We start from the raw sequence: 54219 nt of genomic DNA on the forward strand, positions 1-54219 counted from the left end.
AACCGTTGGCGCGACCTCAGTGTCGCGTACGGTTGAGCCGGCCCGGGCGGCAAAGGTTTCGTTTTTCTCGACAGCGGGCGACCACCGCGAGGCACCTGGGCGCTGAACTATAGTCATAGGTGGCATACGCTTAAGGGCAAGGACTTCCATGGGTGCGGCCAGAAAGCAGGACGAGGAAGGGCTGTTCTCAGTGAGCAGCGACGGACGTGCCGTGGCGCTGTTTCGCCTGGTGTTGTCGTTCATGGCTGTGGCAATGCTGGTCTTCGTGCTGGTCGAAGGCTGGCGTACCTGGCGTGACTACCGGCTCGCTTTCAGCGCAGCGGAAAACACGGTCACCAACCTGGCCAGGGCCACCAGCCAGCATGCCGAAGATGCGATACGTCAGGTGGATGCGATCACCGCCGCACTGGCCGAGCGCCTGGAGGGTGATGGCCTCGACCACCTTGACCGCCCACGCTTGCATGCGTTGCTGGCCCAGCAGATGGCGATCATGCCGCAGCTGCATGGTTTGTTCGTGTACGCGCCGGACGGCAGCTGGATCGTGACCGATCGCGACGCTATACCACCCAATGCGAACAATTCGGATCGCGACTATTTCATCTATCACCGTAACCATGCCGATCGCAGCGTGCACATCGGCTCGGTTGTGCGCAGCCGTACCACCGGTGACCTGATCATTCCCATCTCGCGCCGGCTCGATAACCGCGATGGCAGCTTCGCCGGGGTGTTGCTCGGTACCATCAAGGTAGACTGGTTCGTGCGCTATTACGGCGATTTCAAGATCGATGAACGCGGTGCATTGGTACTGGCCAAGCGCGATGGCACCATCCTGGTCCGACGGCCGTTCGTGGAGCAGGTGGTGGGGCGCAGCCTTGCCAACAGTGAGGTGTTCCGCAATCACCTGCCCTATGCCAACGAGGGGCTGGTCGAAGCGGTGGCGGTGGTTGACGGCACCCCGCGCCTGTACGCCTACCGGGCATTGTCGAGCTACCCCCTGGTGGTAGAGGCGGGCTTGTCACGGGAGTCGATCATCGCGCCATGGCGGCACGATGTGATCAAGTCGGTCGCGGTACTGCTGCTGCTGCTGGTCGGCCTGGCGGCATTCGGGTGGGTGGTGCTGCGCCAGTTACGCGAGCGTATCGCCATCGAGCGGGCGCTGCACCAGGCACACCAGACCCTCAAGGCGCTGGCGCTGACCGACAGCTTGACCGGGCTCGGCAATCGCCGGCGCCTGGATGCGGTGTTCGAGGCCGAGTTCAAGCGGGCCCGGCGCCAGGCCTACCCGGTAGCGCTGGTGATGCTCGACCTGGATTACTTCAAGCTGTACAACGATCGCTACGGGCATCCCGCAGGGGATCAGTGCCTGCAGCACTTTGCCGAGTTGTTGAAAACGGCGCTGAAGCGGCCAGCAGACCTGGCCGTGCGTTATGGCGGCGAGGAGTTCACCTTGCTGCTGCCCGACACCGATGAGCCTGGCGCCGCGCTGGTTGTCGAGGAAATCATGCAAGTGCTGCGTCGGCAGGCAATCCTGCATGCCGGCAGCCCGTTAGGGCGTGTGTCGGCCAGTGCAGGAATCGCCGTTGGCCATCCGGCGCGTGATGCCAGCACGCCGGAAAGCCTGATGGCGGCGGCCGACGCTGCGTTGTACCAGGCCAAGCGGCAAGGGCGTGATGGTTACTCTGTGGCAGCCGCCAGAGTGGAACGTACCGAGTGACCGCTCAGGCCAGTGGCAAGCGCATTGCGCAGCGCCCAGACAAGCCATGGGCACGCTCAGTCGCCAGAATGCCCTGCAACCTGGCCCCGAGTTGCTGTTCATCGAGCACCTCGAAACCGTGCCTGGCATAGAAGGGGCCATTCCAGGCCACTTGCGCAAAGGTGGTCAAGGTGACCTCCTGGGCACCCCGATGCCGCGCCACGGCACACGCCTGGTCCAGCAGCTGCCTGCCGATTCCTTGCCCCTGTGACGGCAAGCGTACCGAAAGCTCGTGAATGTGCAGCGCTTGGCCTTCCAGGCGCAGGCACACAAAGCCCAGAGCCTGCCCCTGATCATCCTCGGCCAACCAGCTGCCAGCGTCGGCAATGAAGGCCTTGTGCGCCTTTTCATCCAGCCCCTCGGCACGTGCCAGCCAGGCCAGCTCAGGCAGCCGCAAGAACGCTTGGGCGGCCGATTGCTCGATGGCAATCAGCTGGGCGATGTCATCGAGTAGGGCGGGGCGTATGTGCATTGAACGTTCTCCATGGACTGGCAATAGTCTGCGGCGAGATGACCGGGGCTTGCAATGATTGAGTTATAACGTAACATTTATGGATTCCCAGCTACGCGAGACTGCCTTGATGACTGAAGAGGAACTGCTGCGCCAGGCGCCTGCAGCCTATATGAACGAGGTGCAACAGCAATTTTTCCGCACGTTGCTGCTTGGTCAGCGCTTCGACCTGCAAGCCCGCATCGACCTGGAGTTCCAGGCCCTGCGCGAGCAGGAAGTACTCAGCGACCCGGCCGACATCGGCAGCGCCGAAGAGGAACGGCAGTGGCGGCTGCGCTCGCTGGAGCGGGAAAAGAAGCTGCTGGACAAGATCGACCAGGCGCTGGAGCGCCTGGCGCGCGGTGAATATGGCTGGTGCGAGGAAACCGGTGAGCCGATTGGCCTGCGCCGTCTGCTGCTGCGCCCCACGGCAACGCTGTGCATCGAAGCCAAGGAGCGCCAGGAGCAGAAGGAGCGGCACCTGCGCGACGAGCGTTAGTCCGCCGCCAATGCCTGTGGCTGCAACTGCCAGCGCACCGAGCTGACGCCTTTTTCCAGGCTCACGCGACCGACCAGCCGCTCCAGCTGCGCCGGTGCCTGGGGGTTGCCGAGCAGTTCTGCGCGCACTTCCAGGCGGGCCGGGTTGGCCAGGTCTTCACTGTGCAGCGATTGCAGGCGCAGCTGCGGGTCGCCCAGGCTGTGCAGCATCAGGCTGCGCACCTGGATTTCATCCTCGGCGCGGCAGACGATGCGCACCTCGAACCGTTGCTCGACCTCGTTGGCGGGCAGCACCTCCTGGCGGTCGAGGCGCTGGGCGATATCGCGCAGCAGGATGTTGGCACACAGCACCATCAGGCTGCCAAGCGAGGCCTCGAGCAGCAGCCCGAGGCTGCACAGCACACCGACCGCTGCGGTGCACCAGAGCGTGGCGGCGGTGTTCAGGCCACGCACGTTGAAGCCATCGCGCATGATTACCCCGCCACCGAGAAACCCGATACCCGAGACCACGTAAGCGGCCACCCGCGAGGCGTCGTTGGGGGCCATGCCGGGCACCGCCTGGGTCATCAGCACAAACAGGCAGGCACCGGTGCTGACCAGGGCGTTGGTGCGCAGCCCGGTCAGGCGCTGACGCAGTTGGCGCTCGGCACCGATCAGGGCGCCAAGCAGCAGGGCAATGCCGACGCGCAGCAAAAAGACTTTCCAATCCATAGCAAACCTCTTCCGCGGGCACACGCCCGCACGGTTGAATAACCAGAAAATGCGCAGGACCACGAAAGGGAAAGAGGAGGACAGCCTTCAAAGGCTGGGGAATTCCACCGTCTGGCTAATGGCGAGACAGTGGCAGGTAGCTGCCGGACTAGCTCGCCGTGTGGGCCTGTCGCAAGCGACTGGGGCTACTGTCCAAAGCAGGACTCCTGTTCAGGGATGCGAAATTGCGTCGCGGACCTTACGCCGCCGCCCACGCAGGGTCAAGGGTAAAAACATGACAAGGGATTCATCCGGAAATGCCCTACAGCCGGTCACGCCTGCATGGAAATTAACCTGGGTAATCGGTACCCTTGCGCCATTCTCCGCCATACCCCGGACCGTTACATGCTGTTCAATCTCGCCGTGCTGCTCGGCACCCTGGTGGCCATGGAAGGTGTCGGCACGCTAGCTCACAAGTACATCATGCATGGCTGGGGCTGGTGGCTGCACCGTTCGCACCATGAGCCGCAGCTGGGCATGCTGGAAACCAACGACCTGTACCTGGTGGCGCTGGGCCTGATCGCCACGGCGCTGATCGCCCTGGGTAAGGCCGGCCATGCGCCATTGCAGTGGGTTGGCGCTGGCGTGGCCGGGTATGGGGTGCTGTACGTATTGGCCCACGACGGCTTCTTCCACCGGCACTGGCCGCGCAAGCCACGGCCGGTCAACCGCTACCTCAAGCGCCTGCACCGTGCCCACCAGCTGCACCACGCCGTGAAAGGCCGCACCGGCAGCGTGTCGTTCGGCTTTTTCTATGCGCCACCGCTGAAGGTGCTCAAGCGCCAGTTGCAGGCGCGGGTGCCACGCGACCGCGGCTGACCCACCAACCGAACGCGGCTGCGGTAAAGAACATGATCAGGCTGTACAGCGCGGCCGGCACGGCCATGGTGGCGTTGTTCAGCAGCGCTGGGCTCAACGCCAGGGCGATGGCCAGGGTGCCATTGTGGATACCGATTTCCATGCCGATGGCGATGGCCTGGGGCTTGGGAATGTTCAGCAGGCGCGGCACCCAGTAGCCGAGTGCCAGGCTGATCAGGTTGAACAGCAAGGCGGCCAGGCCCACCACCGGGGCATAGTCGACGACGGTCTGCCAGTCCTTGGCCAGCGCCAGGACGATGGTGAATGCCAGGAACAGCGCTGCCACCAGTTTCATCGGTTTTTCCATGCGCGCGGCAAAGCGCGGCGCCCAGTGGCGGATCAGCATGCCCACGGCCACCGGCAGCAGGACGATGGCGAACACCTGCATGACCTTGGCGAATTGCAAGGGAATGGCCTGGTCCGATTCCATGAACCAGGCCAGGGACAGGTTCACCAGCAGCGGCATGGTGAGGATCGCGATCAACGAATTGACTGCGGTCAGGGTGATATTCAACGCCACATCACCGTGGGCCAGGTGGCTGAACAGGTTGGCAGTGGTGCCGCCGGGGGACGCCGCCAGCAGCATCAGGCCGACTGCCAGAGCCGCTTCCAGGCCAAAGCCGTTGGCGATCAGGAAGCACACCAGTGGTAACAGCAAAATCTGGCAGCACAGGCCGATCACCACCGGTTTCGGGTATTTCACCACGCGGGCGAAGTCAGCCAGGGTCAGGGACAGGCCAAGCCCGAGCATGATGATGCCCAGCGCCAGGGGGAGGAACGCAGTCAGCAAGGGAGAGGCGGTCATGGGCAGGCACTCGAGCAAAGGATGCAAGCAGTCTAGGTGGGCCTTGTGGGCTGGCTAATTGCAATGCGCCAGTACTTGGTAACTGTTTGTTACCGGGCGCGCCTCACACCTTGCCACGTTGCGCCTGCATGCCGCGTTGCGGTAGGCGCCCCGGCGCAGTAGCATTCCCGCTTTTGCCGAGGATTAGCCCGTCATGCCGTTCCAGCAAGGTCTGCTTGCCACCCCCGTGCCGGCCCACGCCCGTCACCTGTTCTTCGCCCTGCAGTCGCCCGAGGCGTTGTCTGCCGTACTGGATGCACTGCTGCCGCAGGTGGATGGCCAGAACCTCATCCTCGGCATCGGCGCCCCCTTGGTGAAAGCCCTGGGCCGTGACATTCCTGGCCTGCGCGCATTCCCGCAACTCGATGCGGCAGTGGAAAACCCGAGCACCCAGCACGCACTGTGGCTCTGGCTGCGCGGCAATGAGCGCGGCGAGCTGTTGCTCCAGGCCCAGGCCCTGGAGCAAGCGCTGGCCCCGGCGCTGCGCCTGGCTGACAGTGTCGATGGTTTCCTGCACCGCGGTGGCCATGACCTGACCGGTTACGAAGACGGCACCGAGAACCCGGTGGACCAGGATGCGGTAGATGCCGCCATTGTCGCCGGCGAGCAGCCGGGGCTGGCCGGTTCCAGCTTCGCCGCCTTCCAGCTGTGGAAGCACGACCTGGAATACTTCAAGTCACTGCCCCAGGCCGACCAGGACAACATCATCGGCCGCCGCCTGAGCGACAACGAAGAGCTCGAAGACGCGCCAGCATCGGCCCACGTCAAGCGTACCGCCCAGGAAAGTTTCGAACCGGAAGCCTTCATGGTGCGCCGCTCGGTAGCCTGGGCCGATGGCCGTGGCGCAGGCCTGGCGTTCGTCGCCCTGGGCCACAGCTTCGATGCCTTCGAAGTGCAACTGCGGCGCATGAGCGGCCTGGAAGACGGCATCATCGACGGCCTGTACCGCTTCAGCCGGCCGCTGACCGGTGGCTACTACTGGTGCCCACCGATGGCCGAGGCAGGTCTGGATCTGAGCGCGCTGCTGCAGGCCTGATCTCTAACATCCAGATACAGAATCACCTGCCAGCGCAGGGTAGAGCGGCTAGCCTTGAAAGTTTCCGACTTATGACGGGAGCTTTGCCATGTACAAGCGTCGCGATGTCCTACGCGCTGGTGCGGCTTTGGGCCTTGTGGCCGCCAGCCCCTGGCTACATGCCGCCGGCTCTGCTGGGTTGCTGACGCGCAAGGTCCCCTCGACGGGTGAGGCCTTGCCGGTGATCGGCGCCGGCACCTCCGGCAGCTTCGAAGTCGAAGCCGGCTCCGCCGCATACCAGCAGCTCAAGGTGGTGCTCAAGGCATTCTTCGACGGTGGCGGCAAGGTCATCGACACCTCGCCCAACTATGGCGGCGCCGACCGCATTCTCGGGCAGTTGCTGGAGGAGGGCGGCTGGCACCGGCAATGTTTCATCGCCACCAAGATCGCCGCTGACAGCCGGGCCGAAGCCCAGGCGCAATGGGCCGGCACGCTCAAGAGCCTGCGCACCGACAAGGTCGACCTGCTGCAGATCCACAACCTGCGAGACTGGCAGACCCAACTGCCTTATGCCCGCGAGCTCAAGCAGCAGGGCAAGGCCCGCTACGTCGGTATCACCCATTACCTGAACAGCGGCCACGAAGACGTGGCGCGCATCGTGCGCAGCGAGCCGCTGGACTTCATCCAGATCAACTACTCGGTGAATGCCCCGCAAGCGGCACGCGAACTGCTGCCGTTGTGCCAGGACAAGGGCGTCGCCGTGCTGATCAACCGTGCCTTCGACGACGGCCGGCTGTTTACCAGGGTCAAGGACCAGGCCTTGCCGGCATGGGCCGCCGAGGCCGGTATCGGCAGCTGGGCGCAGCTGTTTCTCAAGTTCGCCATCAGTCATCCGGCCGTGACCACGGTCATTCCCGCGACCGGGCGCCCGGAGCGCCAGCTAGACCAGCTCAAGGCCGGGCATGAGCCCCTGCTCAGCCAGGTGCAACAGCAAGCGCTGATCAAGCAGTTCGCCTGACGCGATGAGCAACTGGCGCAGGCGCCTCGACCAGGCACTGAACATCCAGCCGGGTGAGGGGCCTGCGGTGATCGCCGGGCTGTTGCTGTTCTACCTGCTCTTTACTGGCTATTTCATGCTGCGCCCGGTGCGCGAAACCATGGGTGTGGCGGGTGGCGTCGACAACCTGCAATGGCTGTTCACTGGCACCTTCATCGCCACCCTGGCCTGCCTGCCTGTGTTCGGCTGGCTGGCCTCGAAGGTTCGTCGCCGGCATATCCTGCCCTGGACCTATGGTTTCTTCGCCAGCAACCTCTTGCTGTTCGCTGCGCTGTTTGCGGTTGATCCAGCGGATTTGTGGAATGCCCGGGCCTTCTACATCTGGCTGTCAGTGTTCAACCTGCTGACAATCTCGCTGGCCTGGAGCGTGCTGACCGACCTGTTTTCCACCGCGCAGGGCAAGCGCCTGTTCGGCCTGTTGGCCGCCGGTGCCAGCCTCGGCGGCCTGAGCGGGCCAATCCTGGGCACGTTGCTGGTTGCACCGCTGGGGCACGCCGGGCTGGTACTGCTTGCCGGGGTGTTTCTAGTGGGCAGTGTGCTCGCATGCACATACCTGCAAAGGTGGCGCGATCGCAACCCGTTGCCTGCTTCAAGTGAGCAGCCAGCCTCGCGGCCGTTGGGCGGCAACCCCTTGGCCGGCGCGACGGCCGTGCTGCGCTCACCCTATCTGCTGGCGGTCGCCTTGTTTGTCGTGCTGCTGGCCAGTGTCAGTACCTTCCTGTACTTCGAACAGGCGCGCATCGTCAGCGAAACCTTCACCGACCGCACGCGCCAGACCCAGGTATTCGGCCTGATCGATACGGTGGTGCAGGCGCTGGCGATCCTCACCCAGGTGTTTCTCACCGGTCGGCTGGCCAGGCGCATGGGTGTCGCCGTGCTGCTGGTCGCGGTGCCGCTGGTGATGGCTGCCGGGTTCGTGTGGCTGGCCCTGGCGCCGGTGTTTGCCGTGTTCGTGGTGGTGATGGTGGTGCGCCGGGCCGGTGAATATGCGCTGGTGCGCCCAGGGCGAGAGATGTTGTTCACGGTCTTGCCTGCCGAGGACAAGTACAAAGCGAAGAACTTCATCGACACTGTGGTGTACCGCGGTGGCGATGCCCTGAGCGGCTGGCTCAAGCGCGGGCTGGACCTGCTGGCCGAACATCCCCAACTGGCGATGCTCATCGGTGCCGCGCTGGCCCTGGGCTGGTCATTGACCGGCCTGTGGCTGGGCAGGCGCCAGCGCGAGGCCGAATCGGCTGTCGCACCAAATAAACCACCGCCGCTTATTTAACGCCACCGGTCCGAACCCGTCGCAATAAAACGAATCCCCCGATATCGCCGAACTCCGACCTTATGTACGGCGCAGCGCCGTGCACACTTCGAAAGCCACAAGAGGTTAGAGACCATGGCCAGTAAAGAAAACAGCCGTACCGGCAGCCAGGGTGGCAACAAGAACCCTGGCAACTTCGCCAATGATCGCGAGAAGGCCTCCGAGGCCGGTCGCAAAGGCGGCCAGCAATCCGGCAGCGGCCGCAGCAGCACTGAGTCGGGCCGCAAGGGCGGCCGTTCGTAAGTGAGGCACATGCAGTGCCGGGGCGACCTGGCACTGCAGTCAACCAGAACAGGAGGTTTTCCATGCGCCTGACGCCCCTGATCGCTTTGCTGGGCAGCTTGACCCTGCTTGGCGGCTGCTTCGACAGAGACAACAACCACCCGGGCAAGGACAGCGACCCGAGCAAGCCTTCGGTGCAGATGCAGCAGCACGATGAAAAACCCGCGCCACAACCTGCGCCAGACCCGGAACCCATGCCGCAGGACAATCAGCGCCAGTAAGTGGACAAGGAGCAAGGCATGACGGCAATGACCTCTGACACCCTGGCACCGATGCCAGCCCTGGCTGTCGATGACAGCCTCGCCAGGCGCTATCAGGCGCTTTTGGCAGGGGATGAGCACAATGGTCGGCAATGGCTGGCGGCCCGGTTGGCCGAGGCGAGCGTCATGGCCGATGACTTGCCCGATACGATCGGGCAACTCGATGATTGGAGTGCCCGGCATGCGGCGCAGGTTGCCCATGACCATGCGCACTACCTGGAGCAGCGCCGCCACGGGGCACCACGGCGCTACTTTGCCAACCGCTCGCAGGCCCTCTGGTTCCTGCAGCAAGTCGCACCGACCAAGGCCGTGGATGGTGCCTGGCTGCACGCTACCCTGCGCCACTGGCACGACCCGCGTTACCACGGCCTGATTCGCACCTACCTCGAAGAACTGGGCGACGGCGACCCACGCTGCAATCACGTGCTGATCTACCAGCGCCTGCTGAGCCGACTGGGTTGCCTGGACACGCTTGCGCTGGATGACGAACGCTATCTGCAGGGCGCCTTGCAGCTTGCCCTGGGCCAGTACGGCGATAGCTTCCTGCCCGAGGTGATCGGTTACAACCTGGGCTATGAACAGCCGCCACTGCACTTGCTGATCACCACCCATGAACTGGCAGAGCTTGGCATCGACGGCCATTACTTTCAGTTGCACGTGACCATCGACAATGCCGCCAGCGGCCATGCGCAAAAATCCATCCGCGCCGCACAACAGCTATGCCCGCAGCAGGCGCCAGAGGTGTTCTATCGCCGGGTGCGCCACGGCTATCGGCTCAATGATCTGGGCATCCCAGCGCCTGACCTGATCAGCCGCTTCGACCTTGAGGCCCAATTGCTGTCAGCCCTTGAGCGCAAACGCGCTTTCGGCCAGTTCATGCACGCCGACCGTTGCCGTCTTCAGCAGCGCACGGTCAATCAGTGGCTCGCCGAACCGGCGGCATTGCCGGCGTTCTTGCAGGCACTGCAGGCCCAAGGCTGGATCAAGCGCGGGCAGAACCCTGCCGAAAGCCGCTGGTGGTCGCTCATCGAAGGGCCGAGTGCACCCATGTTCGGTGTGTTCAATGCCTATGAAAAGCAGCTCTGGCACGACTGGATTGCCGCTGACTGGCAGGCACCTGTAAAACGCGTCCTGCCCGGCAGCTGGTTGCCAGCCTTGCAAGGCCCACCAGAGAGCGAGGGGCTGGATGAAAGCATCGATAGCCTGATCGCCCAGATGGCCGGCAATCGTCATGCCCAGCCTCAAGGGCTGCGCGCCACCCGTGCCTACCTGCGCGCCACCGGCCTGGCTCAGGAGGGCCCGCACTGATGATGCTCAACCCACAACAGGAACAGGCCGACTTGGCCTTGCTGCAGCTTGGCCGCCGCCTGCGCGCCGATGGCTACCGCTTCACTTGCGTGACACCGGCTACCCAGGCACGCAACAACGCCCGGCCTGGCGCCGAGCAGGCCAGCAACCTGCGCGATGTGTTCGGCTGGAGCCGGCCATTTTCGCCTTCGCTGATCTCGCTGGATGAACTGGAGCAGCTGCGCCACGCACAGGTGCTGAGCGAGGAGGGCGACCGGCTGCGCAGCCGCGTGCGCTGGTCGAGCCTGAACGACCTGTTGCTGGTGCATTCGGCCTATCCCACCGAGGCCAGCGATGCGGTGTTCTTCGGCCCCGACAGTTACCGCTTCGCCCAGGTCATTCACGATCACCTGCAGCGCAGCCCGACCCGCGTTCAGCACGCGGTCGATATCGGCTGTGGCAGCGGCGTCGGCGCCTTGGTGATCGCCCGCGCGGCGCCACATGCGCAAGTCAGCGCCGTCGACATCAACCCACTGGCCCTGCGCTACACGGCCATCAATGCGGCGCTGGCCGGAGTCAGCAATGTGTCGGTCGAACCGAGCGACCTGCTTGAAGGCATCAGCGGCACATTCGACCTGATCGTCGCCAACCCGCCCTATATGCTCGATGCCGGTGAGCGCACCTATCGCCACGGCGGTGGTGCGCTGGGCGCCGAACTGTCGCTGCGCATCGTCGAACAGGCCCGCGAGCGCTTGAGCCCAGGAGGCTCATTGCTGCTGTACACCGGGGTGGCCATCGTCGAAGGCCAGGATGCCTTGCTCGAAGCCATTCGCCTGCGCCTGGCCGGCCCGGAGTGGGCTTGGGTCTACCGCGAGATCGACCCGGATGTGTTCGGCGAGCAGTTGCAGGAGCCAGGCTATGAACGGGTCGAGCGCATCGCCGCGGTATCGCTGATCGTCAACCGTAGCGCCTGACGCCGTATGTACAGGCCTTGTACGTTCGGCACCGAAGAGGAGTATCTGCTGACGGATCTGGCCAGTGGCCGGGTGCTGATCACCCCGTCGCCAACCGTGGTCCGCCGTTGCCGCGACGTGGTTGGCGAGTACTTTGCCGAAGAGATGTTCTGCAGCCAGATCGAAATCGCCTCGCCGGTTTTCACCAACCTGTACCAGGCCCGCCAGTTCTTTCTCGACTACCGTCAGCGCCTCAGCGCAAGCCTGGCCGAGGAGGGCGTCGGCCTGTACTGCGCCGCCAGCCACCCCAATGCGCCCTGGTTGCGCCAGAAGGCCAGGCCGTCGCCGCACTATCGCCAGGTTTTCGACGATTACCAGCACGTAGCCCGGCGCAGCCTGCTCAATGGTCTGCACATTCATGCAGGTGTGCCGCCGGGCTGCGACCGCATGCAGTTGATCAACCGTCTGCTCTACTGGTTGCCGTTGCTGCTGGTGCTGAGTACCTCATCGCCCATGTGGGCCGGGCAGGCGACCGGCTACATGAGCTACCGGCGGGTAATCTGCGGCGAGTGGCCACACATGGGGTTGCCGGAGGCATTGCCCGACTGGGCTGCCTATGAACGCTACCGGGCGTTGCTGCAACGTACGGGCTCATTGGCAACGGAGGGGGATTTCTGGTGGGCGATCAGGCCGTCGCGGCGTTTCCCCACGGTGGAACTGCGCATCTGTGATGCCTGCCCGGTGCTCGAGGATGCGCTGTGCCTGGCCGGCCTGTTCCGCCACTTGGTGGAGCACAACCTGCAGCCCCATTACGACCCTGGCCCGCTGAACCGCGAACTGCGCTGGGTTACCCAGGAAAACTACTGGCGCGCCATGCGCCATGGCCGCTTCGCCGAATTCATCGGCCTGCATGACCAGCAGCCGGTCACGGCACTGGGCTGGCTCAGCCAGCTACAAGCGCGCTGGCCGACCGACACGGTGGATGCTGAGCGTTCGTACCGGCACGCGCAACACATACTGCAACAGGGGACCAGTGCCGATCACCAACTGGCGGTGCTGGAGCAGGCACTGGCCAATGGCGCCACTACCGCTCAAGCGCTGCACGCGGTGACCGCTCAGGTGCTGGCGCAAACCCGCGATGGTGCGGCAACGCCGGTCACGGCGGCGGGGCTTGCAATCAGGTAGCGAATGCCGAAAATGGCAGCGCCACCGCAAGCCATTCGGACCACCTGCGCCATGATGCTTACCAAGCAATTCCCCGATATCTCCCTCGCCGATACGCTGTTCGTCTTCGCCCTGGAGGCAGAAGCGGGTGATGTGTTCGCCCATGTGAACACCGTGTTCACTGGCATTGGCAAGGTCAACGCCGCCATCGCCCTGACCAAGGCTATCCAGCAGCGGCGCCCCAAGCTGATCGTCAACCTCGGTTCGGCCGGCAGCCAGCGCCATGGCAAGGGCGAGGTGGTGTGCTGTACACGCTTCGTGCAGCGCGACATGGACGTCACCCCGCTGGGCTTCGCCCGTTACCAGACGCCACTGTCGGACATCCCGGTGCTGCTGGAGCATGGCCAGGCAATCCCCGGCCTGCCAGTAGAAACCTGTGGCAGTGGCGACAGCTTCGAGATCAACCATGGCGACGCGCCTTATGACGTGGTCGACATGGAAGCCTACGTGTTCGCGCTGATCGCCCGCGATGAAGGCATACCGTTCGTGTGCCTGAAGTACATCTCGGATGACGCCGGCAGCGACGCGGCCGATGACTGGGCGGTGCAGGTGCATCTGGCGGCCGAGGCCTTCAAGCGGGTGTTGTTCGCCGAGGCGGGTTGACCATCTGTCGGGCCGGCGCCTTCCCGAGCAAACCTTCTGATGTGCGGCTATCTCGAAATCCTAGAGGCCCGCTCTTCGGGCTAGGGAGGTGCCAGTCATGGCCAGGGCTATCTGGAAAGGCGCGATCAGTTTCGGTCTGGTCCATATCCCGGTGTCGCTGAACACCGCCGTGCGCACCGAGCGGGTCGACTTCGACTGGCTCGACAAGCGCAGCATGGAGCCGGTGGGCTACAAGCGGATCAACAAGGTCACCGGCAAGGACATCGACAAGGACAACATCGTCAAGGGTGTGGAGTACGAGAAGGGCCGTTACGTGGTGATCAGCGAAGAGGAGATTCGCAAGGCCCGCCCCGAAGCTACCCAGACCATCGATATCTTCTCGTTCGTCGAAGCCTCGGACATTCCCCTGCAGCATTTCGACACGCCGTACTACCTGAGCCCCGACAAGCGCGGCGGCAAGGTCTACGCGTTGCTGCGCGAAACCCTGGCCAGCACCGGCAAGGTGGCGCTGGCCACGGTGGTGCTGCATACCCGTCAGCACCTGGCGCTGTTGCGCCCGCTGGAGGATGCACTGGTGATGATCACCCTGCGCTGGCCGGAGGAAGTGCGCGGGCTGGACAGCCTGGAGCTGGACAAGAGCGTGACCGAGAGCAAGCCCGACAAGCGCGAGCTGGACATGGCCAAGCGGCTGGTCGAGGACATGAGTGGGCCGTGGGCGCCGGATGAGTACCACGATGCCTTCCGCCAGACCATCATGGACCTGGTGGAAGAAAAGGCCAGCAAGGGCAAGATCGCCGTGGTGGATAAAGCCGAGGCTGGGGCTACCGAGAAGGGGGCCGATATCATCGACCTTACCGAGCTGCTCAAGCGCAGCCTGGGTGGCAAGGCATCCAGCAAAGCCACCCCCGAGAAGAAAGTGACCAAGCGCCCCCGCAAGGCTTCTTGAGTCCGTAGCGGCCTCTTCGCGGGCAAGTCGGGGCGCCGAACCGCCGCTCCCACAGGTGTGGCCTATCGAAGTTTTCGCGAAACATGTGGGGCTTGTGCTGCTTGTGCCGGCCTCTTCGCGGGTGAACCCGCTCCCACAGGTTCAATGCTATCTCAAGGCATGCGCAATCCCTGTGGGAGCGGGCTTGCCCGCGAAGGCGTCGGAACCGACCACTACAGGCTCGCCAGATAATCCCCGAATCCTTCCCGGGCCCGGCTGTCGATGCGGCTACTGGTCGCCACGCTGTGCCTGGCCGTCCACACAATCTGCGCGCCATCAGCCTCAAGATCGCGCACCAGCTGCACATCTTCATTCGCCGCCAGCGGCTGAAACCCGCCGACTCGCTCGTAGGCCCGGGCACATATGCCAAGATTGGCTCCATGCACATGCCGATGGCCTTCCCGCGCCTCGTAGCGGCTGAGGTACAGCTTGCGCAGTGCCGCCCGTTGCCAAGGCTGCCAGTGATCGATATGCACCGTGCCGCACACCACATCAGCCGTGCAGGCCAGTTGCGACAGCAGCCAGTGCGCTGGCACCTGACTGTCGGCGTCGGTGCAGGCCAGCCAGCTGGCGCCACGCTCCAGCATCCATTCGGCCCCCAGGCGGCGCGCCATGCCGACGCTGCCGGCCGCCACCGCAAGCACATCGACATCGTAGCGCGCGGCCACTCTGGCGCTGCCATCGACACAGCGATCGAGCACCACCAGCACGTTGACGGCGTGGCCTGCCTGCCTTGCCACGGCCACTGCTGCTGCCATGGCTTTCAGGCAGCGCCCGAGGCGGCGTGCTTCATTGTGCGCAGGAATCACCACGCCGATCATGGGCAGGTCTCGTCCAGGTCGACCACGCTGGGCTGGCACGACCAGTACTCAAGCAGGAAGTCGGCCTCCTCGTGCCGATAGACGAGGAAAAGCGGCAAATGCTTGGCCAGTAACTGGTGTACTTCGCGGCCATCCTGCGGGCAGCCGGCGATCGGGTGCTTCCAGTGGCAGGCCAGCAAGCCGCCGTCGTAGGTCAGGCTGGCCAGCGATTGTTCGATGACCTGCAGCCAATCGGTGGGGTCGAGGTAATAGCCGATTTCGCTGAGCACGATCAGGTCGAAGCGCCCACCCGGCCAGTCGCCCGGCAACCGGGCAAGCTCGACCGAAGCGTTGGGCACGTCCTCCAGGCGCTCACGGGCCAGCCCCACGGCCGTGGGGTCGAGGTCCTGGCACAACAGCTCGGCGCAGCGCCCGGCCAGCAGGGCGCTGAGTTCGCCATTGGCGCAGGCGGGCTCGAACACCCGTTGATAACACTGGCGCGGCAGACTGGCCATGACCAGCTCGCGTTTGCGCTTTTCATACCAGCGCGTTCGGAAGGCCCAGGGGTCTTCATTGGTGGCATACAGGTCGGCGAAATACTGCGCATCGAGGCTCATGACAACTCCGTTTACAGGAACACCAGTTCAAAAGGTTGCAGCAGGCAATCCAACAAGCGCGGCGGCAGCACGGGCGAACGCGGACCATCCGCTTCCAGTTGGCTGGCGTGGGCGGCCAGGGCCTTGCGCTTGCACGCCAAGGTGGCCTCGTTGAGCTCGATGCGATGGGCACGTGGCCAGGGCAGGCGCGGGTCATCCGGTTGCGCCCAATGCCAGGCCCACACCGGCACTTCCACCAACTGTGCCTTGCGCGCCAGCGCCGCCTGCGCAGCCGCTCTTCCGACGGCCTCGTGGTCAGCGTGGCCATCCCCACGCCAGGTGGCCATCAGCAGGTCATCCGGGCGCAGTACCTGGGACAGGTGATTGACCAGGAAGGCTTCCTCACGGGGCAAGGCGCCGTCCTTGAGGTTCAACCTGCGCCAGTCCAGGCGGTTGAGGTCCAGCTCAAGCTGCTGCAGGGCCTGGCGGCTTTCCAGCGGGCGCTGGCGCCGCAGGCGGTGCTCGCTCCACTGTTCGGAACCGGGGTGGCTACCCTCGCCATCGGTCGCTGAAATCAGCACCAGGTCGTCTTCGCGACCGCGAAAATGCCTCAGCAAGCCGCCGGCCATGAGGATCTCGTCGTCCGGGTGCGGCGCAATCAGTACCAGACGCCGCCCGGGCGGGCACAGCTGCTGCGGGCTTATCCAGGTGGCGCGCGCCAGGTGCGCCGCGTGCTGCCACTCGGCCCACGGGGTACCGCTGCTGGATTGAATCAGGTTTTCGCTCATAGCTTCCAGGCTCCTGCCGGCACCTGCGTCAATTGCGCGCCCAGTGCTGCCAGGTCGCGTTCGGCATGGCTCTGGCGCAAGTAGACCGGGAGGTCCGCGCTGAGCCTGGCGAAGTGGCTGTTGCGGCAGAACGGCGTAGCGCCCAGCGCCCGGCCCACATGGTGGATCACCTGGTCGACCGCCTGTTCGACCTGGGCGCGGGTGCGGCGCACCTCGAAGCTGGCGTCGGCGTCGGGTTGCCGGTCGATCCACGCGGCGCATTCGCGCAGGGCCGCGCGGGCGCCGAACAGGGCGGCGTCCACCGCTCCAAGGTGGGCATCGGCATGGGCGTCGGGGCGGGGTTTGCGACAATGCGCCCGCAAATAATCGGCCAAGGCTTCCGCGGCGCCGTACCAACAGGCGGCAATGCCTGCGCCACCGTGCCAGAAGCCAGGGCGCGACAGGTATTGCCCAGGCCTGCCGATGGCGATGCCGGGGGTGTTGTCGAATGTCACTTCGATGCTCGCCGTGGTCGCCATGCCCACGGCCTGCCAGCGGTCGATGCTCAAGCCCTGGCTTGGCTGCGCCAGCTCGATCGCCACCAGTTGCGGCTGGTCGCCATCGGCCCAGGCAGTAATCAGGGCCCGGTCGATCTGCAATGCACCTGAGCACCAGGCCTTGCGCCCGCTCAGTCGTACCTGGTCGCCCTCACGCGCAACGATGCGCGTTCGGGCATCGGGCGGCTCCGCTGCCCAGACGCCCCAGGTGCCTTCACCCACCCGGTGCGCCGCGCCACACTCGGCCAGGATCGCCAGCGCGTCGGTATGGCCTTCGTAGAGTTTGGCCAGCGCCAGGTCACAGCCGGCCACCCGTGCCAGGGTCTGCCAGCGGCGCAAGGTGTTGCCTTGCCCTGGCAGTGGCAGCAGGTCCAGATGGTCGGCCTTCAGTGCCTGGATCAGTTGCGGTAGCTGGGTGTCGAGGTTCAGGGGTTGCGGCCGCTCACCAAAAGCGCGCAACAGCCGGTCGAGGTTGTTGAGGTCGAAATCCTGGATGATGCTCATGCCATTCCCATCTGCTTGCGCATGCGCGCGGTGATCGATTGGCGGGCCTTGGCCATGTCGGCCCAGGGGTCGTCGACCTCGGCCAGGCGTTCCCGCAGGTTGCCGATATGCCACTGGTTGGCGCCCTTGAGCTGGGGCAGCTCCTCGCGCCAGATCGGTACCGACACCGGCAAGCCCTCACGGGCGCGCAGGGAGTAGGCGCACACGGTAGTGGCGCCTTTGCCGTTGCGCAGGTAGTCGATGAAGATCTTGCCGACCCGGTTCTTTGGCCCGGACACCGCGCTGAGGCGATCGGGGAACAGCCTGGCCAGGTAGTCGACGATGGCGTGGCTGAAGTCCTTGACTTCATCCCAGCCGGCCCGTCGGGTCAGGGGGACGACCAAATGCATACCCTTGCCGCCGCTGGTCTTGAGGAACACCTTGAGGCCCAGCTCGTCGAGCAGGGTAAGCGCCAGTTGGGTGGCCTCGAGCATGGCTTTCCACGGCAGCGCCGGGTCCGGGTCGAGGTCGAGCACGAAGCGGTCAGGTTTGTCGAAATCCTTGTCGGTCGCGTTCCAAGTGTGCATTTCCAGCATGTTCATCTGCACCGCGCCCAACAGGGTGTCGGGGCGGTTGATGACCATCGCCGCCTGGCCGGCTTCGGCTTTGTCGTAGGTGAGCACATGGGGGATGTGCAACTGGCCGGCGTTCTTCTGGAAAAACAGTTCGCCAGCCAGGCCGTCCGGCGCCCGCACCAAGGCTACGGGGCGGTCCTTGAGCTGCGGCAGCAGCCATTGGCTGACTGCGGCGTAGTACTCGGCGACTTGCCGCTTGGTGGCGCCGATACTGGCATCGATCACCCGCTCGGGGTGGGTCAGACGCAGTTCGCCGAGGACGTCCGGTTGTTCAACTTGCTTGCGCTTGGGCACAGTCTTGCCGGGCATGGCGCGCTCCAGGTCGATGGCGGTGGCGGGTTTGTCATCGCGCAGCCCATGGAATACCGAGTGGCGCACCACGCCGTCGCGGGTCATCTGGGCATAGGCGACTTCGGCCAGCAATTGTGGCTTGAGCCAGTGCACGCCACGGGCCTCGGCGCCGGTCGGCGGCCTGGGCAGTGCGGGCTTGGCGATTACCAGCGGTTTGAGCCGGGCATGGATGCTGTCCAGTGTGGTGGCGCTGAAGCCGGTGCCGACCTTGCCGGCGTAACGCAACTCACCGCTGTCGTTGTCGTGCAAGGCCAGCAGCAGGGCGCCGAAGCCGTTGCGGCTGCCTTTGGGGTCGGTAAAACCGACGATCACGAACTCCTGGCGTTGCTTGCACTTGAGCTTCACCCAATCGGTGCTGCGCCGGCCGACATAGGGGCTGTCGGCGCGCTTGCCGATCAGGCCTTCCAGCTCCAGGCGACAGGCGCTGTCCAACAGCGAGTCGACCGGTTGGTCAAAGTCTTCGGAGAACTTGAGCTTCTGCGACTCACTCTGCTCAAGCAGCTGGCGCAAGGCAGCTCGGCGCTCTTGCAGCGGCAGTTGGCGCAGATCGCGCCCGCCCAGATACAGCAGGTCGAAGAGGTAGTAGCTGATCCGCTCGTCGTGATCGGCGTCGAAGGCGTTCTGCAGGGCCTGGAAATCGGCCTTGCCACTTTCGTCGTTGACCACCATCTCGCCATCCAGCCACGCCGAATCGACACCCAGCCCCCGCAATGCCGCCACCTGGCCGGGCATTTTGGCGCTCCAGTCGTGGCCATTGCGGGTGAACAGGCGAATATCGTCGCCTTCGATACGTGCGAGGATGCGGTAGCCATCGAACTTCACTTCGTAACGCCAGTCACCGCTGGGAGGCGAGTCCACCAGTGTGGCCAGCTGCGGCTGCAGGTGTTCAGGCAGCGCGGCTTTCACCGCGCGGTTACGGGCAGCCGGGCGTTTCGTTTCAGGCGCCCCTCGAGGCAGCAATGTGCGGTCACTGAGCACGCTGTCCGGCTGGGCCTCGACGATGCTGTACTCGGGTTCACTGCGAGCCTCGCCATCGTGGGACTTGACCAGCATCCATTGCTCTTTCTTGCCGGCCAGGTGGGTGCGGAACAGGTTCCACACGCCATTGAGTTTTTCGCCCTGCAGACGAAAGCGCAATTTGCCCTTGGCATAGGCCTGGCGGGCATCACCTTCCGGCTCCCAGATACCCCGGTCCCAGACGATCACATCACCGGCACCGTAGTGCCCCTCGGGGATATTCCCCTCGAAGTCGGCATAGTCCAGCGGGTGGTCTTCGACATGAACCGCCAGGCGCCGCACTTTGGGGTCGAGCGAGGGGCCTTTGGGGATCGCCCAGCTTTTCAGTGTGCCGTCCAGTTCCAGGCGGAAATCGTAGTGCAGGTGACTGGCATCATGTTTCTGGACGCAGAACTGCAACGCGTGGGCGTGTCTGCCCCGAGTGCGCTGGCCACTGGGTTCGGGCGTGGCGTTGAAATCGCGCTTGCGCTCATATTCGGCAAGGGGCTTGGCCATGGCAGGCTCCCGGGTAATTCGGTGTCTGTAGTTTGGGAGGCGGCCGAGTGCATGCGAGTTCAAAAAAACTCTGAATCATCCGCAGCTTGCCGGAGTCGACCGTGTGTACCGATCTGATGGAGAGCCGCAATGAGCCGCAAAGATGAGCCCAAACCCTACACGCCGACTGAGATCGACGACACCGAAGACCGCATGGGCAGCGTCCATGAACTGGACTTCAGCGACCGCCAAGACGACCGAGAAGGCCGGGTCGGCGATGAAAGGCCAGCTGCTGAAGTGGCCCAGGAGTTCCCGGCACGCCGCGTTGCCGAAAGCGGCATGACCGGCGGCGAAGCCCTGAGCGACAGCCTGCATGAAGACAACGTGACCTACGATGACCTCAGCCCCGACACCCTGCTTGACGAAACCGGCGCCCGCGACCCCCATGAACCCGGTGGCAGCGGTGGGCCGGCGGACCAGACCCTGCGCCGGGTGGATGCCGACGAGATTGGTGGCGGCTTCGGTCTGGACGAGGCGGAGTTGGCGCGTTCCGCACCGCTGGACGGCAAACCGTGGACCGATGACGTGATCGAGGACGACTAGGCGTAGCACCCTGTGTGACCAACTGCCTTGCTCAATTTTTAAAGTTGGCGCGATCCCTGTGGGGGCAACTGGCTTGTAGAACTTCTAAACGCTTGCGCGATCACTATGGGAGCGGGCTTGCCCGCGAACACGGGCCAAGCCCGTGCCATCCACCGCAGTGCCTTCTTCGCGGGCAAGCCCGCTGCCACAAGGATTGCGCCACATTCTGGAAATTGAGCAAGCCAGTGCTCCGACAAGGGTTGCATCAGCACTCAGACGATGCTCAAGGCAAACACCCGCGTCCGCTTCGCAGGCCTATACCGGTCTGTGGCGCTGGCGCATGGCCTTGGCGCGCTTTTCCAGGATCAGGTAAGTGACGACGGCAACCATCAGCGGCACCAGGTAGTACAACGTCCGGTAACCCAGCAGCGCGGCTACCAGCGAGCCTTGGCCGAGCTGCCCATGGAGCAGGGCGAGAAACACCGTTTCGAGCACGCCGAGGCCGGCGGGTATATGCGCGACCACCCCCGCCACACAGCTGATCAGCAGGATGCCGAGAATCGATGGGTAGAACACCTCGCCTGGCAGCAGCCAGAAGATCAGCAAGGCCATCGTCGCCCAGTTGCTGGCACCTAACGCCACCTGGCACAGCGCCAGACGCAGCGAGGGCAGGGTGACTTCATGCTCACGCCAGCGCCAGGTGCGTTTTTTCGCCAGGCCGCACGCCAGCAGATAACCCACGGCGATGGCCAGCAATAGCACGCCGATCAGTCGCAGGCCGGTGGCCCCGACCTTCCAGTTCGCCGGCAGCTCCACCAGGCCCAGAGCGAACACGCTACCGGCCAGCAGCATGTAGCCCATCCAATTGGTCAGCAGGCCCAGGGTGAGAATGCGGGTGATGGTCGGCGTATCCAGGCCCAGGCGGCCGTACAGGCGGTAACGCAAGGCCACGCCGCCTACCCAGGTGGTGAAGTTGAGGTTGAAGGCATAGCACACGAACGCCACCGGCAGCACCTGCCGGGCGGGCAGACCGTGGCCGGTGTAGGCCCGGGCCAGCAGATCATAGCTGGCGAAGATCAGGTAGCTGAGCAATGCCAGCGCCAAGCCGATGGCCAGCGTGCCCGGTTTGTAGGCCAGCAGCGACTGACGCACCTCGTTCCAGTCCAAGTTGCGCGCCAGCAAGTACAGCAACACCGGTATCAGGATCAGAAATGCTACGGTGAACAACCGCTTGCCCCAGACTTTCCATGGTTTTTGCACCATCAGCCATTACCCTCGTGCAGGTCGCCCTGGGCCGCGACCTCTGGCTGCACCGAACGCAGACGTTGACGGTGCGCGGGGAACCAGCCGGCGATTCGCGGGAAATGCCGGATGACGTGAAAGCAGACGAAGATCAACGGTGCCCGCCACCAGTAGCCGCGGATCATGCGCGCCAGGGTGACCGGTTTGCATTGCTCGCTGGCCAGGGTGTGCAGGTGCTCGTACAACTGCTGGTTGAATGCCGGGTCACGGATGAACAGGTTGGCTTCAAGGTTGAACGACAGGCTCAAAGGGTCCAGATTGCTCGATCCGACCGTGGCCCATTGCTCGTCAACCAACGCCACCTTGCCATGCAACGGCCGCTGGCAATACTCACGAATACGCACACCGTCGCGCAGCAAATAGTTGTAGAGCAGGCGCGACAGCGCCCGGACCCAGCGCATGTCCGGCTGGCCCTGGAGGATCAGCGTGACCTCGACGCCGCGCCGTGCTGCGTTGCGCAGTTCGCGCAGCAGCCGGTAACCCGGGAAGAAGTAGGCATTGGCCACCACCACGCGCCGCCGCGCTGCGCGCAGGGCCTGCAGGTAGTGGGTTTCGATGTCGGTGCTGCGCAGCCGGTTGTCACGCTCGATCAGTACCGCTGTACTCTGGCCTGTAGGCTGCGTCACGGGGCGTACCTCGCTGGGCGGCTCCAGCACCGGGGCCATCAGCCTGCGGCTGGCGGCATGCACCTGCGCCACCACTGGCCCTGTCACCTCGACGGCGTAGTCCTGCTTGGCCATGGGGCCGAAATCACCCAGGTGGTCGGCGCTGTAGTTGATCCCGCCGATAAAGGCCCGTGTGCCATCGATCACCACGATCTTGCGGTGCAGGCGCCGGAACAGGTTGGTGCGCATGCCGGCCAGCCTGGGTTGCGGGTCGAAGGCGTGGAAGCTGACCCCAGCATCGGTCAGCGCGGCCACGAAGCTGTCTGGCAGGTCGGCAGTGCCATAGCCATCCACCGCAACCTCCACACGTACCCCACGCTTGGCGGCACCGATCAGTACCTTCTGCAATTGCTGGCCGACCTTATCGTCAAAGATGATGAAGGTTTCCAGCAGGATCTCTTCCCGCGCCTGGGCGATGGCCTCGAAGACGCGGGGATAGTACTGCTCGCCATTGATCAGCAGTTCGACATGGTTACCGTCAACCCAGGGTCTGTTCACAGGTGGATCTCCGCAGCCAGTGGGGCATGGTCGGACAGATGCGACCAGGGATACATGGACAGCACCTGAGCCTTGGCCGGCATGGCATTGCGCAGGTAGATACGGTCCAGGCGCAGCAGCGGCAGGCGGGCAGGAAAGCTGCGCGCCGGGCTGCCGAAGTGTTCGCCGAAGGCCTCGACCAAGCGCTCGGAGAGCACCGCATCGGCCTTCAGCCGCCAGTCATTGAAGTCGCCGGCGATGATCACCGGTGCCTGCGCCGGCAGGCTGTCGAGCCGCTTGAGCAGCAGCTGTATCTGGCTTTGCCGGTGCGCCTCGCGCAGCCCCAGGTGCACGCAGATGGCATGGACCTGCTCATGGCCCGGCACCTCCAGGCGGCAATGCAGCAGGCCGCGCTGTTCGTTGCCGTGGATCGACACGTCGAGGTTCTCGTGGTGAGCGATCGGGAATTTCGACAGCAGGGCGTTGCCGTGGTCGCCGTGGGGATAGACGGCATTACGCCCATAGGCGAACTGCGGCCACATGCTGTCGGCGAGGAATTCGTACTGTGGCGTTTCTGGCCACGCCGGGTGGCGCTCGGCGTGCTGCTGGTGGCTGCCGTGCACTTCCTGAAGGAACACCAGGTCGGCGTTGGTGGCGCGCACCGCTTCGCGCAACTCCGGCAGAATGAAGCGCCGGTTGAACAGGGTAAAGCCCTTGTGCACGTTGATCGTGAGCACGTTGAGGCGGTGCACCGTAGTGACCTTGTCGATGATGCAACGCGGCGTGGGCAAGGTCTTGTTCACAGCGCCACCTCCGGAGTCACGCCCGGTTCGGTGAGCAGGTGATAATCGAGCTTGAGCTTTTCCAGCAGGCGACGCGCATCGTAGGGCGCATGCACTTTCTGATCGTTGTCGAAGTAGCAGTAGATATCGCGTGAGGCTCGCCTGGGCGGCGCTCCAGGCACGATCAGTCGGGCATCGTCGGCCTGGCTGCCCTCGGCCCAGGCTTGAATGCGCTGTTTCCAGCGGCGCAGGGCGCGCGCGGTGTAGCCACTGCTGTAGAGTTCGACGTCACCGTGCAGGCGCAGGTAGACGAAGTCGGCCGTCACATCCTCGACATACGGCCACTTGCCCGCGCTGTCCGCCACCACCAGTGCCACGCGGTGCCTGCGCAGCAACTTGACGAACGTTTCGCAAAGGAAGCTCTCGTGGCGGATTTCCACGGCATGGCGCAGCCGCACATTGCCCTTGATCGCGGTACCACCGTTATCCTTGAGGCGTTCAGCGCAGCCCTTGGCACAGGCACGTGCAGCCTTGCGGTCCTTGGGCAGCATCTGCAAGAAGCGGCTGAAGCGCGCTTCGTCGAACTTCATGTTCGGCGGAAACTGCCACAGGAACGGCCCCAGCTTGTCGCCCAACAGCAAGGGCCCAGAGGCAAAGAAGTTGGCAATGGGCTCTTCGATGTCCTTGAGCCGGCGCACATGAGTGATGTAGCGCGGGCCTTTGACGGCGAAGATGAAGTCGCCCGGCGCCTCGTCACGCCAGTGCTGGTAGCGTTCGGGCGTTTGCAGGCTGTAGAACGAGCCATTGATCTCGATGCTGTTCACCGCCCGCGAGGCAAACGCCAGTTCACTGTCCTGGCGCAGGCCCTTGGGATAGAAGTCCTTGCGCCAGGGGCCATAGCGCCAGCCGGAAATACCGATGCGGATATCGCTCACGCTGCTGTCCTCATAGCCTGCTCCATAGCACGTCACTGTGAAGTTGCGACCGGAGCAGAGCGGTAAGGGTTCAGCGCATGTGATCGAAGGCAGCGTTGCGGGGTCGAGTTGAACTTTGCCGCCGTCAGCGATTCCACCGGATAGCGGATAGGCAGCACAGGAGAGCGTTGGCATGAAATTCGATCGTTTCTGTCAGGGCCTGGCCAACTGGACCGGGCGGCCTTGGGCGTTCGGCGTGGCCTTCCTGTTGATTCTGGTGTGGGGTATCACCGGGCCGCTGTTCGACTTCAACGACACCTGGCAATTGGTGATCAACACCTCGACCACCATCATCACCTTCCTGATGGTGTTCCTGATCCAGAACACCCAGAACCGCGACAACGACGAACTGCATATCAAGGTCGACGAGTTGCTGCGCACCACCCGCCAGGCGCACAAGGCACTGCTCGACCTCGAGGACATGGACCCGGCCGAGCTGCACGCCTTGCGCAAGCAGTACCAGCAACTGGCCAAGCGCAGCGACGACGGGCAAACACCGAAGGAATGACCTGCCAAGACCGGAGGCAAGCATGGCCAGACATATCGTTCACTTTACCGGGCCGATCAATTCATCTACCTGCGGCAATCTGATCAACACCTGCTCGCGCGCCATGCAGCAAGGCGCTGACCTGCTGCAGCTGAACATCGCCACCATGGGCGGGGAGTGCAGCTACGGCTTCACCCTGTACAACTTCCTGCGCAGCCTGCCGATCAGTGTGCATACCCATAACCTGGGGACCGTCGAGTCGATGGGCAACATCATCTTCCTGGCGGGCGAACACCGCACGGCGTGCAGCTACAGCAAGTTCCTGTTCCACCCGTTTCACTGGACGTTGCACGGTTCGGTGGACCATGCGCGCATGGCCGAATACGCCATGAGCCTGGATTACGACTTGCGTCTGTATGCACAGATCGTCGCCGAACGTACCAAAGGCAGCAGCGAAGTGCTGGATGTGCCGCGTTACCTCATGGCCTATCCGCGGATCCTCGGGCCCAAGGAGGCGCTGGACTGCGGGATGATCCATGCCATCGATGAAATGCCGATAGAGGCCGAGGTCAATCAGTGGAGCGTGCATGCCTGAATCAGGGCATGCTCAGCGCACCGAGGCGGCAAGGGTGCGGTCGCAAGCCAGCAGCGACTGGATCAACGCCTTGATCTCACCATTGAGCGCCGACATCTGGTCCAGGTGCTGGAAGCGGCAGTCGGCAATCTCATGGTCGGCAGACGGCTTCGGGGCATGGGTGAACTCGGCCTCGAACACATAGTGCATGCGCTCGCCGGCCTCGAAGCGCATCAGGAAGGTCAGTGCATCAGCCTGCAGCCCGGTCTCTTCGCGCAATTCCCTCTCTGCCGCCTGCAGCGGTGTCTCGCCTGGCTCGATCTTGCCACCGGGCAAGGTCCACGGCGCCTTGGATTTGCGGACCCACAGCCACTTCTGAGACTGCTTGCCATGCCGGCAGATGATGGTGACGCGGTGTTTGACTGGCTTCATGCAGGCTCCTGCGGCGTTTCCCTGTTTCATAAGGGTTTGTCCGCAAGCATGCAAAGAACGTTCTGTTTAACCTGCAAATTGACCTGCAAGCGGCTCAGCAGGGCACCGAGCCGCTGAGGGCCTCGATGGCGTCGACCAGCTCGTCATAGCCTACCGGCTTGTTCAGATGGCGATCGAAGCCAGACTGACGCGACTTGTGCTGGTCGGCGCTGGCACCGTAGCCGGTGAGGGCAATTGCCGGCGTGTGACGCAGGTGGGCGAGGCCGCGCAGGGCCCTGATCAGCGCGTGGCCGTCCATCACCGGCATGCCGATGTCCGAGATGATCACGTCATAGTGGCCGCTGGCTGCGGCCTGCAGCGCCTTCAGCGGGTCGCTGTAGGCCGAGACTTCGGCGCTTTCCATCTCCAACAACTGTTGCATGACCTCCAGTACATCGGTCGAGTCGTCGACCAGCAATACCGTCGTGCCTTGCAGCCGCCCCTCGCTGAAAGGTTCGGGGGCATCGGACTGCAGTTGCAGACCGGTGTCGCACAACGGCAGGCGCACGGTAAAGGTGCAGCCCTTGCCAAGCCCCGCCGAGCTGGCTTCGACACTGCCGCCATGGGCTTCGGCGAGCTGGCGTACCAGTGACAGGCCGATGCCGAGGCCTTCACGGCCATGGCTGGCGGACTGCGGCGCCTGGCTGAACAGGTCGAAGATATGCTCCAGGTTGTCGTGGCTCAGGCCCACACCCTGGTCTATTACCTGCAGACGTGCCTGGGTTTCGTCGTGGCTCAGCACCAGGCGAATGTCGCCGCCTGGCGGGCTGAACTTAAGTGCATTGTTCAACAGGTTCCAGACGATCTGCTCCAGGCGCGTCACGTCACCCTCGATCATCAGCGGCAAGTCATCGGCGGGTTGCTCAAGGCGCACCGGGCACGGATGCTGCTCGTTGAGCACCACCGCGTGGATGCCCCGAACGATGGCACCGAGGTCCACCGGCTCGGTCTTGAGCTTGAGCTTGCCGGTGCGAATACGCGCCACGTCGAGCAAGTCATCGATGATCCGAGCCTGGCTGGACACGGCTTCGCAGATGGTGGCAACGGCCTTGCTGGCAGCGCCGATGTTCTTGATCGAGGGGAGCCGGCGGAGGATTTCGGCATTGAGCTGGATCAGGTTGAGCGGGTGCTTGAGTTCGTGGGACATCACCGCGAAGAACTCATCCTTCATGTGGCTGGTGCTCTGCGATTCGGCCAGTTGCTTGCTCAGGCGCTCTTCACCCAGGCGCACGCGCTCTTCCGCGGCGTGGTTCTTGCTGATGTCGATGAAGGTCAGCACGGTGCCGTCGATCTTCTGCTCGCTTGACCGATAGGGCAGCAGGCGCGCCAGGTACCAGTGATCGTCCTGGGCACCGATCTCGCGTTCGATGATGGTTTCACCCTTGGCCACGGCACGGGCGTCATCGGCCAGGGACGGGTAATCCAGGCGGTGGGTGATATCCAGCAACGAGCGGCCGGTATCCACCGGCAGCATGTTGAACAGATCGGTGGCGCGCGGGGTGAACCAGCGAATGTGCAGGTTGCGGTCGACGAACACCGTGGCGATGTCGGTCGAGGCGATCAGGTTGCTCAGGTAGTCGTTGACCTTGTCGGTTTCCTCGACCTTGGTCTTGAGCTCGTAGTTGACGGTGAGCAGCTCCTCGTTGATCGACTGCAGTTCTTCCTTGCTGGTTTCCAGCTCTTCGCTGGCCGAGCGCAGTTCTTCGTTGATGGCCTGCATTTCTTCGTTGGAGGCGGTCAGCGCTTCGCTGGAAATCTCCGACTGCTCGATGGTTTCCTGCAATTGCAGGCGGGTACGCTGTAATTCGCGCTCCAGGTTGTGCAGGACCATGCTGTCGGTCTGGCGGATGACCCCGGGCAGCGGCAGCGTTGGGTCGGGCGCTCGCGCCTCGAACACCACCAGCAGGCATTCGCCGGTGTTGTGCTCGTCCTTGAAGGGTTGCACGGTGATCTCCACCTGCTGCCGGTTTTCGTCATCGCCAAGGTCGACCGGCCGCGAGGTGACGGCCTCGGTGCCCTGACGGGCCTGGAACAGCGAGCTGCGCAAGGCCAGGCGCAAGCTCGGCAGTACCAGGTTGAGCAGGTTGCGGCTCGGCTCGCCTCCTGTCAGTTGCAGGTAAAGCCCGACGCCGTCGCTCATGTGCAGGATATTGCCGTCGCCATCGATGATCAGGCTTGGTGGCGTGCGCCGGGCCAGGGCCCGATGGTGCATTTCGGCATAGGACGGCTTGCGCCCGGGCTTGGCCTTGGCCTGCAGCACCTGGGCCAGAGTGGCCATGTTCGCACCGGGCAACTGCCGGCCGGAGCTGCGGCCGGCCGGGCTGACGTCACGGGCGCGGAAGATACGGTTGCGCTTGTCCACCGGGACGAACAGTTCGCCGGCCACATCGGCCGATTCGGACGTGCCCAGAAACAGGTAGCCACCGCTGCGCAGGGCATAGTGGAACATCTGCAGGATGTCGTGCTGGATTTCGCGGTCCAGGTAGATCAGCAGGTTGCGGCAGACGATCAGGTCGATCTGCGAGAACGGCGGGTCCGACAACAGGTTGTGGCGGGCGAACAGCACCTTCTCCCGGACCTCCTTGCGCACCCGGTAGTGCTGGTCTTCCTTGACGAAGAACTGGCGCAGCCGGGTAGGCGGCACGTCGGTGACGATCGCTTCGGGGTAGGAAGCCGCGCGGGCGATGCCGATGGCGCGTTCATCAAGGTCGGTGGCGAATACCTGGACCTTGCTTGCACGTTGCTCCAGGGCCAGCTGCTCAGTTACCAGCATGGCCAGGCTGTAGGACTCTTCGCCGGTGGAGCAGCCGGCCGACCAGATGCGGATCTCGCGATTGTCTTCGCCTTCGCTGACCAGTTGCGGCAGCACATGGCGCTCCAGCGACTCGAACGCCTCGCGGTCGCGGAAGAAATTGGTCACGCCGATCAACATGTCGCCCAGCAACGCTCGGGCTTCGCCAGTGTGCTGTTCCAGGTAGCGCAGGTAACCGCCAAGATCAGTCTGGCCGGTCACGTGCAGGCGGCGCTCGATCCGCCGCAGGACGGTGGCGCGCTTGTAATGCTGGAAGTCATGGCCGGTGGCACTGCGCAGTTGCAGCAGGATCTCGTCGAGCAAGGGCTCTGCGGCCTGGGCATCGCCGGCGCGGGTGCCCAGGGCTGGGGGCAGGGTATCGTCTTCGATTTCCGGCAGTTTCACCTGGCGCGCAGTGCGCCACAGCTCCATCAGCTTCTGTGGCATCTCGGCAGCCGGCAGCACCACGTCGACCATGCCGGTTTCGATGGCCGCGCGCGGCATACTGTCGTACTGGGCGTCGTCCGGGGTCTGCGCCAGGGTCACTCCGCCTTGTTCCTTGATCCGCGACAGGCCGACCGCGCCGTCGGCACCGGTGCCTGACAACACCACGCAGAAGGCGTGGTCCTTGTGCACGTCGGCCAGGTCACGGAAGAACAGGTCGATCGCCACGTGGTCGCCGCGTCGGCGGTTGGCAGGGGTGACGCGCAGGTAGCCATCGTTGGTGGACAGGCGGTTGGCCGGGGATATCACGTAGACATGGTTGCGCTCGATCGGCACGGGCTCGGTGACCTGGCGCACAGGCATCGGCGTTGCTTCCTGGATAATCCGGTCGGCCACGCTCTGGTGGTCGGGCGACAGGTGCAACACCACCACGAAGGCCATGCCGCAATCGCCGGGCATCTGCTGGAACAAGGTACGGATGGCTTCCAGCCCGCCAGCCGAGGCGCCGATGCCGACTACCGGGAAGTCCAGGTGGCTGGGGCTCAGCGCGGGGTTTTGCGGCGATGCGGGTTGCTCAGTCATGGAAAAGCCTTATGCAGACCTGGGGTGCCCTACGAAGCGTCGCCGGGCAGCTGGGCGAGCATTATAGGCCGCTCGCCGGCTCAGCCGCGAGGCAATGCAGTGTGAGGCCGCTTGCAGTTGTGACAATTGGCATTCAGGAAAATTGCCGGATGCAAAACCCCCTTGCGCAAGCATTTCTTCCGATGGCCTTTGGCGCCGCCCGTCAGGGGCACGCAATCGGATTGAGCAGACCTCGCCATCGCTTGTTCGGAACTAAGGCATGGCACCGTTTCATGCGCCCAATCCATCCGCATCGCAAGGAGAAACGACATGGCTGGTGATCAACAACGGACCGGACAACGCGGCGGCACCAAGGAGACCAATCCTGGCAACTTCGCCAATGACCGCGAGCGGGCTTCCCGTGCCGGCCACAAGGGTGGCCAGGCCTCAGGTGGCAACTTCGCCAACGACCGGCAACGGGCATCGGAAGCTGGCCGCAAGGGCGGGCAGAACAGCCACGGCGGAGGCCGCCAGCAGCAACCGTAACCACGTTCGCCGGGGCCCGTCGGCGCGGCTGGCGGGCCGCCTGCCTGCTCGTATGGGCGTTCGCCGACCAACAGGCGCGTTGTCGCAAGGTCATCGAGGTACCTGACCCCGCCATTTGAATTGTTGGACAATCTTTTTGAATCTTTCCCAGGCAGCGTCACTCCATGACAGTGTCATCCATGGAGAAGAGGAGGGCCGCGCGATGCCTAGTCCCCAGCTGTACATTATCGATTACCTGCTGCATGGCCAGCCACACAGCTTCATTATCCGGCTCGAGAAGATCGATAACGCCGAAGCCTGGCACTGGGCAAGTTGTGATGCAGGGATCGGTATCATCCCGAAATTCGGGCGAGAGAAGATCAGGAAAGTCAGCCGGCCGATGGCCGAGCGCTACGGGATAACCGCAGTGAGTTGGCGGCTGTCCGGAAGTCGGCCCAGCCAGGCAGTCAGTGATTCCAGTGTGACCAACTGATCTTCATGCACCGGATTCGGGGTCGCTGGCAGGCACCCCGGGACGGTTCTGCTGGTCATCTGTGAGGTCAGGATCGGTATCCGGGTCGTCTGCCCGGTCATTGCCGTTGGCCGGCTCCAGTTCCGGCCAGTCGTCCTGGGCGCTGCCGCCGCCCATGTGCAGTATCAGATTCATGATGGCACCCTCGCTCGTTGAAAAAAGGCCCACCCAACGGTGGGCCAGGCACAGGAGTGAGGGGCAATGCCATTGACCACCCCTCATGGATTGAGAGTGCCGGGCACCCCGGCATGATCAGTCGCAACCCCATTGGCACCGACCGACGGTATCAGGTGCCGCTGTACTTCACTGCTGCCGCCGTGCGCGAGGTGACATTGAGGGCCTTGAGCAAAGACGACACGTGAATGCGTACGGTGAACGGCGAGATGTCCAGGGCGCGGGCGATTTCCTTGTTGGTCTTGCCTTGGGCGATCAGGCGCAGCACCTCGTGCTGGCGGTGGGTGAGCTGTTCCAGCTCGCTGGCATTGCCCAGGCTCGGCAACAACCCCGAAGGGCTATACCTGACCAGCACTTCGCCGTCACGGATGGCCAGAATCGCCTCCCCGAGCTCGTCGGGGGCAACGCTCTTGCCGATGAAGCCATCCACGCCACTGGCCATGACCTGTTCGATCAGCGCCGGGTCATCGACCATCGACACGATGATCAGGGTGGTACGGCGCAACAGCTGGCGCAGTTCGGCCAGCCGTTCGAGGCAATCGAGCCCCGGGAAGCGCAGATCGAGAATGAGCGTGTCCGGCACCTCGCCCTGGCGGGCCAGCGACAGCACCTGCTGCAGGTCGCCGGCTTCTTCGAGCTGCGCCTGTGGCAGTACCCGCTGCACGGTACGGACCATGGCTTCCCTGAACAGCGGATGGTCGTCCGCCACGATGATGCGGCACGTCACGTCCTGACACTCCCTGTGAACGACGGTTTTCCCGACCATGCTAACTTAGCAGGCGACCACGGCGAATGCTGCGCCAAGAGGGCGTTTATGCGACCCCGTGCACAAGGACGTCGACCATGGACTACAACAAGAACACCGAACTCGACCAGGCTAACCTGCGCGTCATCGTCTCCAGTTGCGCACTGGTCTACATCACCGTGCTGGGTTTTCTGCCGGGTGAATCGATCGACAGCTACCTGCCGGTGATCTACTACATCATCAGCTTTATCGCGCTGTCGATCGGCCTGCGCCAGGCCATCGCCCGCTGGCCTGGGCACTACCCGTGGCGGCGGGTGCTGGGCATCGTGCACGACTACACCGGCACCTGCTTCGGCCTGGTGCTTGGCGGCGAAGCGGCGCTGCCACTGTATGCGGTGATGGTCTGGGTCAACCTCGGCAACGGCATGCGTTTCGGTACCCGTTACCTGGCCGTCGCCACGGTACTGGCGCTGACCGCACTGGTCGCGGTGTACCAGCTCAACCCTTACTGGCAGGCCAACCCGTTCATGGTACTGATGCTGCTCACCACCAGTACGGTGATCCCGCTGTACGCCCATATCCTGCTGGAGCGCACGCGCAAGGCCTCGGAGCTGGCGATGGCGGCCAACCGGGAGAAATCGCGCTTTCTGGCCCAGGCCAGCCATGACCTGCGCCAACCGATCCACTCCATCGGCCTGTTCACCGCGTGCCTGCGTGAAGCGCCGCTGGCCGAGCAGGAGCGGCGCCTGGTGGATAGCATCGACCGCTCGCTGCTCAACGTATCGCAGCTGTTCCGCTCGATCCTCGACCTGTACACCCTGGACAATGGCCGCGTGCAGCCGAAGTACGAGGTCTTTGCCTTGCATGAGTTTTTGGCCGAACTGCTGCGCCAGAACGCCGAGGCGGCGCGCTGGGCTGGCGTGGAAATGCGCCTGCGCCCCAGCCGTTACTGGACCCGTGCCGACCGCGGCATGCTCGCGACCATGGTGCAGAACGTGCTGTCCAACAGCTTCAAGTACGCCGCCGGGCGGCCGTTGCTGATTGGCGTGCGACGTCAGGGTCAGGCCCTGGCCATCGTGGTCCATGATCAGGGGCGCGGGATCGATGAGGCGCATCAGGGCCTGGTCTTCGAAGAGTTCTACCGGGTACGCCAGGTACGGGACAAGGATGTCGAGGGGGTTGGCCTGGGCCTTTCGATCGTCAAGCGCCTGGGGCAGTTGATGGGGTTGCAGGTGCAGCTGCGTTCGCACGTGGGGCGTGGCACGGCGGTGAGCCTGCAGGGCTTGCCGCGCCTGGCGGCACAACCGGTGGCCCGCAGCAGCGACCAGCAGGTGTTGCAAAGCGCGATGTTCAGTGGCCTGAAGGTGTGCCTGGTGGAGGATGATCACAACGTCCTGCGTGCGACTTCGGCGCTGCCGCAGCGCTGGGGCTGCGAAGTTGAAGCGCATGCTTCCCCCCAGGGGCTGGTCAGCGCGTGTGACGTGATTGTCGCCGACTACGACCTGGGCCAGGAGGCCACCGGGGTCGATTGCATCGACAACCTGCGCGCACAGCGCGGCTGGGAGGTGCCGGCATTGATCATGACCGGGCATGACCTGGAGAAGATCCAGGCGATCGTGCAGGGGCGCAATATCGAGCTCTTGGCCAAGCCTGTGCGCCCGGCGCAATTGCGCGCGGCCCTCTGGGCCTTGCGCGAGGTGCCGGCGGCGCCGGAGCGGGAGCGCGGCGCCGAGGGCAGAGGCGGCATCACTGCAGGATGATCGCCTGGCCTTCCTTCAGGCAGGACGGGGTCGGTTCATAGAGGCCCATGCTGCCCACCGCGACGATGGCACCGCTGGGCATCTGGCAGTTGTACTCGCCCTTGGCGGTGGTAGCCGTGTAGTAGGTGATGGTGCTGTCACTGCGCACATTGGCGACCTTGCTGACCGGGGTGTTGAGTGCGAACTCGGCACGCTCCTTGAGGGTCTGGTCGGAAGGTTTGATGGTCTGGCAGCCGGCGACGGTGAACAGGACAGCGGCGCTGAGCAGGAGTTTGGCGGGTTTCATGGTGGATGGCTTCCTTGGCGTAGGGTGTGGCGGGTGGCCGGACTATAGCGCCGAGGAGCGGGCAGGGCATTAGGGCAGATGTACGAGGTGGCTATGTGCCTTTACGTGCTGCCTGTGCCGGCCTCTTCGCGGCTAAAGCCGCTCCCACAGGGACCGCACATGGCTTGAGGTTTGCGCTGTACTTGTAGGAGCGGCTTCAGCCGCGAAGAGGCCGGCACAGGCTATATGCCTCTGGCGAACAGATCTCAGATTGAGGTTTTCACAAAACCGGCAGATCACTGTTTCAGAGCAGGTCAGGTTTTTTTCAGAACCAGGGTCAGAATGTCATAACTGGCCACCAGCTCACCGAGCTGGTTGGTCACCTCCACATCCCAGGCCACCACACCTTGCGGCTGCCCCAGCGGGCTGGTCTTGCCCTGGTCGATCTTGCGCTTGCAGGTCAGCCGCGCCTGGATGGTGTCGCCGATCCCGACCGGGTTGATGAAGCGCAGGGTGTCCAGCCCGTAGTTGGCCAGCACCGGCCCGGCACCTGGCGAGACGAACAGCCCGGCGGCGGCGGAAAGCACGAAGTAGCCATGGGCGATGCGCTTGCCGAATTGCGACTCCTTCGCCGCGATCTCGTCGAAGTGCATGTAGAAATGGTCACCCGACAGGCAGCCAAAGTTGACCAGGTCGGCTTCGGTCACGGTGCGCCGGTGGGTCAGCAGCGATTCACCGATGCGCAGGTCGTCGAAGTAGCGGCGGAACGGGTGTACCTCGGTCTCGATCACTTCGGCGCCGCGCACGTATTCGCCGGTCACGGCCGTCAGCATGCTTGGCGAGCCTTGCACCGCGGCGCGCTGCAGGTAGTGCTTGACCGCACGCAGGCCTCCCAGCTCCTCGCCACCCCCGGCGCGGCCAGGGCCGCCGTGCTTGAGTTGCGGCAGCGGCGAGCCGTGTCCGGTGGACTCCTTGGCCGCTTCACTGTCGAGCACCAGCAGGCGCCCGTGCCAGGCGGCGGCCGCAGGAATGGCCTTGGCGGCCACGGCGCGGTCGGCGGTAACCAGGGTCGCCACCAGGCTGCCTTTGCCGCGGGCGGCCAGGGCCAGGGCTTCGTCCAGGTCGTCGTAGGCCATCAGCGTGCTGACCGGGCCGAACGCCTCGATGTCATGGGCACCGCCCTCGGCATGCGGGTCGCGCGCTTGCAACAGGGTGGGGGCGAAGAACGCGCCTTCGGCAACGCCTTCGCCACGCGGGGCAAAGCCGTCGTTGGCGCCAAACAGCTGGTCGCAGCTCTGCAGCAGGCTGCGCACGCGCTCGCCGACGTCGCGTTGCTGGTCGTGGGAGGCCAGGGCACCCATGCGCACGCCTTCCACCGACGGATCACCGACCACCACCTTGCTCAGGCGCTCGCGCAGGCGGGTAGCCACCGCATCGATATGCCTGGCCGGGACGATGGCACGGCGGATGGCGGTGCACTTCTGCCCGGCCTTGGTGGTCATTTCCCGCGCCACTTCCTTGATGTACAGCTCGAACTCTTCGCTGTCCGGGCTTACATCCGGGCCGAGGATGGCACAGTTGAGCGAGTCGGCCTCGGCAGTGAACGGCACCGAGTTGCGAATCAGGTTGGGGGTGACGCGCAGTTTCGCGGCCGTGTCGGCAGAGCCGGTGAAGGTCACCACGTCCTGGCCCTGCAGGCGGTCGAGCAGGTCGCCGGTGCTGCCGATCACCAGTTGCAGGCTACCCGCTGGCAGCAGCCCGGAGTCGTTCATCAGGCGCACCACGGCTTCGGTCAGGTAGCTGGTGGAGGTAGCGGGCTTGACGATGCACGGCATGCCGGCCAGGAAGGTCGGCGCGAACTTTTCCAGCATGCCCCAGATCGGGAAGTTGAAGGCGTTGATGTGCACGGCCACGCCGGCACGCGGCACCAGGATGTGGCTACCGGCAAAGTGGCCCTGCTTGCCCAGCGGGATCGCCGGGCCTTCGTGCACCAGGTTGCCCGATGGCAGCTCACGGCTGCCGATGCCGGCATAGCTGAACAGCGTGGCGTTGCCGCCTTCGATGTCAATCCAGCTGTCGGCGCGGGTGGCACCGCTATGGTGCGACAGCGCGTAGAGCTGTTCCTTGCGCGCGGCCAGGTACAGGGCCATGGCCTTGAGGCGCTGGGCGCGTTGCTGGAAGTCCATGGCCATCAGCTCGGCCAGGCCGCGCGCGCGGGCAAATGCCACAGCCTCGGCGAAATCCGGGCGTTCTTCGTGGCTGTAGGCCAGCACATGGCCGTCCAGGGCGCTGCGCAGGGCCTGGGCGCCGTGCTGGCCGATCCAGCGGCCGGCGATGAAGCTCTGCAGGGTTGGGGCGTCAGACATGCTGTTTTCCTCGTGTGGGCGCTATTACCACAGCGCCAGGGTGTAGCCGATGATCAGGCGGTTTTCGTCCACGGCGTTGGTCAGGCCATTGCCGGAACGGAAGGTGACGTTGCGCCAGCGCAGGCTGACGTCCTTGAACGGGCCGCTCTGGATGACATAGGTGAGGTCGCTGTCGCGTTCGCGCTCGCGGCCATTGCTGAGCGTGGCGGTTTCGGCGTGGCGGCCATCGGTGTAGCGGGTCATGAAGCTCAGGCCGGGGATGCCCAGGGCGACGAAGTCGTAGTCGTAGCGCAGCTGCCACGAGTCCAGCCCGGCGCGGGTGAAGGTGTTGTAGGTCACCAGGTTGACGGTGAACGGGTCGCCGCCGTTGACGAACGGGAAGGCGCTGTCGCCGGACATCTGTTGCCAGGTGGCGGTGAACTTGTGGGCCCGCACACCGAGGGTGAACATGGCGTTGAAGTTGCGGTTGTCGATCTTGCCGGCGCGCTGGGCGCCATCGTCTCGGCTGTCAAAGTAGCGCAGGTCGCTACGCAGGCTCAGGCCCTCGCCCAGCGGGCGGGTATCGATCAGGCCGACAAACTGCTGGCGGTAGATGTCCTGCAGCTTGGCGTAGTAATAGCTGACGCTGGTCTGCGGGGTGAGCGCGTAGCTGCCGCCGCCAAAGTCGAGGTGGTCACTGGTAGCGGCGCCATAGCCCATGTCGTCGCGGCCGGAGGAATCGCGCAGGTTGACCTTGCTCAGTCGCCCGGCGTTGAGGGTCAGGCCGTCGATGTCCTGGCTGGTCAGCTGGCCACCCTGGAAGGTCGAGGCCAGCAGGCGGGTGTCGTTGTACACCACCACCGGCAATATCGGCTGCAGGGTGCCCAGGCGCAGGGTGCTCTTGGCCACCCGCACCTTGCCGGTCAGCCCCAGTTCGCTGTAGTCGTCGACCGGTTCATGGCTGCTTGCGCCGAACGGCAACAGGCCGGTGTTGCGCCGGTCAGGGCTGGAATCGAGCTTGACGCCCAGCTGGCCCATGGCATCGAGGCCAACACCGACCAGCCCCTCGGTGAAGCCCGATTCCACTTTCGCGGTAAAGCCCTGGGCCCATTCCTCGGCCTTGGCCTGGGGCGCGGTGCTCTGGCGGAAGTCGCGGTTGATGTAGTGGTTGCGCAGTTCCAGCCGAGCGTGGCTGTCGTCGATGAAGTCCGCCAGCGCCGGCAAGGGCAGGGCGAGGGTGGCCAGCCAGGCGGCCGATTTGAGGTGCATGCGGTTCATTGTTGTTATACCCGACATTGTCAAAGATCAGTGCTTGCTGGCGCCGGCGGCGCCGATACCGGTCATGGAGCGGATGAACTGCGCCAGGTAACGGCCGCGCTCTTGCTTGGCCCGCTCCGAGCTGTCGCTGACCGAGAACGCCCAGGCGCCGAGGAACGCCAGGCTCATCGAGAACAGCGCCGGGTTGCTGTAGGGGAACAGTGCCGTCTGGTTGTGCAACACGTTGACCCACACCGCAGGGCCGAGCACCACCAGCACCACCGCCGAAACCAGCCCGGCCATGCTGCCGCACACCGCGCCACGGGTGGTCAGGCCCTTCCAGAACATCGAAAGCAGCAGCACCGGGAAGTTGACCGAAGCGGCAACTGCCAGCACCAGGCCGGACAGGAAGGCGATGTTCTGCGACTCGAACACCAGGCCCAGCACCACGGCGAGCATGCCGATGACAAGGGTGGCGATCCGCGACACGCGCATTTCCTCCTGTTCGCTGGCCTGGCCCTTGCGCACCACGCAGGCATACAGGTCGTGGGACACCGCCGAGGCACCGGACAACGCCAGCCCGGCCACCACGGCCAGGATGGTGGCGAAGGCCACGGCAGAAATGAAGCCGAGGAACAGGTTGCCACCCACGGCCTGGGCCAGGTGCACGGCGACCATGTTGCCGCCACCGATGATGGCGCCCGCCGCGTCGCGATACGCAGGCTCGGTACCGACCATGACGATGGCGCCGAACCCGATGACGATCAGCAACAGGTAGAAGTAGCCGATGAAACCGGTGGCATAGAACACGCTCTTGCGCGCTTCCTTGGCGTCGCTGACGGTGAAGAAGCGCATCAGGATATGCGGCAGGCCGGCGGTGCCGAACATCATGCCCAGGCCCAGCGAAATCGCATCCACCGGGTTCGACAGCAGGCCGCCCGGGGCCATGATCGCCTGGCCCTTGGCGTGCACCGCCACGGCGCTGGCGAACATCGCTTCAGTGCTGAAACCAAAGTGCTTGAGCACCATGAAGGCCATGAAGCTGGTACCGGACAGCAGCATCACCGCCTTGATGATCTGCACCCAGGTAGTGGCCAGCATGCCGCCGAAGGTGACGTAGGCGACCATCAGCACACCGACCAGCATCACCGCGTACAGGTAGCTGATGCCGAACAGCAGCTCGATCAGCTTGCCGGCACCGACCATCTGCGCCACCAGGTACATCAGCGCCACCACCAGGGTGCCGAACGCCGAACTCAGACGCACCGGGGTCTGTGCCAGGCGATACGACACCACATCGGCGAAGGTGTACTTGCCCAGATTGCGCAGGCGCTCGGCGATCAGGAACAGGATGATCGGCCAGCCGGCCAGCACCCCCAGGGCATACAGCAGGCCGTCGTAGCCATTGAGGAACATCATCGCGGATATGCCGAGGAACGACGCCGCGCTGATCATGTCCCCGGCGATCGCCAGGCCGTTCTGCATGCCGGTCAGGCCGCCGCCGGCGGTGTAGAAGTCACTGGCCGAACGAGTACGCAGGGCTGCCCAGCGGGTCACCAGCAAGGTGAAGCAGACAAACACCATGAACATCGAGATGGCAGTCCAGTTCATTGTGCGCACTCCTGCTTGACCTTGTCGTTGAGCGGGTCGAGCACGTTGTTGGCGCAGTGCACGTAGATGCCGGTAAGGGCGAACGACAGCAGCACCATCAGCACGCCAACCAGCATGCCGACGGTGGTCACGCCGCCGCTCAGGGACTGGCCGAGGGTGCTCGGCGAGAACGCCACCAGCAGGACGAAGCCGTAGTAGATGACCAGCATCGCCAGGGTCAGGCCGCCGTTGAGGCGGCGTTTGCGCTGGACCAGGTGCTGGAAGTCGGGGTGGTTGGCGATGCTTTCGATGTGTTCCGGGGTCATGGCAAGCGATCTCTTTGGTTTTGTAATTGTTGTAATCAGGTCACTTTGGGGTGTTGCTGATGGCCTCTCGCGGATAAATCCGCTCCTACAGGCCGGCGCTGTACCTGTAGGAGCGGATTTATCCGCGATGCAGGCGACGCGGTATCAGAGCTGGTCGAAGTCGAGCACCACCTTGTCGCTCACCGGGTAGGTCTGGCACGACAGCACATACCCGGCCGCCACTTCGTAGTCCTCCAGGGCATGGTTGCTGTCCATCTCCACCTCACCCTCGATCACCCGGCACTTGCAGGTCGAGCACACCCCGGCCTTGCACGAGTAGGGCAGTTCGGCGCCGATGGCATTGCCGGCATCCAGCACGTTCTGGGTGTTGCGCGGCAGGTCGAAGCTCAGCGCGCGGCCGTCGCTGATCACGGTGATATGGCTGAGCGCCGAATCCACCTGGCGTGCGGCCTCACGGGCTTCGCGACGGGCTTCATTGCCGGCGGCGGCGAACAGTTCGAAGTGGATGCGCTCCTTGGCCATGCCGTTGGCCTGCAGGCTGTCGCGCACGGTCTCGGTCATCGCCTGCGGGCCGCAGATGAACGCGGCGTCAAGGCCAGACACGTCCATCCAGCGCGAGAACAGCTGGCCGCACTTTTCGGCGTCGATGCGGCCGTTGTACAGGTCGACATCCTGCTGCTCGCGGCTGAACACGAAAATCAGGTTGAGGCGGTCGAGGTAGCGGTTTTTCAGGTCTTCGAGCTTGTCGCGGAACAGCGCGCCGGAACTGGAGCGGTTGCCGTACAGCAGGGTGAAGCGGCTGTGCGGCTCGCGGGCCAGGGTGGTGGCGATGATCGACAGGATCGGCGTAATGCCGCTGCCGGCGGCCACGCCCAGGTAATTGCCCTGGCGCGCCGGGTCCAGCGGCACGAAGAAGCTGCCCGAGGGCGGCATCACGTCCAGCTGCTGGCCGGCCTTGAGCACTTCGTTGGCAAACGCGGAGAAGCGCCCACCGGGCACGCGCTTGACGGCCACCCGCAGCTCGCCATCCTGCACGGCGCTGCAAATGGAGTAGGAACGGCGGACTTCTTCGTTGCCCAGCTGGGTGCGCATCACCAGGTACTGGCCCTGGGTGAAGCGGAAGGCCTCCTGCAGGTGCGCCGGCACGTCGAAAGCGATCGACACGGCGTCACGGGTCTCGTTGCGCACTTGCTTGATGGTCAGGCTGTGAAACTGGCTCATGGTGGTCTCCACGGCTCAAATGCATTTGAAATAGTCGAACGGCTCCAGGCAATCGCGGCAGCGATACAGCGCCTTGCAGGCCGTGGAGCCGAACTGGCTGAGCAATTCGGTATGGCGGCTGCCGCATTGCGGGCAGCACACGTCTGGGGTTTCGCCGAGCAGGCTGCGCTTGCTGGCGCTGCCTTGCGGCGGGGCGATGCCATAGGCGCGCAGGCGTTCGCGGCCCAGTTCGCTGATCCAGTCGGTGCTCCAGGCCGGGGTCAGCCGGCGCTCCAGGTCCGGCGCGGTGAAGCCGGCCTGCTCCAGCGCCTGGCGAATATCACCCTCGATCACCTCGGTGGCCGGGCAACCGGAATAGGTCGGCGTAACCACCAGGTGCAGGTGGCCGGCTCGCCAGCCCAGATCGCGCACGATCCCCAGGTCGACCACGCTGACCACGGGCACTTCCGGGTCCATGACCTGGCCCAGTACCTCCCAGGCCTTTGCCAGGTCGCCGCTTTGCTGGGCGCGGGCGCCGCGGTCGCCGGCAATCAGCTCACCAGGTTGCATCGGGGTAGGCCCTTGGCAGGAACTGCATTTCTGCCAGCAGCAAGCCCAGGTGCTCGGTGTGCAGGCCCTGGCGGCCGTTGAGGTAGAAGTGGCTGGCGGCCTTGGGCAGCGGCAGCTCGACCGATTCGAAGATCGCGCTCACCTGTTTCAGCCAGGCCGCAGCGACCGCCGCCGGGTCGGCGGCAATGCCCGCCTGTGCCAGTTGCACCTCGTTGTCGCTGCCGGCGCTGAGCTCTACGGTGAAGCGCCACAGCGCCGGGATCGCGTCGAGCATGCGCCGGCGGCTTTCTTCGGTGCCGCCACCCAGGCGCTGCACCCATTCGGCAGAGCGGCGCAGGTGATAGGTGACTTCTTTCAAGGCCTTGGCGGCAATGCCAGCGATACGTTCGTCGTTCGATTCGACCAGGCCCTGCAGCACGGCATGGTGCCAGGCGTCGTAAAGGAACTGTTTGGTCATGGTCACGGCGAAGTCGCCATTGGGTTGCTCGACCAGCAGCAGGTTGCGGAATGCGCGCTCGTCGCGGCGGAACGCCAGGGCATCGGCGTCGCGGCCGTCGTCCAGCAGCTCGGCGGCGTACTCCAGCCAGTTGCGCGCCTGGCCCACCAGGTCGAGGCCGACGTTCATCAACGCCAGTTCTTCTTCCAGTGCCGGCGCGTGGCCGCACCATTCGCACAGGCGCTGGCCCTGGATCAGGGCGCTGTCGCCGAGCAGCAGCAAATACGGGATCAGATCGTGCTTGTGCATGGCCAACCTCACATGTGCCCGACTTCGTCGGGCAGTTCGTAGAAGCTGGCGTGGCGGTAGACCTTGTCGTCCGAGGGGGCGAACAGCGGGTCTTTCTCGTCGGGCGAGGAGGCGGTGATCAGCGCCGACGGCACCACCCACAGGCTCACGCCTTCGCTGCGGCGGGTGTACAGCTCGCGGGCGTTCTCGATGGCCATGGCGGCGTCGGCGGCATGCACGCTGCCGACATGCTTGTGGTTAAGGCCGTGCTTGCTGCGCACGAACACTTCGTAGAGGGTCCAGACAGACATTTTCGATCTCCGCATCAATCGCCGCTCAGGCGGCGTTCTTGTTCTGTTGCTTGCGTGCATAGGCCACGGCCGCTTCGCGCACCCAGGCACCATCCTCGATGGCCTTGCGCCGGGTGGCGACGCGTTCCTGGTTGCAGGGGCCGTTGCCCTTGATGACTTCGTAGAACTCGTCCCACTGGATCTCGCCGAAGTCGTAGTGGCCGCGCTCGGCGTTCCACTTCAGATCCGGGTCGGGGGCGGTGCAACCGAGCAGTTCGAGCTGGGGCACGGTCTGGTCGACGAAGCGCTGGCGCAGCTCGTCGTTGGTCTGGCGCTTGATCTTCCAGGCCATCGACTGGGCGCTGTTGGGGGAATGCTCGTCGCTTGGGCCGAACATCATCAGCGCTGGCCACCAGAGGCGGTTGATGGCGTCCTGGACCATGTCCTTCTGCGCCTGGGTGCCCTCGCGCATCATGGTCAGCAGCAGTTCGTAGCCTTGACGCTGGTGGAAGCTCTCTTCCTTGCAGATACGGATCATGGCGCGGGAGTAGGGGCCGTAGGAAGTGCGCTGCAACACCACCTGGTTGACGATGGCAGCGCCATCGACCAGCCAGCCCACGGCGCCCATGTCGGCCCAGCTCAGGGTCGGGTAGTTGAAGATGCTCGAATACTTGGCCTTGCCGCTGTGCAGCTTGGCGATCTCTTCGTCGCGGTCGGCACCGAGGGTTTCCATGGCGCTGTACAGGTACAGGCCGTGGCCGGCTTCGTCCTGGATCTTGGCCATCAGCTGCAGCTTGCGCTTGAGGCTGGGGGCACGGGTGACCCAGTTGCCTTCGGGCAGCATGCCGACGATTTCCGAGTGGGCGTGCTGGGAGATCTGCCGGATCAGGGTCTGGCGGTAGGCCTCGGGCATCCAGTTCTTGGCTTCGATCTTGATTTCGGCATCGATCTTTTCCTGGAAGTTGCGCTCTTCGGGTGACATCTCTTCCAGCGACTTGACGCGCTTGACTCCGGTTTCCACTAGCTGTGCGTACATGTTCCGACTCCTGCTAAGGCATGAGCCATTTGTAAGCGATACAAAACATAACGTCAAACTGTTTTGTGTGTATCAGATGAGATTTGTGTGTCGCTTTGGTGTTTGGCTGGGTGTTTGGCTCGGGGTCAGGGGTGGGGCTGAAATCGAGCGCCGCCCGCGCGGCGCATGGTCTCACAGGCGCAGAAACCCTCGCGCCGGACAAAAAAAAGCCCCGGACGATGCCGAGGCCGAAAAGGCAGCCGAATACTCAGCTGGCCAACCGTTTGTCAAACACATGGCAAGCCTTGCCCTCGGAGCGCTTGAGCGTACCGCAAGGCTGCAAAATCACCTGGGTGCTGATGCCGATATAGGTCTTGATCTGCTTACCCAGCTCACCAACAACCAGCTTGCGCTGCGGCTCATCCAGGTGCTGGCATTCCGCACGCAACTCCACGTGCACCTCGACGCTGTCCAGGTTGCCATTACGATACAGATGAATCTCATAAAGCTCTGAAAGCTGTTTTATTTTAAGCACCTGCTCCTCGATCTGTGTCGGGAACACGTTCACCCCGCGAATGATCAGCATGTCGTCACTGCGCCCGGTGATCTTGCCAATGCGCCGCATCGGCCGCGCCGTGCCCGGCAGCAGGCGGGTCAGGTCACGGGTGCGGTAGCGCACCATCGGCAGCGCTTCCTTGCTCAGCGAGGTGAACACCAGCTCGCCCAGTTGCCCGTCCGGCAGCACCGCGCCGGTCACCGGGTCGATGATCTCGGGGTAGAAGTGGTCCTCCCAGATGGTCGGGCCATCCTTGGTCTCGATGCATTCCATGGCCACACCCGGGCCCATGATCTCCGACAGGCCATAAATATCCAGGGCATCGATGCCCAGGCGCTGCTCGATGGAGCGGCGCAGCTCGTCGGTCCATGGCTCGGCGCCAAAGATGCCCAGGCGCAGCTTCAGGTCATTGGGGTCGATGCCCTGGCGCTCGATCTCGTCGGCGAGGTTGAGCATGTAGGACGGCGTGACCATGATGATGTCGGGCTGGAAGTCGCGGATCAGCTGCACCTGCTTCTCGGTCTGGCCGCCAGACATCGGGATCACCGTGCAGCCCAGGCGTTCGGCACCGTAATGAGCACCCAGGCCGCCGGTGAACAGGCCATAGCCGTAGGACACATGCACCTTGTCGCCTTTGCGCCCGCCGGCGGCACGGATCGAGCGGGCGACCACGTTGGCCCAGGTGTCGATGTCGTTCTGCGTGTAACCGACCACGGTCGGCTTGCCGGTGGTGCCGCTGGAGGCGTGCAGGCGCACCACCTCTTCCTGGGGCACCGCGAACATGCCATAGGGGTAGTTGTCGCGCAGGTCGTTCTTGCCGGTGAAGGGGAACTTCGCCAGGTCGTCGAGGGAATTCAGGTCATCAGGGTGGGCGCCGCATTCGTCGAAACGCTTGCGGTACAGCGGCACCTTGTCGTAGGCGTGTTTCAGGCTCCAGCGCAGCCGCTCCAGCTGGTGCTGGCGCAGGGCGTCGATACTGGCGGTTTCCATCGGGTCCAGCAGGGCACGATCGGCATCATGGTACATGTTCATGGCTTCACTCGAATTGTTCTTGTACGTCGGCCGCTGGCACTGGCCAGGCAGCTTATCGTGAGTGTCATGGACGCAGCATAACGGGCGGCGTCGCGTTCGGTAACAAGCCGATGGTCTGAACCGCTCAGAGGCGCTCGATGACCATGGCAATGCCTTGGCCAACGCCAATGCACATGGTGCACAACGCGTAGCGGCCGGCGGTTTGTTCCAGCTGGTGCAGGGCGGTGGTGACCAGCCGCGCACCGCTCATGCCCAGCGGGTGGCCCAGGGCGATGGCGCCACCGTTGGGGTTGACCCGTGGATCATCGTCGGCCAGGCCCAGCTCGCGCAGTACCGCAAGGCCCTGGGCGGCGAAGGCTTCGTTGAGTTCGATGACATCCATGTCGGCCAGTGACAGGCCGGTCAGTTGCAGCACCTTGCGGGTTGCCGGCACAGGGCCGATGCCCATGATGCGTGGCTCGACCCCGGCGACCGCCATGCCGACGATACGGCCGCGGGCCTTGAGGCCATGGCGGCGAGCGGCCTCGCTGCTGGCCAGCAGCAGGGCGCAGGCGCCGTCATTGACGCCCGAGGCATTGCCAGCGGTGACGCTGCCGCCCTGGCGGAACGGCGTGCCGAGTTTGGCCAGCTGTTCCAGGGTGGTTTCGGCACGCGGGTGCTCGTCCTGCTCGACACGCAGGGCCGGGCCTTTGCGCTGGGCGATTTCCACCGGCACGATTTCCCGTGCCAGGCGGCCATTGGCCTGGGCCGCTGCGGCCTTGTGCTGGCTGCGCAAGGCAAAGGCGTCCTGGTCGGCACGGGAAATACCGAATTGCTCGGCGACGTTTTCTGCCGTTTCCGGCATCGAGTCGATACCGTAGGCGTCTTTCATCCGTTGGTTGACGAAGCGCCAGCCAATGGTGGTATCGAACAGCTCGGCGCTGCGGCCGAACGCCTGCTCCGACTTGCCCATGACGAACGGCGCCCGTGACATCGACTCGACGCCACCGGCCAGCATCAGCCCGGCTTCGCCACAATGCAGGGCGCGGGCGGCACTGCCGATGGCGTCCAGGCCCGAGCCACACAGGCGGTTGAGGGTGGTGCCCGGCACACTGATCGGCAACCCGGCCAGCAGGCCAGCCATGCGGGCGACGTTGCGGTTGTCTTCACCGGCCTGGTTGGCGCAGCCGAGGATCACGTCGTCGATGGCCTGCCAGTCCAGTTCCGGGTGGCGGGCCATCAGGGCCTTGATCGGCACGGCGGCCAGGTCGTCGGCACGCACGCTGCTCAACGCACCACCGTATCGGCCGATGGGGGTGCGCACGGCATCGATGATCAGGGCATCGAGGGGCTTGGCTTCAGTCATCTTGGGTCTCCTGCGCGAGCACGGTGCCGCGCACTTGGTAGGATTTGCCGCGGAACAGGGCGATCAGCTCGCCGCGCTGGTTGTGGATGCGCACGTCGTACAGGCCGGTGCGGCCTTTACGGCTGAGTTCGATCGCTGCAGCGCTGAGCACGTCGCCTGCCAGCGCCGGGGCGACATAGTCGATGCTGCAGCCCTGGGCCACCGTGGCCTTGTCGTGGCTGTTGCAGGCAAAGGCAAACGCCGAGTCGGCCAGGGCGAACAGGAAGCCGCCATGGCAGGTGCCGTGGCCTTGCAGCATGTCGGCGCGCACCGGCATGCTCAGGCGTGCCCGGCCGGGGCCGATGTCGAGCAGGGTGATGCCCAGGCCCTGGGTGGCCGGGTCGCGGGCATACATTGCCGCGGCACAGGCCTGGGCCAGCTCATCAGGATGACGCTGCAGGTCAGTCATGCAGGTTTGCTCCTTGTTCGCGGCTGCGCCGCAGCAGCAGGGAAGGCCGGTAGCGGCTTTCGCCGTAACTGGCTTGCAGGTGTTCCAGCACGCGCAGGGTGTAATCGACGCCAAGCTGCTCGGCCCAGGCCAGCGGGCCACGCGGGTAATTGACCCCGGCGCACATGGCCAGGTCGATGTCGGCGGCGCTGCCAACACCCTGCAGCACCGCGTCGGCCGCTTCGTTGGCGAGCATGGCCACGGTGCGCAGCACCACCAGGCCGGGCAGGTCGGCAATGCCGGTCACCTTCAAGCCGGCGCGCTGCAGCAGCGCCACCGCCTGGTCACGCGCCGCGGCAGTGGTGTCGGCTGACCAGCTGATGGCGATGCGTGTGGCGGCCTGGTAGTCCAGTGCGAGGTCGACCAGCACCAGGTTACGCAGGCCATCTTCACGGGCCCGCTGGCTGGCCAGGCGGCCGTCGGACAGGGCCAGGGTGGCGTCACCGGTGCGCAGCAGGCCGTTGCCTGCCCGCTCGGTGATGACCAGGCCGTTGTCACGCAAGCGCGCCAGCAGCGGCTGCATGGCCCCCAGGTTGCCTTCGACCACGCAGCATTCGGCGTTTGCCGAACTGTGCAGTTCGGCCACCGCTGCGCGTTCGGCGCCATCGGCGTAGCTGTAGAAGCCTTGGCCGCTCTTGCGCCCCAGGCGCCCGGCATCCACCAGCTCCTTCTGCACCAGCGAGGGCTGGAAGCGGAAGTCACCATAGAACGCGTCGAAGACCGAGCAGGTAACGGCGTAGTTGACGTCATGGCCGATCAGGTCGGTCAGTTCGAATGCGCCCATGCGAAAGCCGCCGGCGTCGCGCAGCAGGGCATCCAGCGTTGCGCAATCGGCGGCACCTTCCTGCAGCAGGCGCAGGCTTTCGGCATAGAACGGCCGGGCCACGCGGTTGACGATGAAGCCAGGGGTAGAACGCGTGTGCACAGGCTTTTTGCCCCAGGCTTTGGCGGTGTCATACAGCGTGCTGGCGATAGCAGGCTCGGTTGCCAGGCCAGAAACGATCTCCACCAGCGCCATCAGTGGTGCCGGGTTGAAGAAGTGCATGCCGACCACCTGCTGTGGCCGTTGCAGGCCTGCCGCAAGGCTGGTGATCGACAGCGACGAGGTATTGCTGGCGAGGATGCAGTCCTGCTGGCACAGACCCTCCAGTTGCCGCAGCAGCTGTTGCTTGACCTGCAGGTTCTCGACGATGGCCTCGATCACCAGCTTGGCGTCGGCCAGGGTTTCGATAGCGTCTACCGGCTGCAGCCGCGCGCTGATTGCTTCACGAGCGTCTGGCTGCAGTTTGCCTTTTTCCACCAGGCGCCCGAGTTGGCAATCGATGCCGGCTACCGCTTCGGCGGCGGCGCCAGGGCGGTTGTCATAGAGTTTCACCGGGTGACCGGCCTGGGCCGCGATCTGGGCAATACCGGCCCCCATGGCACCGGCACCGATCACCGCCACCAGGGCGTTGCTGTCGAGTGGCTTCATGTTCAACGGCCTTTGAATGCAGGGGTGCGCTTGTTCATGAAGGCGCTGACGCCTTCGCGGTAGTCCTCGCTGCGCCCGGCCAGCCGTTGCAGGTCACGTTCAAGCTCGAGCTGCTGGTCAAAGCCGTTGTCGAAGCTGGCGTTGAGGCTGCGCTTGATCAGGGCCAGGCCGTAGGTTGGCTGACTGGCCAGGTGGCGGGCGAGGGCAAGGGCCTCGTCACGCAACTCGGCATCGTCGACCACTCGGTGGATCAGGCCCCAGCGCTCGGCCTGCTCCGCGCTCAGGCGCTCGCCGAGCATGGCCAATGCCTTGGCCCGGGCCATGCCGACCAGCCGTGGCAGCAGCCAGGTACCGCCGGAATCGGGCACCAGGCCGATCTTGCAGAACGCCTGGATGAAGCTTGCCGAGCGGGCGGCCAGCACCAGGTCGCAGGCCAGCGGAATGTTGGCGCCGGCACCGGCGGCCACGCCATTGACGGCGCAGATCACCGGCAGTGGCAGGTCGCGCAGGGTGCGCACCAGCGGGTTGTAGAACCGCTCGATGGACTCGCCCAGGTCGGGCATGGCCGCACCGGGTGCGACGTTACGGTCGGACAGGTCCTGGCCGGCGCAGAAGCCGCGGCCTTCACCGGTCAGCAACAGGACCCGGGCCTCGCTGCTCTGGCGTACCTGCTTGAGGGCTTCGCGCACTTCCAGGTGCATCTGCGTGTTGAAACTGTTCAGCTGCTCGGGGCGGTTCAGCGCGAGGAAGGCCACGCCGTCCTCGATGGAAAACACAATGTGCTCGAAAGTCATGACGGACTCGCTCGATCAGTCGATGGGAAGAGGGCGGTTCAGCAGCCTTTGAACCGGGCTGGGCGTTTTTCCTGAAAGGCGCGAATGCCTTCGTCACGGTCGGCGGTACCGGCCAGCAAGGTGAAGGCATGGCGCTCGAAGCGCAGGCCACTGGCCAGGTCGGTGTCGCCGGCCTTGAGCAGGGCTTCCTTGGCCAGGCGCACCGCCAGCGGGGCCTTGGCGGCGATGCTGCGGGCGACCTGCAGCGCACGTTCGACGGCCAGTTCAGGTTGGCTGATTTCGCTGATCAGGCCGGCCTGCAGGGCGTGGCGGGCAGTGATGGGCTCACCGGTCAGGACCATCTGCATGGCCAGCGGCTTGCCCACGGCACGCAACAACCGCTGGGTGCCACCGGCGCCGGGGATGATCCCGAGGTTGATTTCTGGCTGGCCGAAGCGGGCGTCGTCAGCGGCGATCACGATGTCGGCGCACATCACCAGCTCGCAGCCGCCACCCAGGGCGTAACCGTTGACGGCAGCGATCAGGGGCTTGGTAAAGGCGGCGATACGTTGCCAGTGGGCGACGCGCGGGTCATTGAGGATGCCGACCAGATCGCGCTCGGCCATCTCGCGGATGTCGGCGCCGGCGGCAAAGGCCTTGCGGCTGCCGGTAATGACCACCGCGCAGGTCAGTGGGTCGGCATCCGCATCGGCCAGGGCTGCGGCAAGCTCTGCCAGTAATTCGGTGCACAGGGCGTTGAGCGCTTCCGGGCGTTGCAGGGTGAGCAGGCGAACGCCGTGTTCAGGGGCCTGCACATCGATGAAACGAGGCATGTCGGGGTCCTCAGGCTGCTCGCACGGCACTTCAGGGTGGCCGGCATTTATTGGAATTGTCTGCAGGGGCGGCGCGGGCGCCTGCCAAGGTGCAATCAGTATAAGCACCATGTGATACACCAATGCAATAGCAATTGTGTTTTTACGTATCTCGTTTTATGTTGAGGGTTACCAGGATATGGCTGCAAAGCAGAACAAGAGCGGCTTTGGCTCGGTTCGGCAGTTCATCTGATTGCGATACACAAAAATGTATCAACATAGAAATTATTGGAGTAAAGACATGCCTTGCTATCGACTCGACGGCCTGACCCCGGTGGTCGACCCCACTGCATATGTGCACCCCAGTGCCGTGCTGATCGGTGATGTCATCGTCGGCCCGCGCTGCTACGTTGGCCCGCTGGCGTCCCTGCGCGGCGATTTCGGGCGCATCGTGCTGGAAGAAGGGGCGAACCTGCAGGACACCTGCGTCATGCATGGCTTCCCGGGTGGTGACACGGTGATCGAGCGCAATGGCCATGTCGGCCACGGCGCGGTGCTGCATGGTTGCCGCGTGGGCGAAGACGCGCTGATCGGCATGAATGCCGTGGTCATGGACGCCGCGTACATCGCGCCACGCTGCATCGTCGGCGCCACGGCCTTCGTCAAAGCAGGCTTCGAGTGCCCCGAGCAGAGCCTGGTGATGGGTGCGCCAGCCCAGGTCAAGCGCCCGCTGACCGAGCAGGAAGTGAGCTGGAAGCAGCGCGGCACCGCCGAGTACCAGCGCCTGAGCCAGCGCTGCATGGCGACGATGGTAGAATGCCCACCGCTGAGTGCAGCCGAAGGGCAGCGCCCGCGCATGGGTGACGGTGGCTTCAGGCCCAAAGGCGAGGCGGGCGCATGAACCTGCCGGCGTCGCGCCATGGTCAGGCGACCCGTCGCACAGGTATAGTCGGTGCTTTCAATGCGCGCAGTTCGTCCATGAGCAACCTCGTTCCGCTGAACAACCTGATCACCCGCTTCCAGGAGCAGACCCCGATCCGCGCCAGTTCGCTGATCATCACCCTCTACGGTGATGCCATCGAACCCCATGGCGGCACGGTCTGGCTGGGCAGCCTGATCAACCTGCTGGAGCCGATCGGGATCAACGAACGGTTGATCCGCACCTCGATCTTCCGCCTGACCAAGGAAGGCTGGCTGACCGCCGAAAAGGTAGGGCGGCGCAGTTACTACAGCCTGACCGGCACCGGGCGGCGGCGTTTTGAAAAGGCCTTCAAGCGCGTCTACAGCCCGAGCCAGCCGGCTTGGGACGGCGCCTGGACACTGGTGTTGCTGTCCCAGCTGGATGCCGGCAAGCGCAAGACCGTGCGCGAAGAGCTGGAATGGCAGGGCTTCGGGGCCATGGCGCCGAACCTGCTGGGCTGCCCCAGGGCCGATCGCGCTGACCTGGCCGCCACCTTGCGGGAGCTGGAAGCCAGCGACGACAGCATCGTCTTCGAAACCCACACCCAGGAAGTGCTGGCCTCCAAGGCCATGCGCGCGCAGGTACGGGAAAGCTGGCGCATCGACGAACTCGGCCAGCAGTACAGCGACTTCATCCAGCTGTTCCGGCCACTGTGGCAGAGCCTGAAAGAGCAGGACGAGCTGGAGGCCCAGGATTGCTTCCTGGCGCGCACCTTGCTGATCCACGAGTACCGCCGCTTGCTGCTGCGCGACCCGCAACTGCCGGACGAACTGCTGCCCGGTGACTGGGAAGGCCGCGCAGCCCGCCAGCTGTGTCGCAACCTGTATCGGCTGGTATGTGCCAAGGCGGAAACCTGGCTCGCCAGCGCCCTGGAAACCGCCGACGGGCCATTGCCAGACGTCAACGAAAGTTTCTACCGGCGCTTTGGCGGCCTGGCCTGACGTTGGCCGCTCAACGGCGCGTGGCCAGCTTATGGGCCATGAACTGGTGAGCGGGTGAAAACAGCCGGTTGAACGTCAGCAGCACGGCGCACACCGTGCCCAGCGCCGACGCTGCGGCTATCAGGAACATGATCACGATCTGGTAGCGCACGGCGTCCCCCGGTGCCTGCCCAGCCAGTATCTGCCCGGTCATCATGCCTGGCAGGCTGACGATGCCTACCACCGACATCTGGTTCAGCGTCGGCATCATGCCGGCCTTCAGCGCCTGGCTCGCCGCCGCGCGAGCCGCCTCCCAGCGCGTGCCGCCGAGCGACAGGATCATGTCCACGACCGGGCGCTGGGCGCTCAGTTCACGGGTCATGCGGTCGATGCCCAAGGCAACGGCGGTCAAGGTATTGCCGAGGATCATGCCCAGAATGGGAATGGCGTATTGCGGCTCGTACCAGGGGCGCACCCGCAGCACCACGAACAGGCCGATGGCCGTGACCAGCCAGGCACTCAGCCCCACCGACAGCACGCTGTCGGCCAGCAGGCCCCGATGGCGATGCTGGCCCCTGCCTGCCGCTGAATAGCCGGCGATCAGGGTCATGCTGAGCATCAGCGGTAGCACGATGTACCACTGGGCATGCTGGAACACCCAGCCGAGGATATAGCCGATGGCCAGCAGTTGGGTGATGGTGCGCAGCGACGCCCACAGCAACTGGCGCTCCAGTTGCAGTTTCAGCAACAGCGAAAGCAGGCCGTTGACCAGGATCAGCGCAGCGGCAATCGCCACGTCGGTGTAGGCAAGGTTGTGATAGTTCATGTCGACAGGGCGCCTTGGTGCATGGTCAATGTACGCGTGCTGATGCGCCGGGCTTGCTCAGGGTCGTGGGTAATCCACAGGAACGCGCGAGCGTTGGGCGATTCGCCCAGCCAGTTCATGACCAGCGCTTCAACGGCGGCGACCGATTGCGGGTCGAGGGCCGAGGTCGGCTCATCGAGCAACAGTACCTGGGGTGCCAGCAGCAGCGCCCGCACCAGGGCGACCAGCTGCGCCTCGCCACCGGACAAGTCGATACCGGCCTTGTCGAGAAAACCGCGTGGTTTGCCGGCCAGGTCCAGGCAGCGCGCCGCCGTGGCTGCATCGAAGCGGTACTGGCGGTTGTGCTTGAGCGTGAAGGGTAGGCGCAGGTTATCCAGGACACTGCCCTCCACCAGCGCGGCACGTTGGGTCAGGTAGCAGGCCCTGGAGCGAAAGTGCGGTATCAGGGGCGGGGTTACCGGTTCGCCGAGCCACAGCACTTCACCAGAGCTGGGCGCATCCAGCAGGGTAAGGGCGCGCAGCAAGACACTCTTGCCCGAACCTGACGCGCCGGTGAGTGCAATACGTTCGCCGGCGTGCAGGGACAAGTCGGTTGGCTTCAGCAGCGTGGCCTGGCGCTGCAGATCGACCCGGCCCAATTGCCTGGCTTCGAGCAAGACAGCCTCGGCGCGAGCGTTCTGCGGGCCTTTCACTAGAAGGGTTCCTTGGCATCGAATGGGAAAAATGACATTTTAAGCGGCGCAGGCTTCAGGTCAGGTTTTTTTGACAGAACTTTCATGTTGGATGGCTTAAATCCACGGTAACGCAAGGCGTTTACTTGAACAGGGTTTCCGAGCATGCACACTTCGATGTTTGGCCATCATTTGTTGTTCTTGGCGTTGTTCATTGCATCCGTGGTCAGCTGGCTTTACCTATGGCTGGTGGGGTTCCTGCACCCCTCAGTGGCGAGCAGCGACTGCCCGGTGCTAAAGCCGGATGCGTTGATCATCCTGGGGCTACTGGCGACCCTGGGTTGCGCTGTGCTGGAGTTCTTCAGCCCGTTCGAAGGGTTCACGCTGTTGCTCGTGCTGCTGGTGATCGGCCTGATCATGCCGTGGGGAGGCGCATTGGGCGGCCGTTATCACGAGCGCTTGCGCACGCGCAAGTCATGGCCAGACCCCCACTGATCGTCACTGCCCAAGGTACATCAGCACATAGTCGTTGTTATCGAAGCGCCCGCGCAGGCGTGGCTGTAGCGCTTGCAGCGGTGTCCCTTGCAAGGCCTGGAAGTCGCGCTGATCCATCATCAGCCAGGCAGGCCGCTGCAAGGCCTGGAGTTGCGCGGGTGTTTCGGTGAACAGTGGTTGCATGTCCTGGTCGAGGTTGACCATGAACTTGATGGCCTTGGCATCCTGGCCCAACCGGTGAAGTACCAGTGGAGCCGGTTGCTGCGAAACCTGTTCGAGCACTGCCTGGGTGAAGCTGCGGGTGTCGTACAGGCGACGCTCAACAGGTTCGAATACCGCGACATACACCAGCCACAACGCCATGACCGCGCAGCCAGCCATGACCTCGGCACGCCAGCGTGGCTGCACCAGGCGCGACAATGCCCACAGCTGCAAGGCCGCCAGCACTACCATCAGCACCGTGATGCCGCCAATGTCCCCGGGGAAGCGGCGCTGAGCCACCAGCAAGGCGACCATCATCAACCCCGGCGTCAGCAGCCAGAGGCCCTGGATTGCCCCCCGCAACCCGGCAAACAGCCGCCCCTGGGCCACCTG

The 54219-nt window shown here is 64.5% G+C and carries 55 protein-coding genes and 2 pseudogenes (1 of these 57 running past the window's edge); 22 read left to right on the forward strand and 35 right to left on the reverse strand.

What is annotated here, in order from left to right; translation table 11 throughout:
* Positions 1-148 precede the first annotated feature (148 nt).
* Positions 149-1714, forward strand: coding sequence for a diguanylate cyclase (locus tag ACIPZ5_RS17940; RefSeq protein WP_400809908.1), 1566 nt, complete (start codon positions 149-151; stop codon positions 1712-1714).
* Between the two features lie 4 nt (positions 1715-1718).
* On the opposite strand, the gene ACIPZ5_RS17945 is transcribed toward ACIPZ5_RS17940, so the two are convergent.
* A complete protein-coding gene (locus ACIPZ5_RS17945) occupies positions 1719-2225 on the reverse strand; it encodes a GNAT family N-acetyltransferase (protein ID WP_261939975.1) in 507 nt (168 codons plus the stop codon).
* 109 nt (positions 2226-2334) lie between these two features.
* Between ACIPZ5_RS17945 and dksA the strand changes: the two genes are divergently transcribed.
* Positions 2335-2742 (forward strand): RNA polymerase-binding protein DksA, encoded by a 408-nt coding sequence (gene dksA / locus ACIPZ5_RS17950; protein WP_261939974.1) that lies wholly within the window; start codon positions 2335-2337, stop codon positions 2740-2742.
* On the opposite strand, the gene ACIPZ5_RS17955 is transcribed toward dksA, so the two are convergent.
* Positions 2739-3452: an MgtC/SapB family protein gene (locus ACIPZ5_RS17955; protein ID WP_261939973.1), complete on the reverse strand. Its 714-nt coding sequence runs from the start codon at positions 3450-3452 to the stop codon at positions 2739-2741. The two genes, dksA and ACIPZ5_RS17955, sit on opposite strands and share 4 nt — an antisense overlap.
* A gap of 384 nt (positions 3453-3836) precedes the next feature.
* Between ACIPZ5_RS17955 and ACIPZ5_RS17960 the strand changes: the two genes are divergently transcribed.
* The gene (locus tag ACIPZ5_RS17960; protein WP_103447428.1) at positions 3837-4310 is read left to right on the forward strand and encodes a sterol desaturase family protein; all 474 of its coding nucleotides are present in this window, start codon (positions 3837-3839) and stop codon (positions 4308-4310) included.
* On the opposite strand, the gene ACIPZ5_RS17965 is transcribed toward ACIPZ5_RS17960, so the two are convergent.
* Positions 4267-5154, reverse strand: a complete 888-nt coding sequence (locus ACIPZ5_RS17965) for a bile acid:sodium symporter family protein (RefSeq protein ID WP_400809910.1) — start codon at positions 5152-5154, stop codon at positions 4267-4269. The two genes, ACIPZ5_RS17960 and ACIPZ5_RS17965, sit on opposite strands and share 44 nt — an antisense overlap.
* Before the next feature lie 193 nt (positions 5155-5347).
* Here ACIPZ5_RS17965 and ACIPZ5_RS17970 point away from each other — a divergent pair, with 193 nt between their 5' ends.
* From ACIPZ5_RS17970 to ACIPZ5_RS18015, 10 genes and pseudogenes are all read left to right on the forward strand, one after another.
* Positions 5348-6229 (forward strand): Dyp-type peroxidase, encoded by an 882-nt coding sequence (locus ACIPZ5_RS17970; protein WP_400809911.1) that lies wholly within the window; start codon positions 5348-5350, stop codon positions 6227-6229.
* 88 nt (positions 6230-6317) lie between these two features.
* Entirely contained in the window at positions 6318-7226 is a 909-nt protein-coding gene (locus ACIPZ5_RS17975) for an aldo/keto reductase (RefSeq protein ID WP_400809912.1), read from the forward strand.
* Between the two features lie 4 nt (positions 7227-7230).
* Positions 7231-8535: an NTP/NDP exchange transporter gene (locus ACIPZ5_RS17980; RefSeq protein ID WP_400809913.1), complete on the forward strand. Its 1305-nt coding sequence runs from the start codon at positions 7231-7233 to the stop codon at positions 8533-8535.
* A gap of 159 nt (positions 8536-8694) precedes the next feature.
* Positions 8695-8817, forward strand: a pseudogene (locus tag ACIPZ5_RS17985) (general stress protein); the annotation flags it as partial.
* A gap of 62 nt (positions 8818-8879) precedes the next feature.
* Positions 8880-9077: a hypothetical protein gene (locus ACIPZ5_RS17990; protein WP_261939967.1), complete on the forward strand. Its 198-nt coding sequence runs from the start codon at positions 8880-8882 to the stop codon at positions 9075-9077.
* Between the two features lie 18 nt (positions 9078-9095).
* A complete protein-coding gene (locus tag ACIPZ5_RS17995) occupies positions 9096-10424 on the forward strand; it encodes an iron-containing redox enzyme family protein (RefSeq protein WP_400809915.1) in 1329 nt (442 codons plus the stop codon).
* The gene (locus ACIPZ5_RS18000; RefSeq protein ID WP_400809917.1) at positions 10424-11377 is read left to right on the forward strand and encodes a methyltransferase; all 954 of its coding nucleotides are present in this window, start codon (positions 10424-10426) and stop codon (positions 11375-11377) included. Before ACIPZ5_RS17995 ends, ACIPZ5_RS18000 begins: the two co-directional genes overlap by 1 nt.
* A gap of 6 nt (positions 11378-11383) precedes the next feature.
* Complete coding sequence (locus ACIPZ5_RS18005; protein WP_400809918.1) at positions 11384-12541, forward strand: carboxylate-amine ligase; 1158 nt, start codon at positions 11384-11386, stop codon at positions 12539-12541.
* Positions 12542-12592: 51 nt separating this feature from the next.
* Positions 12593-13183, forward strand: a complete 591-nt coding sequence (locus tag ACIPZ5_RS18010; RefSeq protein ID WP_400809919.1) for a nucleosidase — start codon at positions 12593-12595, stop codon at positions 13181-13183.
* Between the two features lie 97 nt (positions 13184-13280).
* Positions 13281-14129: a Ku protein gene (locus ACIPZ5_RS18015; RefSeq protein ID WP_400809920.1), complete on the forward strand. Its 849-nt coding sequence runs from the start codon at positions 13281-13283 to the stop codon at positions 14127-14129.
* 212 nt (positions 14130-14341) lie between these two features.
* On the opposite strand, the gene ACIPZ5_RS18020 is transcribed toward ACIPZ5_RS18015, so the two are convergent.
* Genes ACIPZ5_RS18020 through ligD form a run of 5 tightly spaced genes read right to left on the reverse strand, consistent with a single transcriptional unit; the run spans position 14342 to position 19869 of the window.
* Entirely contained in the window at positions 14342-14989 is a 648-nt protein-coding gene (locus ACIPZ5_RS18020) for a glycosyltransferase (protein WP_400809921.1), read from the reverse strand.
* A complete protein-coding gene (locus ACIPZ5_RS18025) occupies positions 14986-15585 on the reverse strand; it encodes a bifunctional 2-polyprenyl-6-hydroxyphenol methylase/3-demethylubiquinol 3-O-methyltransferase UbiG (RefSeq protein WP_261939962.1) in 600 nt (199 codons plus the stop codon). Before ACIPZ5_RS18025 ends, ACIPZ5_RS18020 begins: the two co-directional genes overlap by 4 nt.
* 11 nt (positions 15586-15596) lie before the next feature.
* On the reverse strand, positions 15597-16352 hold the full coding sequence (locus ACIPZ5_RS18030; protein ID WP_261939961.1) for a PIG-L deacetylase family protein: 756 nt from the start codon (positions 16350-16352) through the stop codon (positions 15597-15599).
* Positions 16349-17392, reverse strand: a complete 1044-nt coding sequence (locus tag ACIPZ5_RS18035; protein ID WP_400809923.1) for an acyl-CoA dehydrogenase — start codon at positions 17390-17392, stop codon at positions 16349-16351. The genes ACIPZ5_RS18030 and ACIPZ5_RS18035 overlap by 4 nt, the downstream gene beginning before the upstream one ends.
* Positions 17389-19869, reverse strand: coding sequence for a DNA ligase D (gene ligD, locus ACIPZ5_RS18040; RefSeq protein WP_400809924.1), 2481 nt, complete (start codon positions 19867-19869; stop codon positions 17389-17391). Before ligD ends, ACIPZ5_RS18035 begins: the two co-directional genes overlap by 4 nt.
* A 129-nt stretch (positions 19870-19998) precedes the next feature.
* On the opposite strand from ligD, the gene ACIPZ5_RS18045 reads away from it, so the two are divergent.
* Positions 19999-20451, forward strand: coding sequence for a phosphotransferase system, HPr-related protein (locus tag ACIPZ5_RS18045; RefSeq protein WP_400809925.1), 453 nt, complete (start codon positions 19999-20001; stop codon positions 20449-20451).
* Between the two features lie 294 nt (positions 20452-20745).
* Here the strand turns inward: ACIPZ5_RS18045 and ACIPZ5_RS18050 are convergent, their stop codons facing one another.
* The 4 genes from ACIPZ5_RS18050 to ACIPZ5_RS18065 are packed head-to-tail and all read right to left on the reverse strand — an operon-like array spanning position 20746 to position 24591.
* Positions 20746-21693, reverse strand: coding sequence for a lysylphosphatidylglycerol synthase domain-containing protein (locus tag ACIPZ5_RS18050; RefSeq protein ID WP_400809927.1), 948 nt, complete (start codon positions 21691-21693; stop codon positions 20746-20748).
* On the reverse strand, positions 21693-22895 hold the full coding sequence (clsB, locus tag ACIPZ5_RS18055; protein ID WP_400809929.1) for a cardiolipin synthase ClsB: 1203 nt from the start codon (positions 22893-22895) through the stop codon (positions 21693-21695). The genes ACIPZ5_RS18050 and clsB overlap by 1 nt, the downstream gene beginning before the upstream one ends.
* Positions 22892-23677, reverse strand: a complete 786-nt coding sequence (locus tag ACIPZ5_RS18060; RefSeq protein WP_400809930.1) for an endonuclease/exonuclease/phosphatase family protein — start codon at positions 23675-23677, stop codon at positions 22892-22894. The genes clsB and ACIPZ5_RS18060 overlap by 4 nt, the downstream gene beginning before the upstream one ends.
* Positions 23674-24591 carry a DUF72 domain-containing protein gene (locus ACIPZ5_RS18065; RefSeq protein WP_400809932.1) on the reverse strand — a complete coding sequence of 306 codons (918 nt, stop codon included), beginning with the start codon at positions 24589-24591 and terminating at the stop codon, positions 23674-23676. The genes ACIPZ5_RS18060 and ACIPZ5_RS18065 overlap by 4 nt, the downstream gene beginning before the upstream one ends.
* 172 nt (positions 24592-24763) lie before the next feature.
* Between ACIPZ5_RS18065 and ACIPZ5_RS18070 the strand changes: the two genes are divergently transcribed.
* Both ACIPZ5_RS18070 and ACIPZ5_RS18075 read left to right on the forward strand, forming a co-directional pair.
* Positions 24764-25138 carry a low affinity iron permease family protein gene (locus tag ACIPZ5_RS18070; protein WP_400809933.1) on the forward strand — a complete coding sequence of 125 codons (375 nt, stop codon included), beginning with the start codon at positions 24764-24766 and terminating at the stop codon, positions 25136-25138.
* A gap of 22 nt (positions 25139-25160) precedes the next feature.
* Entirely contained in the window at positions 25161-25712 is a 552-nt protein-coding gene (locus tag ACIPZ5_RS18075; protein ID WP_400809935.1) for an ATP-dependent Clp protease proteolytic subunit, read from the forward strand.
* Between the two features lie 12 nt (positions 25713-25724).
* Here ACIPZ5_RS18075 and ACIPZ5_RS18080 read toward each other — a convergent pair whose 3' ends face one another.
* Entirely contained in the window at positions 25725-26123 is a 399-nt protein-coding gene (locus tag ACIPZ5_RS18080; RefSeq protein ID WP_400809937.1) for an NUDIX hydrolase, read from the reverse strand.
* A 94-nt stretch (positions 26124-26217) separates the two neighbouring features.
* Positions 26218-29979, reverse strand: a complete 3762-nt coding sequence (locus ACIPZ5_RS18085) for a CheR family methyltransferase (protein ID WP_400809939.1) — start codon at positions 29977-29979, stop codon at positions 26218-26220.
* Positions 29980-30288: 309 nt separating this feature from the next.
* Here ACIPZ5_RS18085 and ACIPZ5_RS18090 point away from each other — a divergent pair, with 309 nt between their 5' ends.
* Together ACIPZ5_RS18090 and ACIPZ5_RS18095 are read left to right on the forward strand one after the other, a co-directional pair.
* The gene (locus ACIPZ5_RS18090) at positions 30289-30504 is read left to right on the forward strand and encodes a general stress protein (protein ID WP_261939949.1); all 216 of its coding nucleotides are present in this window, start codon (positions 30289-30291) and stop codon (positions 30502-30504) included.
* A 202-nt stretch (positions 30505-30706) separates the two neighbouring features.
* Positions 30707-30976: a DUF6555 family protein gene (locus tag ACIPZ5_RS18095; protein ID WP_400809941.1), complete on the forward strand. Its 270-nt coding sequence runs from the start codon at positions 30707-30709 to the stop codon at positions 30974-30976.
* 3 nt (positions 30977-30979) lie between these two features.
* Here ACIPZ5_RS18095 and ACIPZ5_RS18100 read toward each other — a convergent pair whose 3' ends face one another.
* Both ACIPZ5_RS18100 and ACIPZ5_RS18105 read right to left on the reverse strand, forming a co-directional pair.
* The gene (locus ACIPZ5_RS18100) at positions 30980-31150 is read right to left on the reverse strand and encodes a hypothetical protein (protein WP_400809943.1); all 171 of its coding nucleotides are present in this window, start codon (positions 31148-31150) and stop codon (positions 30980-30982) included.
* A gap of 151 nt (positions 31151-31301) precedes the next feature.
* The gene (locus tag ACIPZ5_RS18105; RefSeq protein ID WP_261939946.1) at positions 31302-31916 is read right to left on the reverse strand and encodes a response regulator transcription factor; all 615 of its coding nucleotides are present in this window, start codon (positions 31914-31916) and stop codon (positions 31302-31304) included.
* 116 nt (positions 31917-32032) lie between these two features.
* Between ACIPZ5_RS18105 and ACIPZ5_RS18110 the strand changes: the two genes are divergently transcribed.
* On the forward strand, positions 32033-33694 hold the full coding sequence (locus tag ACIPZ5_RS18110; protein WP_400809944.1) for a hybrid sensor histidine kinase/response regulator: 1662 nt from the start codon (positions 32033-32035) through the stop codon (positions 33692-33694).
* Here the strand turns inward: ACIPZ5_RS18110 and ACIPZ5_RS18115 are convergent.
* The 16 genes and pseudogenes from ACIPZ5_RS18115 to paaF form a co-directional block, all read right to left on the reverse strand.
* Positions 33681-33980 carry a hypothetical protein gene (locus ACIPZ5_RS18115; protein ID WP_313711937.1) on the reverse strand — a complete coding sequence of 100 codons (300 nt, stop codon included), beginning with the start codon at positions 33978-33980 and terminating at the stop codon, positions 33681-33683. The two genes, ACIPZ5_RS18110 and ACIPZ5_RS18115, sit on opposite strands and share 14 nt — an antisense overlap.
* Positions 33981-34273: 293 nt before the next feature.
* Positions 34274-36325 carry a phenylacetic acid degradation bifunctional protein PaaZ gene (paaZ, locus tag ACIPZ5_RS18120; protein WP_400809945.1) on the reverse strand — a complete coding sequence of 684 codons (2052 nt, stop codon included), beginning with the start codon at positions 36323-36325 and terminating at the stop codon, positions 34274-34276.
* Positions 36326-36349: 24 nt separating this feature from the next.
* A complete protein-coding gene (locus ACIPZ5_RS18125) occupies positions 36350-37582 on the reverse strand; it encodes an OprD family porin (RefSeq protein ID WP_400809947.1) in 1233 nt (410 codons plus the stop codon).
* Between the two features lie 27 nt (positions 37583-37609).
* A pseudogene (locus ACIPZ5_RS18130) lies at positions 37610-39178 on the reverse strand (cation acetate symporter); the annotation flags it as partial.
* Positions 39169-39477 carry a DUF485 domain-containing protein gene (locus ACIPZ5_RS18135; RefSeq protein ID WP_400809948.1) on the reverse strand — a complete coding sequence of 103 codons (309 nt, stop codon included), beginning with the start codon at positions 39475-39477 and terminating at the stop codon, positions 39169-39171. The gene ACIPZ5_RS18135 and the pseudogene ACIPZ5_RS18130, both read right to left, overlap by 10 nt.
* Before the next feature lie 144 nt (positions 39478-39621).
* Positions 39622-40698 carry a 1,2-phenylacetyl-CoA epoxidase subunit PaaE gene (gene paaE, locus ACIPZ5_RS18140; protein WP_400809949.1) on the reverse strand — a complete coding sequence of 359 codons (1077 nt, stop codon included), beginning with the start codon at positions 40696-40698 and terminating at the stop codon, positions 39622-39624.
* 15 nt (positions 40699-40713) lie between these two features.
* Complete coding sequence (gene paaD / locus ACIPZ5_RS18145; RefSeq protein WP_400809950.1) at positions 40714-41247, reverse strand: 1,2-phenylacetyl-CoA epoxidase subunit PaaD; 534 nt, start codon at positions 41245-41247, stop codon at positions 40714-40716.
* A complete protein-coding gene (gene paaC / locus ACIPZ5_RS18150; protein WP_261939938.1) occupies positions 41234-41992 on the reverse strand; it encodes a 1,2-phenylacetyl-CoA epoxidase subunit PaaC in 759 nt (252 codons plus the stop codon). The genes paaD and paaC overlap by 14 nt, the downstream gene beginning before the upstream one ends.
* An 8-nt stretch (positions 41993-42000) precedes the next feature.
* A complete protein-coding gene (gene paaB / locus ACIPZ5_RS18155) occupies positions 42001-42282 on the reverse strand; it encodes a 1,2-phenylacetyl-CoA epoxidase subunit PaaB (protein WP_004374528.1) in 282 nt (93 codons plus the stop codon).
* 25 nt (positions 42283-42307) lie between these two features.
* Positions 42308-43297, reverse strand: a complete 990-nt coding sequence (gene paaA / locus ACIPZ5_RS18160; RefSeq protein WP_261939937.1) for a 1,2-phenylacetyl-CoA epoxidase subunit PaaA — start codon at positions 43295-43297, stop codon at positions 42308-42310.
* 247 nt (positions 43298-43544) lie between these two features.
* Positions 43545-44864 (reverse strand): phenylacetate--CoA ligase PaaK, encoded by a 1320-nt coding sequence (gene paaK / locus ACIPZ5_RS18165; RefSeq protein ID WP_400809952.1) that lies wholly within the window; start codon positions 44862-44864, stop codon positions 43545-43547.
* Positions 44865-44988: 124 nt separating this feature from the next.
* Complete coding sequence (pcaF, locus tag ACIPZ5_RS18170; RefSeq protein ID WP_400809954.1) at positions 44989-46209, reverse strand: 3-oxoadipyl-CoA thiolase; 1221 nt, start codon at positions 46207-46209, stop codon at positions 44989-44991.
* The gene (gene paaI / locus ACIPZ5_RS18175; protein WP_261939934.1) at positions 46202-46657 is read right to left on the reverse strand and encodes a hydroxyphenylacetyl-CoA thioesterase PaaI; all 456 of its coding nucleotides are present in this window, start codon (positions 46655-46657) and stop codon (positions 46202-46204) included. Before paaI ends, pcaF begins: the two co-directional genes overlap by 8 nt.
* Positions 46650-48167, reverse strand: a complete 1518-nt coding sequence (gene paaH, locus ACIPZ5_RS18180; protein ID WP_400809956.1) for a 3-hydroxyacyl-CoA dehydrogenase PaaH — start codon at positions 48165-48167, stop codon at positions 46650-46652. Before paaH ends, paaI begins: the two co-directional genes overlap by 8 nt.
* A 2-nt stretch (positions 48168-48169) precedes the next feature.
* Entirely contained in the window at positions 48170-48961 is a 792-nt protein-coding gene (paaG, locus tag ACIPZ5_RS18185) for a 2-(1,2-epoxy-1,2-dihydrophenyl)acetyl-CoA isomerase PaaG (RefSeq protein WP_400809958.1), read from the reverse strand.
* A 38-nt stretch (positions 48962-48999) separates the two neighbouring features.
* Complete coding sequence (gene paaF, locus ACIPZ5_RS18190; protein WP_261939931.1) at positions 49000-49773, reverse strand: 2,3-dehydroadipyl-CoA hydratase PaaF; 774 nt, start codon at positions 49771-49773, stop codon at positions 49000-49002.
* A gap of 280 nt (positions 49774-50053) precedes the next feature.
* Between paaF and paaY the strand changes: the two genes are divergently transcribed.
* Positions 50054-50653, forward strand: coding sequence for a phenylacetic acid degradation protein PaaY (paaY, locus tag ACIPZ5_RS18195; RefSeq protein ID WP_400809960.1), 600 nt, complete (start codon positions 50054-50056; stop codon positions 50651-50653).
* 77 nt (positions 50654-50730) lie between these two features.
* Positions 50731-51654: a phenylacetic acid degradation operon negative regulatory protein PaaX gene (gene paaX, locus ACIPZ5_RS18200; RefSeq protein WP_261939929.1), complete on the forward strand. Its 924-nt coding sequence runs from the start codon at positions 50731-50733 to the stop codon at positions 51652-51654.
* 10 nt (positions 51655-51664) lie between these two features.
* Here paaX and ACIPZ5_RS18205 read toward each other — a convergent pair whose 3' ends face one another.
* Together ACIPZ5_RS18205 and ACIPZ5_RS18210 are read right to left on the reverse strand one after the other, a co-directional pair.
* Positions 51665-52459 carry an ABC transporter permease gene (locus tag ACIPZ5_RS18205; RefSeq protein WP_261939928.1) on the reverse strand — a complete coding sequence of 265 codons (795 nt, stop codon included), beginning with the start codon at positions 52457-52459 and terminating at the stop codon, positions 51665-51667.
* Entirely contained in the window at positions 52456-53151 is a 696-nt protein-coding gene (locus ACIPZ5_RS18210; protein ID WP_400809963.1) for an ATP-binding cassette domain-containing protein, read from the reverse strand. Before ACIPZ5_RS18210 ends, ACIPZ5_RS18205 begins: the two co-directional genes overlap by 4 nt.
* Before the next feature lie 144 nt (positions 53152-53295).
* Here ACIPZ5_RS18210 and ACIPZ5_RS18215 point away from each other — a divergent pair, with 144 nt between their 5' ends.
* Complete coding sequence (locus tag ACIPZ5_RS18215) at positions 53296-53625, forward strand: hypothetical protein (protein ID WP_400809965.1); 330 nt, start codon at positions 53296-53298, stop codon at positions 53623-53625.
* A gap of 3 nt (positions 53626-53628) precedes the next feature.
* On the opposite strand, the gene ACIPZ5_RS18220 is transcribed toward ACIPZ5_RS18215, so the two are convergent.
* Positions 53629-54219 carry the 3' end of an ArnT family glycosyltransferase gene (locus tag ACIPZ5_RS18220; protein WP_400809966.1) on the reverse strand. The gene runs 1002 nt beyond the window's last position, so only the last 591 of its 1593 coding nucleotides appear in the window; its start codon lies beyond the right edge, outside the window; its stop codon occupies positions 53629-53631.

This window comes from Pseudomonas sp. NPDC089428 (genome assembly GCF_044749325.1).
Classification (GTDB): Bacteria; Pseudomonadota; Gammaproteobacteria; order Pseudomonadales; family Pseudomonadaceae; genus Aquipseudomonas.

Excerpts from the sequence above, each read along its gene's own strand:
- ACIPZ5_RS17940 (WP_400809908.1), top strand. The coding sequence starts at position 149 with ATGGGTGCGGCCAGAAAGCAGGACGAGGAAGGGCTGTTCTCAGTGAGC.
- ACIPZ5_RS17945 (WP_261939975.1), bottom strand. The coding sequence starts at position 2,225 with ATGCACATACGCCCCGCCCTACTCGATGACATCGCCCAGCTGATTGCC.
- dksA (WP_261939974.1), top strand. The coding sequence starts at position 2,335 with ATGACTGAAGAGGAACTGCTGCGCCAGGCGCCTGCAGCCTATATGAAC.
- ACIPZ5_RS17955 (WP_261939973.1), bottom strand. The coding sequence starts at position 3,452 with ATGGATTGGAAAGTCTTTTTGCTGCGCGTCGGCATTGCCCTGCTGCTT.
- ACIPZ5_RS17960 (WP_103447428.1), top strand. The coding sequence starts at position 3,837 with ATGCTGTTCAATCTCGCCGTGCTGCTCGGCACCCTGGTGGCCATGGAA.
- ACIPZ5_RS17965 (WP_400809910.1), bottom strand. The coding sequence starts at position 5,154 with ATGACCGCCTCTCCCTTGCTGACTGCGTTCCTCCCCCTGGCGCTGGGC.
- ACIPZ5_RS17970 (WP_400809911.1), top strand. The coding sequence starts at position 5,348 with ATGCCGTTCCAGCAAGGTCTGCTTGCCACCCCCGTGCCGGCCCACGCC.
- ACIPZ5_RS17975 (WP_400809912.1), top strand. The coding sequence starts at position 6,318 with ATGTACAAGCGTCGCGATGTCCTACGCGCTGGTGCGGCTTTGGGCCTT.
- ACIPZ5_RS17980 (WP_400809913.1), top strand. The coding sequence starts at position 7,231 with ATGAGCAACTGGCGCAGGCGCCTCGACCAGGCACTGAACATCCAGCCG.
- ACIPZ5_RS17990 (WP_261939967.1), top strand. The coding sequence starts at position 8,880 with ATGCGCCTGACGCCCCTGATCGCTTTGCTGGGCAGCTTGACCCTGCTT.
- ACIPZ5_RS17995 (WP_400809915.1), top strand. The coding sequence starts at position 9,096 with ATGACGGCAATGACCTCTGACACCCTGGCACCGATGCCAGCCCTGGCT.
- ACIPZ5_RS18000 (WP_400809917.1), top strand. The coding sequence starts at position 10,424 with ATGATGCTCAACCCACAACAGGAACAGGCCGACTTGGCCTTGCTGCAG.
- ACIPZ5_RS18005 (WP_400809918.1), top strand. The coding sequence starts at position 11,384 with ATGTACAGGCCTTGTACGTTCGGCACCGAAGAGGAGTATCTGCTGACG.
- ACIPZ5_RS18010 (WP_400809919.1), top strand. The coding sequence starts at position 12,593 with ATGATGCTTACCAAGCAATTCCCCGATATCTCCCTCGCCGATACGCTG.
- ACIPZ5_RS18015 (WP_400809920.1), top strand. The coding sequence starts at position 13,281 with ATGGCCAGGGCTATCTGGAAAGGCGCGATCAGTTTCGGTCTGGTCCAT.
- ACIPZ5_RS18020 (WP_400809921.1), bottom strand. The coding sequence starts at position 14,989 with ATGATCGGCGTGGTGATTCCTGCGCACAATGAAGCACGCCGCCTCGGG.
- ACIPZ5_RS18025 (WP_261939962.1), bottom strand. The coding sequence starts at position 15,585 with ATGAGCCTCGATGCGCAGTATTTCGCCGACCTGTATGCCACCAATGAA.
- ACIPZ5_RS18030 (WP_261939961.1), bottom strand. The coding sequence starts at position 16,352 with ATGAGCGAAAACCTGATTCAATCCAGCAGCGGTACCCCGTGGGCCGAG.
- ACIPZ5_RS18035 (WP_400809923.1), bottom strand. The coding sequence starts at position 17,392 with ATGAGCATCATCCAGGATTTCGACCTCAACAACCTCGACCGGCTGTTG.
- ligD (WP_400809924.1), bottom strand. The coding sequence starts at position 19,869 with ATGGCCAAGCCCCTTGCCGAATATGAGCGCAAGCGCGATTTCAACGCC.
- ACIPZ5_RS18045 (WP_400809925.1), top strand. The coding sequence starts at position 19,999 with ATGAGCCGCAAAGATGAGCCCAAACCCTACACGCCGACTGAGATCGAC.
- ACIPZ5_RS18050 (WP_400809927.1), bottom strand. The coding sequence starts at position 21,693 with ATGGTGCAAAAACCATGGAAAGTCTGGGGCAAGCGGTTGTTCACCGTA.
- ACIPZ5_RS18070 (WP_400809933.1), top strand. The coding sequence starts at position 24,764 with ATGAAATTCGATCGTTTCTGTCAGGGCCTGGCCAACTGGACCGGGCGG.
- ACIPZ5_RS18075 (WP_400809935.1), top strand. The coding sequence starts at position 25,161 with ATGGCCAGACATATCGTTCACTTTACCGGGCCGATCAATTCATCTACC.
- ACIPZ5_RS18080 (WP_400809937.1), bottom strand. The coding sequence starts at position 26,123 with ATGAAGCCAGTCAAACACCGCGTCACCATCATCTGCCGGCATGGCAAG.
- ACIPZ5_RS18085 (WP_400809939.1), bottom strand. The coding sequence starts at position 29,979 with ATGACTGAGCAACCCGCATCGCCGCAAAACCCCGCGCTGAGCCCCAGC.
- ACIPZ5_RS18090 (WP_261939949.1), top strand. The coding sequence starts at position 30,289 with ATGGCTGGTGATCAACAACGGACCGGACAACGCGGCGGCACCAAGGAG.
- ACIPZ5_RS18095 (WP_400809941.1), top strand. The coding sequence starts at position 30,707 with ATGCCTAGTCCCCAGCTGTACATTATCGATTACCTGCTGCATGGCCAG.
- ACIPZ5_RS18100 (WP_400809943.1), bottom strand. The coding sequence starts at position 31,150 with ATGAATCTGATACTGCACATGGGCGGCGGCAGCGCCCAGGACGACTGG.
- ACIPZ5_RS18110 (WP_400809944.1), top strand. The coding sequence starts at position 32,033 with ATGGACTACAACAAGAACACCGAACTCGACCAGGCTAACCTGCGCGTC.
- ACIPZ5_RS18115 (WP_313711937.1), bottom strand. The coding sequence starts at position 33,980 with ATGAAACCCGCCAAACTCCTGCTCAGCGCCGCTGTCCTGTTCACCGTC.
- paaZ (WP_400809945.1), bottom strand. The coding sequence starts at position 36,325 with ATGTCTGACGCCCCAACCCTGCAGAGCTTCATCGCCGGCCGCTGGATC.
- ACIPZ5_RS18125 (WP_400809947.1), bottom strand. The coding sequence starts at position 37,582 with ATGAACCGCATGCACCTCAAATCGGCCGCCTGGCTGGCCACCCTCGCC.
- ACIPZ5_RS18135 (WP_400809948.1), bottom strand. The coding sequence starts at position 39,477 with ATGACCCCGGAACACATCGAAAGCATCGCCAACCACCCCGACTTCCAG.
- paaE (WP_400809949.1), bottom strand. The coding sequence starts at position 40,698 with ATGAGCCAGTTTCACAGCCTGACCATCAAGCAAGTGCGCAACGAGACC.
- paaD (WP_400809950.1), bottom strand. The coding sequence starts at position 41,247 with ATGCAACCTGGTGAGCTGATTGCCGGCGACCGCGGCGCCCGCGCCCAG.
- paaC (WP_261939938.1), bottom strand. The coding sequence starts at position 41,992 with ATGCACAAGCACGATCTGATCCCGTATTTGCTGCTGCTCGGCGACAGC.
- paaB (WP_004374528.1), bottom strand. The coding sequence starts at position 42,282 with ATGTCTGTCTGGACCCTCTACGAAGTGTTCGTGCGCAGCAAGCACGGC.
- paaA (WP_261939937.1), bottom strand. The coding sequence starts at position 43,297 with ATGTACGCACAGCTAGTGGAAACCGGAGTCAAGCGCGTCAAGTCGCTG.
- paaK (WP_400809952.1), bottom strand. The coding sequence starts at position 44,864 with ATGAACATGTACCATGATGCCGATCGTGCCCTGCTGGACCCGATGGAA.
- pcaF (WP_400809954.1), bottom strand. The coding sequence starts at position 46,209 with ATGACTGAAGCCAAGCCCCTCGATGCCCTGATCATCGATGCCGTGCGC.
- paaI (WP_261939934.1), bottom strand. The coding sequence starts at position 46,657 with ATGACTGACCTGCAGCGTCATCCTGATGAGCTGGCCCAGGCCTGTGCC.
- paaH (WP_400809956.1), bottom strand. The coding sequence starts at position 48,167 with ATGAAGCCACTCGACAGCAACGCCCTGGTGGCGGTGATCGGTGCCGGT.
- paaG (WP_400809958.1), bottom strand. The coding sequence starts at position 48,961 with ATGACTTTCGAGCACATTGTGTTTTCCATCGAGGACGGCGTGGCCTTC.
- paaF (WP_261939931.1), bottom strand. The coding sequence starts at position 49,773 with ATGCCTCGTTTCATCGATGTGCAGGCCCCTGAACACGGCGTTCGCCTG.
- paaY (WP_400809960.1), top strand. The coding sequence starts at position 50,054 with ATGCCTTGCTATCGACTCGACGGCCTGACCCCGGTGGTCGACCCCACT.
- paaX (WP_261939929.1), top strand. The coding sequence starts at position 50,731 with ATGAGCAACCTCGTTCCGCTGAACAACCTGATCACCCGCTTCCAGGAG.
- ACIPZ5_RS18205 (WP_261939928.1), bottom strand. The coding sequence starts at position 52,459 with ATGAACTATCACAACCTTGCCTACACCGACGTGGCGATTGCCGCTGCG.
- ACIPZ5_RS18215 (WP_400809965.1), top strand. The coding sequence starts at position 53,296 with ATGCACACTTCGATGTTTGGCCATCATTTGTTGTTCTTGGCGTTGTTC.